We start from the raw sequence: 57671 nt of genomic DNA, 5'->3' as shown, positions 1-57671 counted from the left end.
CAGCGACTGGCCCACATCGGCGTCCACGAAGGTACGGGGCACGGAAAGGCGCAGGCGTCCCTTGAGATCAGCATTCCCCTCCCGTACGAGATCAGACAGATTGTCGATCTCCTTAAGGATGTCGGAGGCGCTACGATAATAGGTGTGGCCCGCTTCGGTCAGTGAAAACTGCCGTGTCGTACGGTTCAGAAGCAGGGCTCCCAGATCGTCTTCCAACTCGCGAACATACTTGGAAAGCAGGGCTTTCGAGCGACCCGTCCGCCTTGCGGCAGCAGAGAAGCCCTCCGCTTCGACGACATCTATGAAGGCGCGCATGCGCGTCAGCGTGTCCACACTCTCGTCCCTTTTGTCATTCAGTTTCTTTCGTGGAGCGTTACTCGTCGTTGTGCAATGTGAATTTTGCGGTGAGGTTGAAAAAACCTCTTGATTATGACCGTGATTATTCATATTACCGTGCTGCCCAAAGTCGCACGTGCCTGTGGGTGTCCGCCGACCCTCGAGTGGTGAGGATAATCGGTAAGGTACCTGGAACTAACCCCTCCAGTCGCTACTCCGGCCAACCGGAAAATGCGAGGACATCTTGAAGCAACGACGGTGCGGGCCTTTCTAGTCTCTGCAGGCTTTCCATCAGCCTGCAATACTGAAGAGGCACACCATCATTGCCGGAAGTGCGGTTGGGATGATCCCCTCCAATCCATGGCAGACAAAGCCGGATCCATGCTCTTGGCAGGGCGTTGATCCAAACCCTGCGCAATAAGGCGCGATCGAAGCACCGGGTTTTCCACCGGCCGGGCCTCGTTCACCTTATGGCGCGTCTTTGTCCTCCGGTTCGCCGGAGAAGCTCTATAGGGATCTGACCGATGACGACTGCACGTATTCTCGACTTCCTCCGCACCCGACGTCCGGAAGGCCCTTGCCTGGTTGTGGACCTCGATATCGTCCGCGGCAACTACAAGGCGTTTCGTCACGCCCTGCCGGATAGCGCGATCTATTACGCTGTAAAGGCAAATCCGGAGCCGGAAATCCTGAAGCTGCTGGCTTCGCTGGGTTCCAACTTCGATTGCGCATCGGTTGCCGAAATCCAGATGGCGCTGGCCGCTGGCGCGTCCTCGCAGCGCATCTCCTACGGCAATACCATCAAGAAGGAGCGCGATATTGCGCGCGCTTTCGAGCTGGGCGTCGGCCTGTTCGCCGTCGATAGCCACGAGGAAGTGGAAAAGGTTGCCCGTGCTGCCCCAGGTGCGCGCGTGTTCTGCCGCGTGCTGACGGACGGCGAAGGCGCCGAATGGCCGCTGTCGCGCAAGTTCGGTTGCGTGCCGCAGATGGCTGTCGATGTTCTGGTCTACGCGCATCAGCTGGGTCTGGAATCCTACGGCGTTTCCTTCCATGTCGGCTCGCAGATGACCAAGGTCGATGCCTGGGATTCGGCTCTGGCGGATGCCAAGCGCGTGTTCGCACAGCTCGCCAAGCAGGGCATTTTCCTGCAGATGGTGAACATGGGCGGCGGCTTCCCGACCAAGTATCTGCGCGATATTCCGTCAGCGGAAGAATACGGTCAGGCCATCTTCGCTTCGCTGCGCAAGCACTTCGGCAATAACCTGCCGAAGACCATCATCGAGCCCGGTCGCGGCATGGTGGGCAATGCAGGCGTCATCAAGGCTGAAGTCGTGCTGGTGTCCAAGAAGTCCGACAATGACGAGCATCGCTGGGTTTTCCTCGATATCGGCAAGTTCGGTGGTCTGGCAGAAACCATGGATGAAGCCATCCGCTATCCGATCCGCACGGATCGCGACGGTGATGCCAAGGAGCCTTGCGTACTGGCCGGGCCGACCTGCGATTCGGCCGACGTGCTGTATGAGAAGAACATGTATCCGCTGCCGATTTCTCTGACGGTGGGCGATGAGGTTCTGATCGAAGGCACCGGCGCCTACACGACGACCTATTCGGCGGTTGCTTTCAATGGCTTCGATCCGTTGAAGGCTTACGTCATCTGATCTGTTGGCTCCGGTCTCGAACCGGAGCCGCATCTCACCATTCCCGATTGAGCCGTTTGAACGGTTTTGAGCTTCGGAGGCCAAGATGGCCGCTGTTCTTGACACTGTGCGCGCACTGCTTGCGCCGAAATCCTACATCATTGCCGATGAGACACCGGCAGACGTGGTTGCCCGCGAGGCTCTGCTGGACCGTGCCATGGGAGCGGGCCGTCGCAAGAAGTCGTCCGAAAAGCTGCGCCGGGGTCGTGTTCCGGCGGAAGGGCTGGCTCTGGTTGCCCGTGACGGCCAAGGCCATGTCATCGGCACTGTTCGCCTGTGGAACGTGGAAGCCGGCGTCGGCCGCGATGGCGTTGCTGTGGATGCACTTCTGCTTGGTCCGCTGGCGGTCGATCCAGCCCATGAGGGCAAGGGAATCGGCGCAGCACTGATGCGTGCTGCCATTGCTGAGGCCACAGGCCGCGGTCATGGTGCAATCCTGCTGGTCGGCGATGCGCCCTATTATGAGCGCTTCGGCTTCTTTGCGGAAAAAACGCAGCATCTCGTGATGCCGGGACCTTTTGCCCGCGAACGTTTCCTCGCGCTCGAACTCAAAGCCGGCTGGCTTGAGGGTGCTGCTGGAATGCTGACGGCATCCGGACGCAAGCTTTCCCGTTCCTCTGCTCTGCGCCGCGCCGCCTGATTCTGCCTCACTCTATCTCCAGGAAAGCTCTCTCCTGTCCCTACAGGAGGGAGTTTTCTTTTTTCTCCCGTCAGTGCTGTTGCATTTTTGCAAAATCGATGTGCGAGATGTGGCGAATTGGTGTCCGGGTTGATCATGGTCAAGTGGTGTTGATCGGGATCAATACCACCAAGGGCAGCCGGATCTAGAAATTCTCTTCGACAGACAAGCTCGCGCATCAAGGAGAATATCATGATCAGGAATGGACCAGCCCTTGCCGCCATCATGGGTGCGGCTACGGTCCTTCTTTCGGGCGCAGCGCAGGCGGCGGATTTGAGAGTATCGGATCCCGCACGGGCAGCGCAGGACGCCGTTGCGGCTGCGCACAGCCCCTGGCAGGTTCGCGTTCGTGCGCTGGGCGTCATCCCCAACGATAAGGGTTCCGTCAACGGTGTTGCCGGGTCGGATCTCCAGTACTCGAATTCGATCACGCCTGAACTCGATATTTCCTATTACTTCACGGATAACCTCGCTGCCGAACTTATCCTTGGCACGACGAGCTCGAAGATCGGCGGTGCTGGAACGCTGGCCGGTGTGAATGTGGGCAAGACCTGGATTCTGCCGCCAACGCTCACGCTTCAGTATCATTTCACCGAGCTCGGCGCCTTCAAGCCCTATGTCGGTGCAGGTATCAACTATGCCTTCTTCTATAACGAATCCGATAAGGGTGGCTTCAGCAACCTCAAGGTGGATGATCATGTTGGCGCGGCCTTGCAGGTCGGTTTCGACTACATGTTCAATGAACATTGGGGCGTGAACTTCGATGTGAAGAAGATCTTCCTCGAAACCGACTGGAGCGCCAATCATTCCACACTCGGCCGCCTCTCGGGCAAGGCCAAGCTTGATCCGTGGTTGGTGGGCGCCGGTGTAACCTATCGGTTCTGACTTTTACGCTACCTCCGTGAAGAATCGTTCGGATGGGGGCATCCGGCACCGTGGCAGGTCTCTTCCGTGGGGGTGAGATGGTGGACAACGCTGGACGTGTTGTCCACCATCCTTGTCTGCAATGCCGTTTGATGGAGCGCGCGAACTTGATCGTGCTTCTTGTATATCGGTGTCCTTATCTATGAGTGCTGCTGACAGCTAGCGGTCATTTCAGCCCCAGTCTTCAAATATTCCTGTCTGAACATCGCGATCTGAAATTCTGGCGTTGAGGATTTTTGCAGGGAATTTCGTCGTGAGGAGCACTTCCGACGCCAAAACTTTTGATATTTGTTCCGACGCGGAACACCTTTAACGTTTAATCATCCTGCAGAGCCAATTTTAGGCTCTTGTGGGTAAATCTGCGTTAGCACTAAAATCCGAGAAGTGATGTTTCAATTTTTTAAATTTCACTAAACCCCCCTAAATTTCATATAAATGAAAGCACCCTTATACGTGAATATTCAGATCGCAAGTAATGTAACTGGATTGTCACATTAGAAAGCAATATAATCGTATTTATTTGGAGATTATTGTGAGCAATTCATCTGACTATATTGCGTTGACATCAGCACAGAAAGGCGTCTGGTTAAAAGGAAAATTCTCTTCTAAGGATACACTTTTAGACATAGCCGAAAGTATTGAGATTCACGGCCCCATAGATCCTCAAATTTTTATTCAGAGCCTTGACCATTTATCAAGAGAGGTTGAGGGAACGCGTATTCAAATTGTTGAAGTTGCCGGAGCTCCCAAGATCCGCATAAGGGATGAGCGTGAGGAAGAATTCTCTTTACATGATTTTTCAACAGAGACTCATCCCCGCGCGGCCGCTTATCAATGGATGAATGCGCAAATACGTAAAGGGGACGATCCTGCTATATGGAACAGCAGTCTGCTACGCTTGAGTGAGAACCATTGGATATGGTTTCACCGTGCAAACCACGTTGCTATGGACGGTTTTGCTGGCGGCTTGCTGGCGCGTCGTCTCGCTGTGATCTACACGGCCTTGAAGCGGGGAGAACCTCTGCCTCCCAGTGTGTTCGGTCCGATCACTGAAGCGCTTGAGGTTGAGGCGCAGTACAGGCAATCCGTTCAGTTCGAGCGGGATCGTGCCTATTGGAAATCTCAACTGAGTGGCGTTTCTTCGCCGGTTACTCTCGCTAAACGTCAGGGTCAGGTCGTTGGCGGTCTGTTACGCCATCGGGGCAGCCTTCCGCGCGAGCAAGTTCAAGCGCTTTCTGCTTTAGGTAAGGAGATCGGCTGCACATTGCCGCAATGCCTCATCGCTCTGGTTGCTGCCTATTATGCGCGAGCCACGGATTGCGAGGAATTGACCATGGCGACAATGGTGACGGCGCGAACAAGCCCAGCCATGCGCAGATTGCCGATCATGATGGCCAACGGCGTTCCGCTGCGTTTCAATTTTACGCCAGAACTCAACTGGCTGCAGCTGACCAAGCAGGTCTCCCAGCAAATGATGCGTGCGCTGCGATATCAGCGTTACCGCTATGAAGACATGCGACGCGATCTTGGTATGGTCAGTCAGGATGATCAAGTGGTCCGACTTGGCGTAAATATAGAACCTTTCGATTACGATTTACGGTTCGATGGGTATCCGGCTACCGCTCACAACCTGTCGAACGGCACGATGAGTGACTTCACCATATTCGCCTATGATCGAGGTAACGATCAGGATGTTGAGGTGGATTTTGATGCAAATCCCGGCCTTTACGATGCCAATGAGTTATTGTTACATGAGGTGAGGTTCAAGCGTGTTCTTGACGCCATTTTGGCGGCGCCGGATGCGCCTATCAGCAAAATATCTCTCTTGCTGGATGAAGAGCGCCAACAGCTTCTGCACATGTCGAACGGAATTGAGAAGCCAGTTTGCGGTGAAAGCTGGATCGAACTTTTCCGTAACCAGGTGCGCGACACGCCTCATGCGCTTGCAGTACGATTCAATGATAGAAGTCTGAGCTATTTCGAACTGGATTGCCTTTCCGATCAATGGGCCGCAGTGCTGCGTCAAGCGGGTATTGGTCGGGGTGATCTGGTTGCAGTAGCGGTTCCGCGCTCAGGCAAAATGTTAGTTGCAATGCTTTCGGTTCACAAGGCGGGTGCTGCGTATCTGCCGGTCGATCCCGAAGACCCGGCTCATCGCCTTGGTTTGATTTTCGAGGATGCAAAGACTGCTGCGGTTATGACGACCAGAGCCGCCGCCTCGCATCTGCCGCGCACACAAGGGCCGACTTTTTTCCTCGATGAAGCGCTACCTGAGATCCGCGGTCCTGTCACTTCCTACATGCCAAGCGGCACGGATACCGCCTATGTGATCTTCACATCCGGATCGACCGGCAGACCGAAGGGTGTGGAAATTTCCCATCTTTCGCTACTCAACTTTTTGCAGGCGATGCAAGGCTTGGTGCCGCTGCGGGAGGGCGAGAAAATTGCCGCTGTCACCACCGTCGCATTCGATATTGCAGCCCTCGAACTCTTCCTGCCTCTTATTTCAGGCGCCGCAAGCGTCATTGTCAGCCGCGAGATCGTCAAGGATCCAGCCAGATTGATTGCTCTCATCGAGCGAGAAGAGATATCTGTATTGCAAGCAACGCCGTCACTCTGGCGCTCGCTCGCTCATGAGTTTGGTGGGCGCCTCCACGGTCTTCGTTCGCTCGTTGGGGGGGAGGCCTTGCCCCCAGATCTGGCGCGCAAAATGGCGCTTATGGGGCACGCTGTCCTGAACGTTTACGGGCCGACTGAGACAACGGTCTGGTCTACTTCAATGGCTTTGTCGGGCGATAATCTGGATACGACGCCGATTGGGCGGCCTATCCAGAACACCCAGATTTATGTTCTGGACCGCAGCCTTCAGCCAGTGCCGCTTGGTACGCCAGGTGAACTGTATATCGGCGGTTTAGGAGTTGCGAAGGGCTATCTGCACCGACCCGATCTAACAGCCGAACGGTTCCTGGAAAATCCGTTCAGGCGGGATGGCAGCAGGATTTACAAGACCGGCGATCTCGTCAGATGGCGGGAAGATGGTGTGCTTGAATACATCGGACGTAACGACGATCAGATAAAGATACGCGGCTTCCGTGTGGAGTTGCGTGAGATTGAAGCTGTTCTTGCTGCTTGTGAAGGTATCCGGGAAGCCGTCATCGTTGCACGACCGGACTCTACCGGCCGCGTGCGAATACTAGCCTACATGGTTGCGGAAGCCGGTTCCGCAGTGAGTCCCAAAGTTTTGCAGCATAAACTTGCGGGCCTTCTGCCTGCCCACATGATACCTTCCGATTTCGTTTTTCTGGATGCTTTTCCCTTGAATACGAATGGCAAGATCGATCGCCGCGCTTTGCCGGAGCCGCCTCAGACGAAGCAGGACGAGATCGTGCTTCCTGTGACGGAACTGGAGAAGCAGATCGCCGCCATTTGGTGCGAGATTCTTGGCCTTGAATCTGTGGGAGTTCACAGTAACTTTTTCGATCTAGGGGGCGATTCACTCACTGCGGCGATCCTGATTTCCGCTCTGCGAGCAGCCAAGCTGCCGGAAGTTCCAATTGCATCTGTGCTGGATTCGTTCACCATTGCGCGGCTTGCTCAAGTCATGAGCCGACAGCGTAGCGCAAACCAGTTCGAGCCAGTTCTTGCCATAAGAGAGGGTGGCACACAAACTCCACTGTTCTGCATTCACCCTGCTATGGGTCTGGGATGGAAGTTTGCATCTCTTTCCGCAGCACTTGGTCCCGATGTGCCGGTCTATGCACTGCAATCCGATGTTTATCTTGATGGAGAATCGTGGCGGAGCGAGACAATGGAAACCACCGCCAGACATTATGTGCAACGGATACGTGCAATTCAGCCCAGGGGGCCCTACAGACTGTTGGGCTGGTCGATGGGCGGTCTCGTAGCTCATGAAATGACGAGAATTCTGGCTCTTGAAGAGGAAAGCGTGTCGTTCCTTGCGATGCTCGACTCTTATCCGTTCGTACCTGGCAAACTGGATCTGAAAGAAAGAAGCGGTTTCCTCGTCCAGCAGGCGCTTGCATTTCTGGGTTACGACATGATGGCGCTTGGACCTGATCCGACGGTGGATGCGCTAGAGAATTTCCTCCGTCATCAATGGGAAACGGATGGCGATGTTTTCCGGCAGGAATTGAGGAAAACCAATCCAGAGATCGTCGAGCGAATGAGAGATGCAATTCTGCATAATCTCACAATCAGCAGCGGGTTCCAGCCGGGGCATATCGAGACCGATATTCATATGTTCCAGGCTCTACCTATGAGTTCACCTGGTCTCAATAAGATCTTGAAATATGATCCGGCCATCTGGCAGCAACATACGAGTGGTAGTCTTCACATTCACTCTGTTGCCGCTGGCCACGCTGACATGCTTGAACTTACTCCAGCGAGACAGATTGCTGCAGTCATTGCTCAACTGCTGAGCCCTAAGAAAAACACGGGCGAGGGTCTTATGTCTGCGACGAAAACACTGGTTGGCGGCACGTTGGCTGTGGGACTTGCGGTTTGAATCGTGTTTTGCCCTTGGCACGCGTGAGTTTCGGTTGGGCAGGAATGACGCCCCTTTGTCGTTCTACTGCAGTTCCTGCCCTGCCAAATGAACGGCCGATCAGGCTGCGATATCGATGATGCCGCAATCGCCTGCTTCTGAACCGAAGGACAAAAGCTTGCCATTGGCACTCCAGCTCATGGCGGTGATGGCGCCATTTCCCGCACGGCGCAGCAGCGCCTCCTTGCCATCGCCGACGCGAACGCCCAGCACCATGCCATCGATGTAGCCGATGGCGAGAACTTCCTCGGCAGGATGGAAGGCAACGCAGGTGACCATGATGTTTGCGCGCGTGCCAAGTTCCAGCGGCGCCTTGCCCATAGGGCCATCCTTGGCCGAGAAAGGCCAGACGATCGCCGCTGGCGCACCAGAGGTTGCCAGCCATTTACCCTTGGGAGACCAGGAGTAGGATTTTACCTTGGATGGATAACCGGTCATGCGCATATGGCGGGGTTCACCTGGCTTGCCGTCCAGCTTCCAGCCATGCAAGGCATTTTCCTGCATGGTGGTTACGAGAAAGCGACCATCCGGCGAGAAGGTCACGCCTGTATGCGCACCCTTCCATTCCAGATCCGTCGGCGGTGCATTGGTGTTGACCCAATGCAGGGAAACGCCGTTGTAGCGTGCAGCTGCGATGCGCAAACCTTTGGACGCAAAGGCCAGAGCCTCGACCGTGCGCTCTTCGGTGAATTCCTTGGTTGAACCATCCGGCAGCACAATGATGCTGGCCTTGCCGTAGGCGTAACCCACCGCACCCTGCGGTCCGCCCGCGACAACCGTGATCCACTTTCGTGGCGCTTCGGCAATCAGCTTGCTCGAGCCATCGGCCGCCACACGCATCACCTTGCCGTCTTCGCCGGCCGTCAGCAGGGAGGCGCTGAAAGGGTCCTTGATGCAGGTCAGCATACCCGCATGCAGGGGTGTGACCTTTTCTCCTTCATCCAGTCTGCGCAACTCTCCCGCAGCCGTGGCGAAGAAGGGCGTATCGCCCAGGAAATGTGTCGCAATCACGTGTCCTTCGATGTCGAACGGGGCAACTGTCGGCATTTCCTGGGCAATCCTTTTCTATGTCAGTTCTTGAGGCAGGGCCTGTTATCAGCCATTTGCCTGGCAGGCGAGGAAGCTCTGTTCGATCTTCTCGCGGTCCAGATCGCGACCGATGAAGACGAGGCGGCTTTCGCGCTTTTCGCCTTCCTTCCAGGCGCGCTGGTGGTCGCCTTCGATGATCATGTGAACACCCTGCACCACATAACGCTCGTCATCGCCCGCAAATGCGATGATGCCCTTCAGACGCAGGATGTTGGGGCCTTGCGTCTGCGTGATCTTCTGGATCCACGGGAAAAAGCGATCCGGGTTCATTTCACCGCCGCGCAGCGAAATGGACTTTACGGTCACATCATGGATGGCAGACGGTGCTGCATGGTGATGGTGATCATGCCCGTGGTCATGGTGGTGATCGTGACCATGATCATGATGATGATGGCCATGGTCGTGCCCATGGTCATGATCGTGGTGATGGTGGTCGCAATCCGGTCCGCAGACATGGTCTTCATGGCCATGTTCAAGGAAATGCGGATCGTTTTCCAGCGCGCGTTCCAGGTTGAACGCCCCCTGATCCAGCACGCGGGCGAGATCGACACCCGAACGGGTGGTCTTGTAGATGCGGGCCGTCGGGTTGATGGCGCGTACGATTTCCTCGATCGTCGCCAGTTCTGCCGGCGTTACCAGATCCGTCTTGTTGACGACCACGACATCGGCAAAGGCGATCTGGTCCTCAGCCTCGCGGCTATCCTTCAGGCGCAGCGGCAGATGCTTGGCATCCACGAGGGCCACGACCGCGTCCAGTTCCGTCTTGGAGCGAACGTCGTCGTCCATGAAAAAGGTTTGGGCAACCGGCACCGGATCAGCAAGGCCAGTCGTTTCAACAATGATGCCGTCGAAGCGGCCCGGACGGCGCATGAGGCCTTCAACCACGCGGATCAGGTCGCCACGCACCGTGCAGCAGACGCAGCCATTGTTCATCTCGTAGATCTCTTCGTCCGACTCGACGATCAGATCGTTGTCGATGCCGATTTCACCGAACTCGTTGACGATGACGGCGTATTTCTTGCCGTGGCTTTCGGACAGGATGCGGTTGAGAAGCGTTGTCTTGCCGGCGCCGAGGTAACCGGTCAAAACGGTCACGGGTACGGGCTTCTGTGTCGCAGTATCGGCCATGGGAACCTCCGGGAAATGAGGGCGCTCGCGGATGGAGCGTCAGCGATTTTCGTCCATATAAGCCCTCGTACCGTCGAGTTCAAAGGCTTTCCTTATGTTATATGTTCACATGCCTCACGAGAGCGTGGACAAATCGAAGCGGTGGACGTCATCCAGCAGTTCGAGAAAGCCGCTCACCGCATGTGCAACGAGTTGTTCGCCGCGTTGTGCGGTTGCTGCAGCCGCGTTTCCAGCGACGCCCTGCCTGTTCAGGTCGGACATCTTCCAGCCGAAGGCGTGGGGCCCATAGGCGCGCAGATGCTTGAAGTCTCTGGCGAAGTCGGACTGGCGGGAACCGAAGGAGGCCACTTTCGCCATATCGACCTTGTCCGGATGAAGCGCCAGCATGACGGATGTTTCGATATCACCGCCGTGAATATCAATCGCCTTGGCTTCAGGCGAAATCCAGCCTTCCGGCTGGCCGAAGCGGGTCCAGCTTGTGGCGACGGCCAGCATATTGAAGCGCACGCGTGCTTCGGTCGCAACCACCGTCATCAGCGGAGAATTGCCGCCATGGGCATTCAGCATCACGAATTTGCGGATGCCCTGGTCCGCCAGGCCTTCCGCAATCGCCAGCCAGCGGTTGATGGCCTGCGCAAAGGAAAGTGTGCGCGTGCCGGGCACGTCCGCATGCTCGATGGAATAGCCAATGCGTTCGACGGGAAGGAAGGAGACAGGCAGATCTTTCGGCAGGGCAGTGATGAGGCGCTCGACGAGACCGACGGCGATCAGGCTATCGGTCTCGAAGGGCAGATGCGGACCATGCTGCTCATGGGCACCGAGCGGCAAGACGACAATCCAGTCTGCCCGCTTTTCGGGGGGCAGCATCCTGTCATTCTCGTGGAAGCGGGGCCGGGGCAGTTCTGGGGACATCTGGCGATCACGTTCCGCTTTGGCTAAGGATTGATGAGGCGCAGGCGTGGTATAGCGGGAAGGGCGGGAGATGAGCAAGAAAAAGGGCGAGAAGAAGGAAAAGGCTGGTCGCAAGAAGGCGCCCGGCGGCGCGCATGATCTGGCGCCCGCGCTTGCAGGGGCCGCTCGTTCAATGCGAACGGTCCATTCTCGCAATCTCCTGGAGGCAGGGCTCTATTCCGGTCAGGATGGGGTTATCCTCGCTCTGGCGGAAGGTGAGGCTTTGACACCCGGTGAGCTGGCGCATCGTCTTGGCGTGAAGGCTCCCACCATGACCCGCACCATTGGCCGCATGGAGGCGCAAGGCTTCGTTCAGCGAAAGCCGGACGGGGGAGATGGCCGACAGGTGAAAGTGCATCTGACGCCTCTGGGTCTGCACAGCCTCGAAAAGATCAACTTTGCCACCGCTGCAACCAACTCCAAGGCACTTGAGGATTTCTCTGACAAGGAGATCCGGACACTGCTGAAGCTTCTGAAGGCGCTCAATCGGAACCTGATTGGAGAGGCGCAATCTGAGGATGAGGAAGAGGTTGTGACAGATTGATGACGGCGGATTGCAATCGCGGATTAAATTGTTTAAAGAATTTTTAGATCCGTTAGATCGGGAATCCGCCGGGAGGGGTTGTGGTTCAGAAAATCAAATTGTCGACCATCGCGGAGAGCCTTGGGCTGTCTACCGCGACCATATCGCTTGCGCTGCGTGACAGCCCGCTGGTTGCTTCCGATACGCGGGAGAAGATCAAGGAACAGGCCCGCGCGCTGGGATATATCTACAACCGCCGTGCTGCCAGCCTGCGGACATCCCGCTCGGGTATCATCGGGGTTGTCGTGCACGACATCATGAACCCGTTCTACGGAGAAATTCTCAAGGCCATCGAAAGCGAGCTGGATCGCAGCCGCCAGACCTTCATTCTCTCCAATCATTATGATTCGGTCGAAAAGCAGCGCACCTTCATTGAAACGCTTCTGCAGCTTGGCGGTGACGGTGTGATCATGTCTCCTGCAATCGGAACGCCGCTTGAGGATGTGAAGCTGGCCGAGGCGAACGGTATGCCCGCAATCCTCGTCGCGCGCTCCATGGAAGGAGTGGATCTGCCAACCTACCGTGGCGACGACAGTTACGGCATTTCGCTTGCAACCAACCATCTGATCGGACTGGGTCATCGCAGCATCGCGATGATTGGCGGCACGGACCAGACGTCGACAGGGCGTGACCGCTATCAGGGCTATGTGAATGCGCTTCGAAAGGCCGGGATTGAAGTGGATTCCGAGCTGCGCATTCCCGGACCCCGCACGAAGCAGGGCGGGTTCGAGGCAGCGGTGCATTTCCTGTCCCTGCCGCAGAAACCGACGGCTGCCGTGTGCTGGAACGATCTCGTTGCCATTGGCCTGATGAACGGCATTGCCCGAGCGGGACTTACGCCGGGCAAGGATATTTCCGTCACCGGCTATGACGATCTGGAAGAGGCATCCATCGCCACGCCTTCTCTAACCACGGTCTGGAACGGCCAGACCGAAGTGGGGCGACTTGCCGCCCGCGCTCTGCTCGACCGCCTTGCCGGAAGCCATGAGCCGGATGGCATCCATCTCATCAAGCCGGAGATGCGGATCCGGCAGTCAACCGGACCCTACCAGCCGCGTAGCTGACTTTTTTGCCGCTTGAGGCAATACCGCACAAATATGCCCAAAATCAAAATTCCCCTCCCCGACCCTCCCCACAAGGGGGAGGGAGCAGGTCGAGCGAGCCGCTGACAGCCTAGCTCGCCAAATTGATAATGGGAAAACTGGCGGTTATCGCGAATGCCCCCCGAACTCCCTCCCCCTTGTGGGGAGGGCGGGGGAGGGGTCTATCTGCAAGCGAAGCCATTGGCGTCATGGACTGTGAAAATTGCGCAGAAATAAAGCACATGCGTTTGTTTCTGCGCAATTTCTGACGCAGTATGCGCCACTCGCGTCCGCAATCTCTTCGATAGGAAATTCATCATGACTGACAACAAGATCACCGTGCTCGTGCCGGGCCGCATGCATCCCCGCGTTCTGGAACGGCTGGCGCAGGCCTTCGATCTTCTGCAGACGCCAGTCGGTTTTGAAATGCAGCTTACGGATGAGCAGAGAGCCCGTATTCGCGGCGTCGCAACCACCAACAAGATGCCTGCCGACTGGATCGATCAACTGCCGAACGCTGAAGTGATTGCCAATTTCGGCGTAGGCTATGACGGGGTGGATGCCCGGCATGCGGCAACCAAAGGCGTTCTCGTCACGAACACGCCGGACGTTCTGAACGACGAGGTGGCGGATACGACGATCGGCCTTCTCCTGAACACGATCCGTCGTCTGCCGCTGGCCGAAACCTATCTGCGCGAAGGACGCTGGGAAAAGGAAGGACCGTTCCCGCTCACGCCGCTTTCGCTGAAGAACCGGCATGTCGGCCTTCTGGGGCTGGGGCGTATCGGGCTTGAGATTGCCAAGCGGCTGGAGCCGTTCAAGGTGAAGCTCAGCTATCATACGCGCACGCCGCGCAAGGATGTGAGCTACACCTATGCGTCTTCTGCCGTGGAACTGGCGAAGTCTGTCGATACGCTGATCTCCATCATTCCGGCGACGCCGGAAACGCACAAGATCATCAATGCCGAGGTTCTTGCGGCACTGGGGCCGAACGGCGTTTTCATCAATGTGGGTCGGGGCACCAGCGTCGATGAAGAGGCGCTCGAGACCGCGCTGCGCCAAGGCACCATTGCTGCCGCAGGACTGGATGTCTTCTATGACGAGCCGAAGATTCCAGCCGGGTTCTTTGATCTTCCCACCCTTTGCATGCTGCCGCATGTGGCTTCGGCATCGGTGCCGACACGCAACGATATGGCCGATCTTGTTGTCGACAACCTTATCAAGTGGTTCAGCGAGAAGCAGTTGCTGACGGCCGTGCCGGAAACGCCGGTTACGACCTAATCAGGCTTTTGGTCTATTGGCCGCATAGTCTCGGACGGCGGCTCCGAACGCCTCGAACAGGGCGCGGGAGGGACGATCTCCTTCCGCCCAGTATTCCGGATGCCATTGAACGCCGACGGCAAAGCCCGTGGCACCGATCACCGAAACGGCTTCAATGGTGCCATCCTCTGCCTTGGCTTCCACCTGCAGGCGCGGTGCTTTCTCGCCGATTGCCTGACGATGCAGGGAGTTGACCTGAACTTCTCCGGTCAGACCCAGATAGTGTTCCATGCAGGACCCCTGTTCGATCAGCACCGGCTGGCGGATCGAATACATCTCGTCACGGCTTTCGACCGGCGGCTTGCGATGATCCCATGTGCCGGGCTGATCCTGAATCTCCCGTGCCAGGGTTCCTCCAAGTGCAACGTTCAATTCCTGTATGCCCCGGCAGATGGCGAGCAGCGGAATGCCGTGTTCTATCGTCTGGCGAATGAGTTCAAGCGAGGTGGCATCACGGGCGGGATCGAACGGGCCGTCTGCTTCCGTCCAGTCCGCGCCGTAGAGGGAAGGGTGCACATTCGTGGCCGAACCCGAGATCAGGACACCGTCCACCCGATCAAGAACCGTCTGCAAGTCCGCCCCGGTTTCAAGCGCCGGTATGATGATCGGCATTCCGTTGGCGACCTTCAGCACGGCGTTGACATATTGCGTCTGGACGGCGTGCCAATCCGCCTTGTCGAGATGGCGAATATCGGCGGGAATGGCGATGAGCGGCAGGGTCATAGGATACTCCGAATACAGCTGTATTTTTCACCAGCAGGCCAGTCCAGTGTCAAGCGTAACCCTCAGTCTGCCCTGAACTGCCAAAGTTTTAGTCAACGAGATTACATTAGACGAAAGTATTGTGCTCTTCCGGTCACCAATCGCGAAGGAATATTATCCCGACCGCTTGCCAGCGGACAGACCTCATGTTTACTTCGAACCATGGCCGATCGAGGGGAGAAAAAACCGTCGGCGCATCAATAACGGGAGGTACTAAATGGATCGTCGTTCATTCTTCAAAAAGGCAGCTGTAGCCGGCACGGGTGCTGCTGCAGCAACTGCGCTTGCGGCACCTGCCATTGCGCAATCTGCACCCAAGATCACCTGGCGTCTGACATCGTCGTTCCCGAAGTCTCTGGACACGATTTATGGCGGTGCGGAAGACATTGCCAAGCATGTGGCCGCTGCGACCGATGGGAACTTCACCATCCAGACCTTTGCTGCGGGCGAAATCGTTCCCGGCCTGCAGGCGGCGGATGCCGTATCCGCCGGAACGGTCGAAATGTGCCACACCTGCTCCTACTACTATGTCGGCAAGGACCCGACGTTCGCGATCGGAACGGCCATTCCCTTCGGTCTCAACCAGCGTCTCACGAACTCCTGGTTCTACGAAGGCAATGGTACGAAGCTCCTCAACGAATTCTACGCGACCCATGGTTTGATCGGCTACATCGCAGGTAACACCGGCGTGCAGATGGGTGGCTGGTTCCGCAAGGAAATCAACACCGTAGACGATTTCAAGGGCGTCAAGATGCGCATCGCCGGTCTCGCCGGTCGTGTGGTCGAGAAGCTCGGCGCTGTGCCGCAGCAGATTGCTGGCGGTGACATTTATCCGTCGCTGGAAAAGGGCACCATCGATGCCGCCGAATGGGTCGGTCCTTATGACGACCTGAAGCTTGGCTTCTACAAGGTCGCCAAGTTCTACTACTACCCGGCCTTCTGGGAAGGTGGTCCGGTTATCCACGCCTTCATGAACAAGGCGAAGTTCGAGGCTCTGCCGAAGTCCTACCAGGCAGTGCTTCAGGACGCCTGCGCCTTTGCCAACAGCAACATGATGGCGAAATACGACGCCAAGAACCCGATTGCGATCAAACAGATCGTGGCCAATGGCACGACGCTGCGTCCTTTCAGCCAGCCGATCCTCGAAGCGGCCTTCAACGCTTCGAAGGAAGTCTATGCCGAGATTTCCGCCAAGAACGAATGGTTCAAGAAGATCTACGAAGATCAGGTGGCTTTCAAGAAGGAAGGTTATCTGTGGATGCAGCTTGCTGAATACACCTACGATACCTTCATGATGATCCAGCAGCGCAACGGCAAGCTCTGATCAACTCATCCGCTTTCCAAACGAACCCGGGGCTTCAACCCCGGGTTTTTTGTTGCTTGCATCAGGTATGAAAAAGGCCCCACCGAGGTGAGGCCTTGATGTCAGGACCGATGCAATCTCAAGGATTGATCTTGGGCGGTTGGCTCAAATCCGGCTGACCGGACGGTTGCGTTTGCGTCGGCTGTTGTCCAGGCAGACCATTCAACGGCGGCAGTCCCAAGGCTGGGGCTGATCCAGATTGGCCTGCTGGCAGGCTGTCATTGCCGAAGGTCAATGGCGGAAGGCCCATGGCGGGCGCTGAACCGTTCTGCCCACCGAGCGGGGGAAGGCCAAGTTGCAGACCGTCATTTCCAGGTGTGCTGCCGGATCCCATCCCCGGCAATTGAATTTGCACATCGGAAGGATTGGTTGTCGGTTGGTCTGTCTTGTAATGCATGACCAGTCCCGGGAATGCAATCACAACCAGAATCATCACGAACTGGATGATGATGTAGGGGAAGACGCCCTTATAGATTTCCGTCGTTCTGACAGGTGGCATGGTCTTGCCTGTGACCTTGTCGACCCATGGACTTGCCGGCGCAATGGAGCGCAGGAAGAAGAGGGAGAAGCCGAACGGTGGTGTCAGGAACGAGGTCTGAAGGTTGATACCAAGGATGATGCCGAACCAGACCAGATCGATGCCGAGCTTGTCTGCAACAGGCGCCAGAAGCGGCACCATGATGAAGGCAATTTCGAAGAAGTCGAGGAAGCAGCCGAGAATGAAAACGATGATCGTGACGACGATCAGGAAGCCGTATTCTCCGCCTGGCAGCGCCAGTAGCAATTCCTCCATCCAGACATTGCCATTGATGCCGTAGAAGGTAAGGCCAAACACACGCGCACCGATCAGGATCATCATCACGAAGGCCGACAGGCGCGTGGTTGCGTCCAGAGCCGTTTTGATTGACCCAAGAGTCAGGCGGCCCTTGGCAAGTGCAAGAAGAAGGGCACCAGTGGCACCCATGGCGCCACCTTCCGTCGGCGTGGCAATGCCTAGGAAGATCGTGCCGAGAACCAGAAAGATAAGGGCCAAAGGCGGAATCAGAACGATGATCACGCGTTCGGAAAGACGCGAGATGATTTTCTTTTCGATTTTCTCGTTGACGAGCGCCACCACATAAACGACGCCGACGGCGAATGCCAGAGCCGCAACAAGTCGCCATTCCTCACTCTGAATGCCGACAAAGAGAATGTGCAGGCCAAGGTAATAGAGGCCAATCGCAATGACGAACATCACAGCCAGGGACGTCACGCCATTTCCGAGCGTGCGTGCTTCCTGCGGCAGTGCGGGTGCCCATTCTGGCTTCACCAGTGTGACCGCGAAGATGTAAAGGCAGTAAACGCCTACGATCAGCAGGGCGGGATAGAGTGCGCCGACATACATGTCGCCAACAGAGCGACCAAGCTGGTCGGCCATGACGATCAAAACGAGCGATGGGGGCACGATCTGTGCAAGCGTGCCGGACGCTGCGATCGTGCCGGATACCAGCGGACGGTTATAGCCGTACCGCATCATAATCGGAAGCGAGATCAATCCCATGGCCATGACGGATGCAGCAACGACACCGGTCGTTGCTCCGAGCAAGGCGCCGACGAGGATGACCGCATAGGCAAGACCGCCGCGGACAGGGCCAAACAACTGGCCAATCGTGTCCAGCAGATCCTCCGCCATCCTTGATCGCTCAAGAATGATCCCCATGAAGGTAAAGAAGGGGATCGACAGCAGCGTGTCATTATACATGATCCCGTAAATGCGTTCGGGATGCGACTGGAGGAGGGGCCAGAACAACCGGATGTCTGGTGAGATATGCGAGAGTTCAACGCCGACGACGAAGAAGATCAAGCCGCCTGCTGCGAGCGTGAAGGCAACCGGATAGCCGAGCAGCAGCATCAGCATCACTGATGAAAACATCACCAGTGGCAAATTGAGTGCAATGATATGAATGATCTCAGCCATGGGTCACCTCGGAGGCTGGGGCTGCGGCTTCCGACGATTTCTCCTCCCGCGGATCCGGTATCCGGCCCGTAACGACGGCGAAACGCTTGATGATCTCAGAGAAGGCCTGAGCGAGCAAAAGCGCAAAGCCGATCAGGACAGCCAGCTTTGCCGGCCATATGACAAGGCCACCTGCATTCGAAGAGATTTCACCTGACTGGTAGGAAAGCCAGAACCATGGCCATGCCAAATAGGTCATCAGACTTGCAAATGGCACCAGGAAGATGATGTGAAGCGTCAGATCAATCAGATCGCGCGTGCGTTTGCTCCAGTTCGAAGACAGAATGTCAATGCGGACATGCTCGTTCTGCAGCAGGGCATAGGCTGCTGCGAGCATGAAAACGGTGCCAAACAGATACCACTGAACCTCAAGCCAGGCATTCGACGAGATATCGAGCGCCTTGCGCATGACGGCATTGCCAGCGCTGATCAAGACAGCTGCCAGTAGTAGCCACGACACCCAGCGACCAATGAAGCTCGTTACCGCGTCTATGGCGCGGCTGAGAGCAAGGAGCACAGTCATGATGCAATTCCCCCACCTTATTCTTTGTTATCTTCTCTAAGGCTAAATCGGGAATCGGCGCAACGCTACCAATGTCTCGGGGACCCTGCTTTCCCGATATTTCTTGCTCAGTGATGCGCGAATGCGCAGGAAACTGTCGTTTGCCAGATTTTCGCGAGGCTATCGTCGATTTCATGCCAGGCGCAGCAGAGAGCGTAACACCAAGTCGATTGCGCTTTTTGTGCTTTTTGTGTAGCCATTTCTCTCAGTAGAGGATTGCGCCTGTCTTGCAGGCGCTGGACATCGATGCAGGGGAGAGTTTGAGCATGGATCATCATCACGCAGGACCGGTCGAAACAGGCGCTCCGATGGACTATCGCGAGCACGAAAAGACCTATGACCTGTTCCTGGCCGGTGCCAAGTGGGGCACGATGATGTGCATTGTCCTGCTGATTGCCATGCTGGCCGGTTTCTTCGCCCATGGCGGGCTGCTTGGTGGAATTCTGGTGTTCGTTATCCTAAACGCTGCCGGTTTCTATCTGCTGCGTTGATTTGAAGTCCTCATTCGCAAGATGAAACGAAAAAGGCCCGGCATCGACCGGGCCTTTTTCATAATGTCTTGCGAAGGGAGATATCTTCAGCCCGCGGCAGCCGTGCCACTGCGCGTACGTGCTGCACCATCCTGCGCAGGCTTGTAGTTCGGGTCCAGACGAACGGCATGGTTGTAAGACTTGTAGGCGCGTGCCTTGTCGCCGCGGCGCTCGTAGACCAGCGCCTGATTCGCCCAGGATTCGGCAATCTTGTCGTTCAGCTCGATGGCATGGTTGAAGTCGGCAAAGGCGTTGTCGTCATTGTTTAGCGCGACATAGGATACGCCGCGGCCGTTATAGGGTTCCGGCGAACCCGGAGACAGCGAGATGGCCTTGGAGAAGTCTTCAATCGCCTGGGCGTGTTGTCCGCGAATCTGGTAGATCAGACCACGACCATGCCAGGCGCGACCATCCGTCGTGTCCTGCTGGATTGCGCGGTCGAAATCATTGAAGGCTTCGTTTATGCGGCCAGCCTGACGATAAATATTCCCGCGTCCGATCAGGGCCACGTCATAGTTCGGGTTGATCTGGAGCGCAGTGTTGTAGTCGTTTACGGCTTCTGCCGGCTTGCCCATGTTACGATAGACGAGCGCACGATTCGCATAGGCTTGGAAGAAGCGGGGGTTCAACTGGATTGCGCGGTTGAAATCGTCCACGGCGCGCTTGAAATCGCCGGAGCGTCCATAGGCCGCACCGCGCACGTTATAGCCTTCCGGATCCTGCGGGTTTGCCTGGATGACCGAAGTCAGGGAAGCAATATTCTGCTCCGACCCTTGTGCGCGATCAAGCCGGATGAGGTCGGTGCTGGTCGTTGTTTCGCAGCCAGCCAGCAATAGTCCGCTGAGCAGCAGCATTGGTCCCGCGATGCGAACCTGCAAGCGGCGGTGCATCTGCCTTGATTCTGGGGTTGGAAGTTCAGGCGAATTTGCTGCGGTCGTAGCGGCCATCAGGCACAATTCCTCGTGTCTTTACGTGTAAGGCGGCGATCCGGGAAACCAAAAAAAGCGGCGGCGAAAATTCGCCCCCGCCCTTCAATCACGAAATAACGTCGAAAAGACGGCCAATTAGCGGCCGGTGCGACCAGCAGCAACCAGACCTTCACGCTGTGCGCGCTTACGGGCCAGCTTGCGCACGCGGCGCACAGCTTCTGCCTTTTCACGAGCGCGCTTCTGGGAAGGCTTCTCGTAGTAATCGCGCATCTTCATTTCGCGGAAGATGCCTTCGCGCTGCATCTTCTTCTTGAGAGCGCGGAGAGCCTGATCAACGTTGTTGTCGCGGACAAGTACCTGCACGTGAATCCCGTTCCTTTGGTTATTCGAGTTAGCCGCCTGACAGCGCAGTACTGAAGGCGAAATAATAGGTTTCCATGGCCCACGCCATGCAATTGGTGAAGGCACATAACAGAAGGGATTTACGAAGTCCAGCGGGCTTGGCGGCTCCGTTTGCTAAATTGTGCAAAACCCCTTGAATCCAGTAGGTGCAGCACCATGCACGGCCACATCAAGGCTCGATGAAAAGGATGCTGCGATTTGAATTTTAGAAAGCAAGGTGCATATACCGGCACGTTTCAGTAACGACAGAACAGGAGAAGCAATATGCAAGGTCTTTCATATTCACAGTTCGGAAAACCCTCCCAGGTGCTCGCGGTTCATGAGCTTTCCAAGCCGGAACCCGCAGCTGGCGAGGTGCGCCTGCGCATGATGCTGTCTCCGATTCACAACCATGATGTGCTCACGGTCAGCGGTCAGTACGGTTACAAGCCGCCGCTTCCAGCTGGGGCCGGTAGCGAAGGTGTGGGCATTGTCGATGCGCTGGGCGAGGGTGTGCAGGGCGTTTCCGTCGGTCAGCGGGTGGTTGCCAGCGGTCTCAAGGGTGCCTGGGCCGAATATGCCATTGCGAAGGGCGCTTCCTGTGTGCCGATGCCAGAGAGCATTGATGATGAAACGGCAGCGCAGCTGATTGCCATGCCATTGAGCGCTTTGACGCTTCTGGAATTCACCGGGATCCGCGAAGGCCAGTGGCTTATCCAGAATGCTGCCAATGGTGCGGTCGGGAAGGTGCTGGCGCAGCTTGCCAAGCCGCGTGGCATCCATGTCATCAACCTTGTGCGCCGCGCGGATGCGGTGGAAGAACTCAAGGAGCTTGGCATCGAAAACGTCATCGCAACCGATGCGCCGAACTGGAAGGAGGCGGTGACATCTCTGACCGGAACATCGCCGATCGCCGTTGCCATTGATGGTGTTGGCGGAGACGCGTCCGGCGATCTCCTGTCGCTTTTGGGCGAGGGCGGTCAGCTGATTTCGTTTGGCGTGATGTCGGGCGAGAAAATGCGGATTTCTGCGGGAGACGTCATCTTCAAACAAGCGGTCGTCAAGGGTTTCTGGCTTGCCAAGCTCATGGAAACCATGTCGCGGGAGGATGCAGGTCGCATGATCGGCGAGCTGGTGACGCGTGCCGCCAAGGGCGAGCTGAAACTGCAGGTCGATGCCGTTTTCCCACTGGCCGAAGCCGCGAAGGCTGTAGATGCCGCAGTCGAGCGTGGTCGCAAGGGCAAGGTTCTTCTTCGTATCTCCTGAGACCGAACCAAGCTGGCACACGCGCTTTAACAAAATCGCGTGTGTCGAAACCAAAGCCTGAATGCGTCGCAAAGCAACCATTGCGACGCGCTTCGATTTGCGATTTGTATGGTTCCACGAAAGGCTATTTCGCCTCAAGGAGCTAAAGGCAGATATGCGCAAATATTCGGTCTTTGCGGTGGCCCGGGAGGCCATGCGCAGCCACAAGGGGTGGGAACCGCAATGGGTCTCGCCGGAACCGCGTTCTTCTTACGATGTCATCATCATCGGCGGCGGCGGTCACGGACTGGGCGCGGCCTATTATCTTGCCAAGGAACACGGCATCACCAATGTGGCGGTGATCGAAAAAGGCTGGCTGGGCGGCGGCAATACGGGTCGCAACACCACCATCATCCGCTCCAACTATCTCTATGAAGAGAGCATGGATATCTACGAGCATTCCCTGAAACTGTGGGAAGGCTTGAGCCAGGATCTCAATTATAACGTCATGTATTCGCCGCGTGGCGTGATGATGCTGTCGCACAACACGCACGACATGCAGAGCTTCAAACGGCATATCAATGCCAATCGGCTCTATGGCATCGATAATGAATGGCTGACGCCGGAAGAGGCAAAGAAATTCTGTCCGCCGCTCGATATCTCCAAGACGGCCCGTTACCCCATCAATGGTGCAGCACTTCAGAAGCGTGGCGGCACGGCCCGTCATGATGCGGTTGCCTGGGGCTATGCGCGCGCGGCGTCCGATCGCGGCGTTCACATCATCCAGAACTGCGAAGTCACCGGCATCCGTCGCGGTCCGGGCGGTGAAGTGACAGGCGTTGAGACCAATCGCGGCTTCATCGGTGCACGCAAGATCGGCGTGTCCGCTGCCGGTCATTCCTCGGTCGTCATGCAGATGGCGGATGTGCGGGTGCCGCTGACCAGCAACCCGCTTCAGGCGCTGGTGTCGGAACCGCTAAAGCCGATTTTCCCCTGCGTGGTCATGTCCAATACGGTGCATGCCTATATCTCGCAGTCGGACAAGGGCGAACTGGTGATTGGCGCCGGTACGGACCAGTATCACTCCTATTCCCAGACCGGGGGTCTTCAGATCATCACGCATACGCTGGATGCCATTTGCGAGCTGTTCCCGATTTTCCGCCGCGTGAAGATGATGCGCCAATGGGGTGGCATCACCGATAACACGCCGGATCGCTCCGCCATCCAGAGCGTCACGCCGGTGCCGAACCTGTTCGTCAATTGCGGTTGGGGAACGGGTGGCTTCAAGGCAACGCCAGGGTCTGCAAACCTGTTTGCCTGGCTGATTGCCAAGGGCGAGCCACATCGTCTGGCGCAAGGCCTGACGCTGGACCGGTTCCGCACAGGACGCCTGATCGACGAAGCGGCGGCTGCCGCTGTCGCGCACTGAAGAAGGGGACATTCATGCTGTTGATCCATTGCCCCTATTGCGGCGAGAGCCGTTCCGAACTGGAATTTCGCTGGGCGGGCGAGGCGCATATCGCGCGGCCCGAGAACATTGCCGAGATTTCCGATGAAGCCTTTGCCGAATATTTCTTCATTCGCGACAACACCAAGGGCATTGCCTGGGAACGCTGGCGGCACATTCATGGCTGCGGACGGTTCTTCAACACGATCCGTGACACCGTGAGCGACAAGTTCCTGTTGAGCTACAAGGCAGGACTGGCGCGGCAACCGGTTCCGGGTGCCTCTGAACCGGTGGAAGGAGATGCGGCATGACGTCTCATCGCATCAAGGGTGCCGGACGACTGACGCCTGCCCGCAAGGCCCGCTTTACCTTCGACGGCAAGATCTACACCGCATTGGAAGGCGATACGGTTGCTTCCGCGCTTCTGGCGAATGGCGTGCATCTTATGGGCCGCTCGTTCAAGTATCACCGTCCTCGCGGTATCCTGTCTGCCGGTGCGGAAGAGCCGAATGCGCTTCTGGATGTCGCGCGTGACAGCGCCCGCTGTCAGCCCAATGTGCGCGCCAGCGTGCAGGAGGTCTTCGACGGTGCGATCATCCAGTCGCAGAACCGTTGGCCGTTCCTGTCCTTCGATATCGGCGGTATCAACAATCTGCTCTCGCCATTCTTCGCGGCAGGCTTTTACTACAAGACCTTCATGTGGCCGCGCGAGGCCTGGGCGAAGCTCTATGAGCCGATCATCCGCCGTGCTGCCGGTCTGGGCGTTGCGCCAAAGGAAGAAGATCCGGATCATTATGCCAACCGCTTTGCCCATTGCGATGTGCTTGTGGCCGGTGCCGGTGCGGCGGGCCTGACGGCAGCACTTTCCGCCGCCGAAACGGGTGCCTCCGTTATTCTGGTGGATGAGCGTGCAGAAGTGGGCGGCGCGCTTCTGTTCGATAGCGGAATCGTGATCGACGGCAAGCCGGGCTATGACTGGGCGCACGGCGTGCTTGCCAGGCTCAAAGCCATGCCGAATGTGCGCGTGCTGACCCGCACCACTGTGTTCGGCTATTACAATCACAATTTCATCGGTCTTGCGGAGCGGGTGACGGATCACCTGCCGCGTCCGAATAAGTCGCTGCCGCGTGAACGCTTATGGCAGGTGCGAGCGAAAAAGGTGGTACTGGCAACCGGCGCGATCGAGCGGCACATGGTGTTTGCCAATAATGACCGTCCCGGCATCATGCTGGCCTCGGCGGCGCGCATGTACCTCAACCATTACGGTGTTGCCGTCGGCTCAAAAGTTGGCGTCTACACGGCCCATGACAGCGCCTACGAGGCGGCATTCGACCTGAAGCGCGCCGGTATCGACGTGGTTTCCATCGTCGATTGCCGTGCCAAGCCAAACGAGGCGCTTCTTTCGGCTGCGCGTGTTCTGGGCATCGAAGTCCTGTCCGGCTATTCGGTCGTCAACACATCTGGCCGTCTGCGCATTTCCTCGATGACGGTGGCTCGCAACGGCTCGACCAACCATCGCAAGATCCCCGTCGATGCGCTGTTGATGTCCGGCGGTTGGACGCCTTCGGTTCATCTCTTCTCGCAATCGCGCGGCAAGCTGAAGTTCGATGCAGAAAACCAACGTTTCCTGCCCAATATCTACGCGGAAGCGTGTGTCTCCGTCGGTGCCTGCAACGGAACCGACGAGATCGGCGCGCTGCTGGCAGAGGCTTCGGCTGCTGGCGGCGGTGCGCTGAACCTTTCCGGCGAAAGTGCCTATGCCTGGACGGGCGGCATGATCGGTGCTGCCGAAGGAGCAGGGCCTGATACGGCGGTGAAGGCTTTCGTGGATTTCCAGCACGACGTGACGGCAAAGGACATTCGCCTTGCCGTGCGCGAAGGCATGCACTCCATCGAGCACATCAAGCGCTTTACGACAAACGGCATGGCGTCCGATCAGGGCAAGCTGTCCAATATGCATGGTCTGGCGATTGCGGCGGAAATGCTGGGCAAGGACATTCCGCAGGTCGGTCTCACCACTTTCCGCGCACCCTACACGCCGGTGACGTACGGCACGCTGATTGCCCATTCTCGCGGCGATCTGTTCGATCCCGCCCGCAAGACGCCGCTGCATGGTGAACTTGTAGCCGCAGGCGCCGAGTTCGAGGATGTGGGCAACTGGAAGCGTGCCTGGTATTTCCCGCGTCGTGGCGAGGATATGCATGCTGCCGTCAATCGCGAGTGCAAGACAGCACGCGAGGTGGCCGGTATCTTTGACGCCTCCACGCTCGGCAAGATTGAGGTGGTCGGTCCGGATGCGGCGAAGTTCCTCAACCTCATGTACACAAATGCCTGGGACAACCTGAAACCCGGCAAGTGCCGTTACGGCATCATGACCCGCGAAGACGGCTTCATTTACGATGACGGTGTCGTGGGGCGCCTGGCTGAAGATCGCTTCCATGTGACCACGACGACGGGCGGTGCGCCGCGCGTGCTCCACCACATGGAGGACTACCTCCAGACCGAATTCCCGGATCTCAAGGTTTGGCTGACCTCCACCACCGAACAATGGGCGGTGATTGCCGTGCAGGGTCCGAAGGCGCGCGACATCATTGAGCCGCTGGTGGAGGGTCTCGACCTTTCCAATGAGGCCTTCCCGCATATGAGCGTTGCCGAATGCACGGTCATGGGTGTTCCGGCTCGTCTGTTCCGGGTTTCGTTTACCGGTGAAATCGGTTTCGAAGTCAACGTACCTGCCGATTATGGTGCTTCCGTCTGGAAGGCCATCTGGGAGCGTGGCGAGGCTTTGGGCGCTTGCCTCTATGGCACGGAAACCATGCACGTGCTGCGCGCCGAGAAGGGCTATATCATCGTTGGGCAGGATACGGATGGAACCGTGACTCCGGATGATGCCGGTTATGGCTGGGCCGTTTCGAAGAAGAAGATGGATTTCGTCGGCATTCGGGGCCTGAAGCGCCCTGATCTGATCCGGTCCGGTCGCAAGCAACTGGTTGGCCTGCTGACTCAGGACCTCACGGAAGTTCTGGAAGAGGGCGGCCAGATCGTTGCCGATCCGAACGAACCGAAGCCGATGACCATGCTGGGCCATGTGACGTCTGCCTACTGGTCGGAAAATCTGGGCCGCTCGATTGCGATTGCGCTCGTTGCCGATGGCCGTGCCCGCATGGGCAAGACCGTCTACATCCCGATGAAAGACAAGACCATTGCCGCAACCGTGACGGATATGGTGTTCTTCGACAAGGAAGGAGGCCGCATCCATGGCTGAACTTGCAACGCGCGCAGTACCACTGGCCGGCGCTCACGGCGGGACGGCTTCCGTTCGGCTGAAGCCGGCGTCGTCGGCCCATCGCATCTCGCTTCGCGCCGGAGAAGACGCCGTTTCCACACTTTCAACGACGCTCGGATTGAGCTTGCCCACACAACCGAAGACCTCCGCCTCTTCCGGTTCGCGCACCGCCCTCTGGCTGGGGCCGGATGAATGGCTCGTGATCGATGAAGGCGAGGGCGGACTTGTGGAGGCTGCCCGGTCCTCTGGTGCGGTTCATTCCGCAACGGATGTTTCGCATCGCAATACGGCAATCCTGATCGAGGGGCCGGGTTCTTCCGACGCCCTGAACGGCGGCTGCCCGCTGGATCTTTCACTGAAAGCTTTCCCGGTGGGTTCTTGTGCGCGCACTCTGTTTGGCAAGATCGAAGTCGTGCTTTTGCGGACAGGGGAACAGAGTTTCCGCCTGGAATGCTGGCGCTCTTTTTCGGAATACGCCTTCGGCCTCCTGCGCGAGGCGGCGCTGGACGCAGAATAGATCTGATAGCGATTTATGATGGAGTTGGTATCTTTGGTAGTTTGCGGCTCCCAAATGTGGGCGTAGCGTACTGGTGGTCGGACGCCTCTACGGCTTGTAAACGGAGCGCTCCATGACTGTTCACTCGTCTTGAGGCCTGTCCTTGGGATCGAATTGAACGATCGTCAGCCAGATTCCTGACACGGCTGGCTTTCGTTCGTTTTCGATCTCAACCTTCACGTCATAGCTCGTCATCAGCATGTTGGCTCCGCGATACCGCGCTTCCTTCAGTACGAACTTACCCCGCACGCGCCGACCGACCCTGACGGGTGAGCCGAAGCGGATCTTGTCGAAGCCGTAGTTCAGGCCCATCGTCTGTTCGCGGATTTTGGGCAGTGCCGAGTAATTCATGGCGGATAGCAGGGAGAGTGTGAGAAAGCCATGGGCGATGGTTTCTCCAAACGGGCTTTCCTTGGCCGCTCTTTCAGGGTCCGTGTGAATGAACTGCTGATCCAGCGTGGCATCGGCAAACTGGTTGATCATCGTCTGATCAACGGTGATCCAGTCGGATACGCCGATTTCCTGTCCGGTCAGGGCGGAGACGTCTTTCAATGAAATGATTTTTGTCATTCTGTTCCTGTCGGACAATGAATTTCATATCTGGAGGGTCGCTTTGTAATATTCAAACGATCTTCTGTCGATTTCAGGGGCGTCAGCATTTATCAACAGATCCTCTTATACTGTCTTCACTCAATGCTCTTGTGACACCAGCCAGGTTACCGAACGCGGAGCAAACCCTTCCTCGGGCTGCGGGCGATCGCCAAGCACCTCATTCCATGCGCCTTCCGGCAGGCAGATCTGCCGAACCTCGCTGGAGCGGTTGAAGACGATGGCCAGTTGCACATCCGTCTTTGTGTCACCATCCAGGGTTTGCAGCAGCATGGTCAGCTGTGTTCGTTCCGGCTGCTCCCAGTCGGCTATGGTCATCGGTTCGCCCAGTTCGTTCAGCCAGGCAATGTCGCCGTCCCCGTGAAAGAAGTCGAGATCAGCAAAGGCTGAGAAGCGGCGGCGGATGGCAGCGAGCTCTGCGGTATGCGCCAGCAACTCCTCATCGAGCTCCGTCCAGTCCAGCCAGGTGATCTCGTTATCCTGCGCATAGGCATTGTTATTGCCTTGCTGGCTGCGCCCGCCTTCATCGCCCGCCGTCAGCATAATCGTGCCGCGCGTTGAGAATAGGGTAGACAGCAGTGCCTTAACATCGCGTTTTCGCCCTGACACCACGGCCGATAGAGGGGTGGCGCCTTCGATGCCATTGTTCCACGAGTGGTTTTCGTTGTGGCCGTCACGATTATCCTCGCCATTGGCCTCGTTATGCTTGTGGGCATAGGACACCAGATCCATCAGCGTGAACCCGTCATGGGCTGCGATGAAGTTCACCGTGCGCGTCTCGGTCTCTCCGTGGCGGGAAAAGATATCTGACGAGCCGGCCAGAGCATTGGCAAGCGTTCCGGTTTTCGAAGGATCGCCACGCCAATAGCAGCGCATGTCATCGCGGGCGCGGTCGTTCCATTCGAGGAAGGGTGCCGGGAAATTGCCGAGCTGATAGCCGCCTGGTCCGATGTCCCAAGGTTCGGCAATGAGAATCCGGTCAGCCAGAACCTCGTCTTGCGTGATTGCCAGCAGCGTATCGCTATGGCGGGAAAAGCCCTCATGACTGCGGCCTAGAATGGTGCCAAGATCGAAACGGAATCCATCGATGCCAGCATTCAGCACGAAGTGGCGAAGGGTGTCGACAATCATTCGCCGAACGGTCGGGTGGTCGCAGGCGACAGTGTTGCCGGTGCCTGTATCGTTGATCAAAGCGCCCGGATTGTCCGGTTGATGCCGGTAGAGGCTCAGGTTATCCAGACCTCGGAAACTCAGGGTCGCGCCGTAGCGATCGCTCTCGCCGGTGTGGTTGAAGACGAGATCGAGAATGACACCGATGCCGTGGCGATGCAGTTCCGCAACCGTTTCGCTTAGTTCCGCCATGCCACCGAGAGCAAGCCGTGGATCGAGCGCCATGAAGGTGACGGGATTGTAGCCCCAGCCATTGGTGAGCCCGAGAGGCGGCAGATGCCGTTCATCGATCCAGGCGGTAATCGGCAGAAGCTCGACCGCATCGACACCGATGCGTTTCAGATGCGCGATGACGGATGGATGGGCAAGGGCCTTCAGCGTGCCGCGTTCATGCTGCGGCACGTCCGGGTGAAGCATGGTGAAGGGGCGAACTCCCAGCTCATAGATCAGGCCACCTTTGCGAAACACTGGCGGTTTTGACGTGACCGGTCGGTCTGCCGTCACGATCGCCTTAGGAACCAGATCGGCCGTATCGAGGCCGAATTCCGAAAGGCGAGGATCGTAGGTGTAGGGGCGATCAAGCTCCTTCGCATAAGGGTCGACCAGCAATTTGGTAGGATCAAACCAAAGTCCGCACGCGGGATCGTAGGGGCCGGAAACGCGCAAGCCATAGCGAGTGCCTTCCCCAAGTCCCGGAACGGCAAGGGTAAACCGGCCATAGCCCTGCGGCGTCATCGCCAACCTTTGGAGTTCCTGCCGTCCCCCAGCGTCGAAGACGCAGATCTCCACTCCCACAGCATGCGTGGACTGGACTGCGAAGGTAACGCCACCTGCGGTAAGGGTTGCGCCCAGAAAAGAATGCTGCATACGGCTTCCAGTTCTTCGAGAAACTGTCATAGTATCAGTATTGACTTATGTACGCGGCAGGCGCGTCATACGCATCTTGCACAGTTCGACAGTTTTGGGGAGGAAAACATGCCATCGACCATTCGCTTACATCGTGTGCTCAAGGCTCCAGTGGACCGCGTCTTCCGTGCGTTTACGGACGCCGACGCCATGGTGAAGTGGAATCCGCCGCACGGCTTTACTGCACGCATGCATGAATTCGAGCCGAAGGAGGGCGGCATTTTTCGCATGTCCTTCACCAATTTCACGACGGGCGAAACGCATTCCTTCGGTGGCAAGTATCTCGAATTCGTCGAAAACAAGCGCCTTCGCTATACAGACCAGTTCGATGATCCGAACCTGTCCGGGCAGATGGAAACGGTGGTGGAGTTCAAGGAGACACCGATGGGGACGGAACTCACCATTGTGCAGGCGGGTATTCCCGACCCCATTCCGGAAGCAGCCTGCTATCTCGGCTGGCAGGAATCGCTGTCCTTGCTGACACTTCTGGTAGAGCCGGAGATTCGGCAGGGATAGGCAGTCATACAAGCGTATTACCCCCCCCTCTGCCTTGCCGGACAGAGGGGGTGAAGCTTAGCCGCTTAGGTTATGACTGTCGGCGCATCGCGGCCCGTCCGCTTTTTGATTTCCGCAATCTCATCTGCCACGGCAATCAGATCGGCCAGTGCTGCCTGTGTTTCGATGTCATGGCGGGACGCATCAGGCTCATAACGCTCCACATAGAGCCGCAGCGTAGCGCCCGATGTGCCGGTGCCGGAGAGGCGGAACACTACACGGCTGCCACCTTCGAACAGCACGCGGATGCCCTGGTTTTTTGAGACCGAACCGTCCACTGGATCGTTGTAGGCGAAATCATCCGCGGCTTCGACTTTCAGCGCGCCGAAGCTCTGGCCAGGCAGGGAGCTGAGTTTTTCGCGAAGGGCAGCAACCAGCCCGTTGGCGGCGTCCGTATCCACTTCCTCATAATCGTGGCGGGAATAATAGTTCCGACCGTATTCGGCCCAATGGGCTTCCACGATGTCCTTCACGCTCTTCTTCTTGGCGGCAATGATGTTCAACCAGAAGAGAACGGCCCAGAGGCCATCTTTCTCGCGCACATGGTTGGAGCCGGTGCCGAAGCTCTCTTCTCCGCAAACGGTTGCCTTGCCAGCATCCAGAAGGTTACCGAAGAATTTCCAGCCGGTCGGTGTCTCATACATACCAATGCCGAGCTTCTCCGCCACGCGGTCGGCGGCGCCACTGGTCGGCATGGAGCGGGCAATACCGGCAATGCCGTCTACATAGCCCGGCGCGCAGGTCGCGTTGGCGGCGATTATGGCGAGGCTATCGGATGGGGTCACGAACATACCCTTGCCCACGACCATGTTGCGGTCGCCATCGCCATCGGAAGCGGCACCAAAATCTGGGCCTTGCGGGCTCATGACATCGTCATACAGTTCCTTGGCATGAACCAGGTTCGGGTCCGGATGGTGGTGACCGAACTCGGGAAGTGGCACTTCGTTGCGAACCGAACCTGCGGGCGCTCCGAGGCGCTTCTCCAAAATCTCCACGGCATAGGGTCCGGTGACAGCGCTCATACTATCGATCACGACGCGGAAGCCGGAGCCGATCAGGTTGCGGATCGCGCCGAAATCGAACAAGCTCTCCATCAAGTCGGCATAATCCTTCACCGGATCGATGACTTCGACAATCATGTCACCCAGCGCGTAGAGGCCGACCGTATCAAGATCTACATCCGCTTCCTCGAGGATCTTGTAGGTATCGATGACCTTGGTGCGGGCAAAGATCGCATCGGTGATTTTTTCCGGCGCGGGACCACCATTGCCGATATTGTACTTGATACCGAAGTCTTCCGTCGGGCCACCGGGATTGTGGCTGGCCGACAGCACGATGCCACCGAAGGCACCATATTTGCGGATCACATGCGACGCGGCTGGTGTAGAGAGAATGCCGCCTCTGCCGACCATGACCTTGCCGAAGCCGCTGGCTGCGGCCATTTTCAGGGCTTTCTGAATAACTTCGCGGTTGTAGTAGCGACCATCGCCACCGATCACCAGCGTCTTGCCCTCAAAGCCCTCCAAACTGTCGAAGATCGACTGGATGAAGTTCTCGGCATAGTTTTCCCGGGCGAACACCGGCACCTTCTTGCGCAGGCCGGATGTGCCCGGTTTCTGATCCTGATAGGGTGTGGTCGAGACGGTCTTGATCATCAATGCGAACCTTTCGGAAGAAGGCTGGAGTATAGTTCGGCGTAAAGCCCGGCACTCTTTTCCCAACTCACGTCGGATTTCATGCCCTGTTTTTGCATCTGAACCCATGTCTTTGTGTCGCCATGGAGGCGAACAGCGCGGCGAAGCGCGCGCTTGAAATTATCGAGCGTTACGGGGCCAAAGGTGACCCCGGTGGCGGATTTTGCCGCAAGCGCGGCGGGATTGGCATCGATAACGGTATCGTTCAGCCCACCCGTGCGGGAAACCACAGGCACGCAACCGTAACGAAGGCCATAAAGCTGCGTCAGTCCGCAAGGCTCGAAACGTGAGGGAATAAGAATGGCATCGCAGCCCGCCTGCATGAGGTGCGACAGCGGCTCGTCATAGCTGACCTTGATGCCGATACGTCCCGGATGGCGGCTCGCAGCGGCCTGCAACGCATTCACCAGTTCCGCGTCACCGGAGCCCAGAACCGCAAGCTTTCCGCCCATGGCCACGAGATCGTCAGCGGACTGAGCAATCAGGTCCACGCCTTTCTGCCAGGTCAGGCGGGATATGACGCAGAAGAGTGGCGCGTCGTCATTCACCAGGCCGAACTGTGCTTCCACGGCACGCTTGTTCTTGCGGCGTGCCTTGAGGTCGCCAACAGAGTAGTGGTTGGCCACGTCCTTGTCGGATTGCGGGTTCCACACGTCGACGTCGATGCCGTTGACGATGCCGTGCAGATCGCTGACGCGGCGATTGAGCAGGCCTTCCAGCCCCATGCCAAATTCCGGCGTCAGGATTTCTTCCGCGTAGGACGGACTGACGGTGGTTACCGCCCAGGCGGTCTGAATGCCTGCCTTCAGATAGCCGACCTGATTGTAGTATTCGACGCCTTCCATATCAAAGGCATGCGGAGGCAGCCCGAGTTGGGGGAAGATATCGGCGTTGAAATTACCCTGGAACGCGATGTTATGAATGGTCATCACGCTGGGGATCGCCGGCGTGTCGGCAAAGCGCAGATAGGCAGGCAGCAGACCCGTTTGCCAATCGTGCACGTGTACGAGATCCGGCTTCCAGCCTGGCATATTGCCGAGTGCGATTTCAGCGCCCGCCTTGGAAAGCGCCGCAAAGCGCCGCCAGTTGTCGAAATGATCATGCCCTTGGGTGTCGAGATAGGGCCCGCCTGCCCGGTCGAAAAGGGCGGGACAGTCCAGAACCAGAAGTTCCAGACCGGCCACCTTGGCTTCCAACACATTGGCGCTGACACCCAGCAGATCATCGAATGTCATACGAATGGCGACATCGCGCAGCGCCGACATGACTGCCGGATAGCCGGGGATCAGCGTCTTCATCTCGATACCAAGTTTGCCAAGAGCCAGCGGCAGCGCACCAGCTACATCGGCCAATCCTCCGGTCTTCACCAGCGGATATACTTCCGAGGCAACCGACAGAACCCTCATGCCCATCACCTTCTCCCCCATGCAGTGGCACGATGGAGCATTGATACTCCATCGTCTCTCACTGTGCCCGAATTCCAGATGCGTCAGAGATCCAGTTTGTCGATCATCGGCTGCGTGATCAGGCAGATTCCGTTCTCGCTCCGGCGGAACCGCTTGGCATCGAGTTCTGGATCTTCTCCCACGACCAGACCTTCCGGAATGGTGACGCCCGCATCGATCACCACATTTTTCAGATGGGCGCGCCGTCCGATGCGCACATTCGGAAGGATGACCGCACCTTCAAGGCGTGAATATGAGTTTGCGCGTACGCCGGTAAACAAAAGGCTGTTGGATAGGGCCGAGCCCGAGATGATGCAATCACCCGATACGACCGACGATACGGCAGAGCCCCGGCGGTTTTCGTCGTCGTGAACGAACTTTGCCGGCGGAGTGATCTCCGCATAGGTCCAGATCGGCCATGATTTGTCATAGATATCGAGTTCGGGAACGATGCCCGTCAGATCGATATTCGCCTGCCAATAGGCGTCGATCGTTCCCACATCGCGCCAATAGGCCTGTTTTTCGAAATCGGAGCGCACGCAGGATTGCGCAAAGCGGTGCGCGACAGCCTTGCCGTTCGCCACGATCCACGGAATGATATCTTTGCCGAAATCGCGGCTGGAGCCTGGATCTGCAGCATCGCGGCGCAGGCATTCCATCAGGAATCTGGTATGGAAGACATAAATGCCCATGGATGCAAGCGCGTAGTCCGGCTTGTCGGGCATGCCCGGCGGATCGGCGGGCTTTTCTACGAAAGCGCTGATCTCGTCCTTTTCGTTGACATGCATGACACCGAAGCCGGTCGCTTCCATGCGCGGCACTTCGAGGCAGCCGACGGTTACATCGGCGCCGGAATCCACGTGCTGCTGCAGCATCAGCTCGTAGTCCATCTTGTAAATGTGGTCGCCCGCAAGAATGACCATATATTCCGGATTATAGGCCTCGATGATATCGATGTTCTGGTAAACCGCATCGGCTGTGCCTTCATACCATTGCGTTTCGGAGACGCGCTGAGAGGCAGGCAGAATATCGAAGCTTTCGTTTCGTTCGGGCCGCAGAAAGTTCCAGCCGCGCTGCAGGTGGCGGATCAGCGAGTGCGCCTTGTACTGGGTGGCAACGCCGAAGCGGCGAATACCTGAATTCAAGGCATTCGAGAGAGCGAAATCAATGATGCGGGCCTTGCCGCCGAAATAGACCGCAGGCTTTGCGCGGCGATCCGTCAGTTCCTTCAGACGGCTGCCACGTCCCCCTGCCAGTACATAGGCCATGGCGTCGCGGGCTAGCGGTTGAACACGTTTTGTCGTCATGGCGTTCCTCCCAGATATCGATAAAATCAGGCTTCAGGCTCAAGTATGATGGTGGCAAGCGGTGGTAGCGTGACGTCTGCGTTAATGGTTCCTCCGGCAGAAACGGCTTGCACCCTGCCACCATTACCCTTGCCGCTACCGCCGTAGATTTCGGCGTCAGTATTCAGTATTTCGCGCCAGCGACCCTCCTTCGGCAGAGGCACACGGTAGTTTTCCCGATAGACGGGCGTGAAATTGGTGATGACGGCAACCGGCTTTTCTCCCGGCGCCTTGCGCAGCCAGGCATAGACCGAATTGTCGGAATCATCCGCGATCAGCCATTCGAAGCCTTCACCCTCGCAATCGCGTGCATGCAGTGCAGGCTTGGAGCGGTAGGTGAAATTCAGATCGCGGACCAGACGGCGGACACCTTCATGCGGATGGTAATGCAGCAGGTTCCAGTCGAGCGAACGTGCCTCGCTCCACTCGCTCCACTGCGCAAATTCCTGTCCCATGAACAGCAGCTTCTTGCCCGGATAGCCCCACATAAACGCGTAATAGGCGCGCAGGTTCGCGAACTTCTGCCAGTCATCGCCTGCCATCTTTGCAATCAGCGACCCTTTGCCGTGCACTACCTCATCGTGGGACAGCGGCAGAACGAAGTTTTCCGAATAGGCGTAGATCAGGCCAAAGGTCAGTTCGTTATGGTGGAACTTGCGATGCACCGGCTCCCGCTTCAGGTAGCTCAGCGTATCGTGCATGAAGCCCATGTTCCACTTGAAGCCGAAGCCGAGGCCGCCTTCGTGCACGGGATGCGAAACCTTGGGCCAGGACGTGCTTTCTTCGGCAATCGTCATCAGCCCCGCATGCGAGGCGTAGCTGGCGGAGTTCAGCTTCTGCAGGAAGCGAACGGCCTCCAGATTCTCGCGTCCGCCATATTCGTTCGGAACCCACTCGCCTTCCTTGCGGGAATAATCGAGGTAGAGCATGGACGCGACTGCATCGACACGTAGACCGTCCAGATGAAACTTTTCCGCCCAATAAAGCGCATTATTGATGAGATAGGACAGAACTTCGATGCGACCGAAATTATAGATCGCCGTGTTCCAGTCCGGGTGGAAGCCCTGGCGCGGATCGGCATGTTCGTAGAGGGCCGTGCCATCGAATTCGCGAAGCCCATGGGCGTCCGTCGGGAAGTGGGCTGGCACCCAATCAAGAATAACGCCAATACCCACCTTGTGGCAACCGTTGACGAAGCGGGCAAAGCCCTCCGGCTCGCCAAAACGCGCGGTCGGTGCGTAGAGCCCGGTGGTCTGGTAGCCCCAGGACGGGTCGAAGGGATGTTCGGTAATGGGCAGAAACTCGATATGGGTAAAGCCCATGTCGGCGACATAGGGAATGAGTTCCGCCGCCAGTTCGTCCCAGCTTAGGAAAGTCCCGTCGGGCCGTTTCCGCCACGAGCCTGCATGAACTTCGTAGATCGAAATCGGTTGGCGGCGATGGTCGCATTCCGCCCAGAACTTGCGATGTGCCTCGTCTTCCCATTCCTGCACCAGTTCCGGTGCGGTCAGTGATGCCGTCTGTGGCCTAAGCTCGGCACGCCGTGCATAGGGGTCTGCCTTCAGAGGCAGGGCCACGCCATCCTTGCCGATGATCTCGAATTTGTAAGTGCTGCCGGGCAGTACATCGGGGGCAAAGATCTCCCAGATGCCGGTATCGACCCTCAGCCGCATGACATGGCGGCGACCGTCCCAATTGTTGAAGTCGCCGACCACGGAAACACGCTTGGCGTTGGGAGCCCAGACGGCAAAGTGAAAACCTTCGGCGCCTTCATGCTTCAGCGGATGTGCGCCCATCTTGTCGAAGAGACGCAGATGCGACCCTTCGCGGACGAAATAGTCATCCATGGGACCAAGCACCGGACCGAAGCTGTAAGGATCGGTCAGCGCCCATTCCGCATCGCCGCGGCGTGCACGATAGCGAAGTGGCTTCAGCGAGGTCAGCGTTACTGGCCCTTCGAAGAAACCGGCTTCGTGGCGAAGGCTGAGTTCACCCAGAACGGTTCCGTCCAGTGCCGTCACGGTCACATTTTCGGCTCCGGGTATGAAGCAGCGGGCAATAATCCCGCTACCTGACTTGTGCGGCCCAAGAACCGCAAAGGGATTGGCATGTGAACCGCTGATGATCGCCTCGATCTCGGCAAGCGGAAGTTCACTCGGTGTTTGTCCGTTCTTGCCTTTGGATGCGGGCGAGTGGCTCATCATGCTCTCCAGATTTCCGACGCGTATTGGCGGATGGTTCTGTCAGACGAGAACCAGCCCATGCGCGCCGTATTGCGAATGGTCTTGCCATACCAGGACACCGGATCCGCCCAGATCTGGTCGACATCGCGCTGGGCCTTGGCATAGGCATCGAAGTCACCCGCCACCATGAACCAGTCATGGTTATATATGCCATCGATAAGAGCTGTGAAGCGCGAACGATCGTCGGGAGAGAACACACCGGACGAGATAGCCTGGAGCGCCTGGGCCAGTTCACGTGACTGCTCGATTATGGCACGCGGATCGTGGCCTTCCGAGCGAACGCGGGCGACTTCATCCGCCGTCATGCCGAAGATGACGATATTTTCCTCGCCCACATGGTCGCGCATCTCGACGTTCGCGCCATCCAGTGTGCCGATCGTCAGCGCACCGTTCAGGCCGAACTTCATGTTGCCGGTGCCGGAGGCTTCCATGCCCGCCGTCGAAATCTGTTCGGACAGATCTGCCGCCGGAACCATGACCTCGGCGAGCGAGACGTTGTAGTTTGGGATGAAGACGACCTTCAGAAGCCCCCGAACGGCCGGATCATTGTTGATCACGCGTGCCACGTCGTTGGCCAGTTTGATGATCAGCTTGGCGTTATGGTAGCTGGGCGCAGCTTTCCCCGCAAAGAACTTGACGCGCGGCACCCAATCCAGCTCCGGATGGGAGCGGATCTGATCGTACAAAGCGACCGCTTCGACGATATTCAAAAGCTGACGCTTATATTCGTGGATGCGCTTGATCTGGATATCGAACATTGCCGAAGGATCGATGCGAATGCCCATGCGGCCTGCCACGAGATTGGCAAGCTGCACCTTGTTCTGACGCTTCACCTCGGCGAATTTCTTTTGGAAAGAGCTGTCGTCGGCAAAGCTGTCCAGTGCGCGCAGGGCCTCGGTATTGTCTTCGAACTCGGGTCCGATCGCTTCACGCAGCAGGTTGGTCAGGCCCGGATTACACTGCATCAGCCAGCGACGCGGGGTGATGCCGTTCGTCTTGTTGTTGATACGGTTGGGATAGAGCGAATGGAGGTCGGCGAACACCGTTTCCTTCATCAGGTCGGTATGGAGCGCCGAGACGCCATTGATAGAGTGCGAGCCGACGAAGGCGAGATTACCCATGCGCACGCGCCGGTCGCCGCCTTCATCGATCAGCGATATCGCCCGGATCTGGCTGTCGCCGAACTTCTTTTCCTTGCGGGCATCGAGCAGGATCTTGGTGTTGATCGCGTAGATGATCTGCATGTGGCGTGGCAGCAGACGCTCGAACAGCGGCACCGGCCAGCTTTCCAGAGCCTCGGGCAGAAGCGTGTGGTTGGTGTAGGAGAAGGTCTGGCGGGTAATGTCCCAGGCTAGATCGAAATCCATGCCATGCACGTCACACAACAGACGAATCAACTCGGCAATCGAAATGGCCGGGTGCGTGTCGTTCAACTGGATCGACACTTTTTCGTGCAGGTTGGTGAAGTCCGGGTACTGCTGGAGGTGACGGCGCAAAATGTCCTGCAGCGAAGCCGACGAGAAGAAATATTCCTGGCGCAGACGCAATTCCTGACCGGCCGGATTGGCGTCTGCCGGGTAGAGAACGCGGGTCAGGGTCTCCGCCTTGTTGCTTTCACGCAGCGCACCGATGTGGTCACCGGCGTTGAATGCGTCGAGCAGGATCGGATCGATCGGCTGGGCGGACCAGAGACGCAGCGTGTTGACGCGCTTGCCGCGCCAGCCAACGATTGGCGTGTCATAGGCCATGGCGATGAAACGTTCCGCAGGCTTCCAGACGAAACGCGGCGGATCATCATAGCCGCCGACGCTTTCCACCGAGCCGCCGAAGCCGATTTCATAGGAGCTTTCACGTCGCTCGAATTCCCAAGGATTTCCGTGCGCAAGCCAGGTCTCGGGCAGTTCCACCTGCCAGCCGTCGGCCATCTGCTGACGGAAGAGGCCGTGCACATAGCGAATGCCGTAGCCATAGGCGGGAATATCGACTGTTGCCATGCTTTCCATGAAACAGGCTGCCAGTCGACCGAGACCGCCATTGCCCAGTGCAGCATCCGGTTCGAGGCCCGCAATCACATCGATATCGACGCCTAGCGAAACGAGTGCATCCTTGATTTCGCTGAGAAGCTCCATGTTGGAAACGGCATCGCGCATCAGGCGGCCGATTAGGAACTCGAGCGACAGATAGTAAACGCGCTTGTCGCCGGTCCGGTAGACCTTACGCGTGGATTCCATCCACTTGTCGATGATACGGTCACGAACCACGAGGATGGTGGCGGTCAACCAGTCATGTGGTTTGGCAACCTTGGCGTCCTTACCGATGCGGTAGGTCAGGCGCTCGATGATTTCTTCCGCCATAATCTCGGGGCGGGAACTGCGCGGAGCCGGTTGCGGGATTTCTACCGGAGAAAGCGTATTATTCATTGGGTTGCCAACTTTGCTGGAGGGAACGGTGGAGGAGGCGTTCGGTTCAGAATATGGCCTTTTCTTCAACGTCGAATTTAATCGTTATGATGCACATGCGTTCAACGGTCGCAATAGGGTTTGTTAGAGTTTTTCAAAGCGCTTTGGTCTAGCAAGCTCTTGAAGAAAAACGGAAAGGCGCTCGCATCTTTGCAAGCGCCTGTAAATCCTCAGAAGTGCGTGTTGTATTAGTTTGTCAAGCGCGTTTGTGTCTTGGCTGCCTTTCGCCCAATGTCACCGAATGCAGCCACGAGATCGGCCATATTTGACGACTCGTAGTAGCTTTCCTTGTTGCTGGCGCAGGCCTGCAGCAGATCCTTACCCTTGTCCGGCGCCATGAAGGCAACCGTAAAGACGGTAATACCGTCCGCTTTGGCTTGCGTGCATGCGGCACGAACCTTGTCATCGATGCCCTTGTTCCAGGCATTGCTGTAACCGGTCATTTCACCATCGGTCATCAGCACGATGAAGCGCGAAAAGCCGAAGTTCTTTTTGGCCTTGTGCTGAGCTTCCTCTGTCGGATTTGCCTTCTGAAGATCTGCATAGGCCATAGCCATTGCTCCACTTGCGTCCGTTCCCCCTACCGGTACAGTCGGAAGAGCAGCAACGTAACTCCTGGCAGTCGTCGTTCCCCAGGCTGGTTTCTGCTCGGTCTTGGTTTCGTGCGTGTAGGAAACGGCCCCGATTCTGATCAGCTTCATGGCTTCCGTTTCCTGCGCCGTTGCATTGCTCAGATCAGGTGCGGCGGCCTTCAGAAGCTCGGTCATCATCACGCCTGCCGCTGTTTTCAGCGCAGCGATCTTGGTGACGTAGTTTGTAACCTGATAGTTGCCCCAGCACTGATAAGTGCCGCATTGATACCAGCCGGTCACAGTCCTGGTCGGCTTGAGCGGATCGACTGTTGTCGTATCCCAGGCCATGGAGCCAGACTCGTCCAGTACCAGATACATGGAAAGCGCGTTGCCTTCGCGGGCGCTGGCCGAAATGCTGGAAATAGAAATCGGGATTTTTTCAAAGCCCAGAATACGCGTCAGGCCGCTTAGTTGCACGTTTGCCTTGAGGTTCATCCGAACTTCGAAATTCTTGCTGGTGCCGCCGGTCGACGTGATGGTTGCCCCGGTATTCATATTTTTCTGAAGGTCGGCCTTGGCGGCGGCTCTTTCCTCTGCGGAAAGGCCGCTTGCCTCGAGATTGGCCAGATACTGGCCCACCATCTCGTCGTTTGCCATCTTCGTGGCTTCAGCTTCGGTAATGTCGTCCTTGGACATTTTGGATGCTGCAGACAGGGTTGCGGCATCCGCGATATTCTGGATCTCGGCCTTCTCGCGCATCACATTGGTGAGGTCCAGGGCGACACCGCCCACGCCAATCGTCAGCGGCAGCAGTATGGCCGTCATTATTGCGAAGTTGCCGGTTTCCTCGGCAAGCAGATCTCTGCAGGTTGAGCGGTTCATCGCTTCGGTCCGTCCCATTCATTAGAACAGGTTAACGTCTATCGATGAGGGCTGACTAAACTCCTAATTGTATCGTTCAACTTTTAGCTAACCGGCCAGATTTGAGGCGTTTCGCTAGCTTACTGGAATGACATCCACCGCTTGGACAGTGCGATGCGTACCGTAGGATTTGAGAACACCCACAACGGGTGCGACGTCGGCATAGTCGCGTCCATAGCCGACGACGATATGATCTGCTCCTGCGGGAATGTTGTTGGTCGGATCAAGCTCTATGTAGCCGGTCGATTTTCCACACCAGATGCGCACCCAGGCATGCATGGCGTCGGCTCCTTCCAGACGCGCCTTGCCTGGTGGCGGAATGGTGCGCAGGAAGCCGCTCACATAACCGGCCGGAATTCCCAGACTTCTAAGCGCCACGATCATGATGTGGCTGAAGTCCTGGCAGACGCCGCGCTTCAGCTTGAAAGCCTCCGCCGGGGTCGTGTCCACGGTCGTTGCTTCGGCGTCGTACTTGAATTCCTTGAAGATGCGCGCGCAAAGCAGGTTCGCGATCTCCCGCACGGTCTGACCCGCTTTTGCGGTTTCTCGTGCAAAGGCTGCGATCTCAGCATTGTCTGGCAGTCGCGGGCTCTGGCCGGTGAAATGATGCGGCGCGTGGGGATCGATCGAGCGAATCTCGGCAAGCTCCACCGCCAGATCCTTCAGCTGTGGCGACAGATCTGCCGTCAGCGGTGCGGCCTCTACCATCACGCGCGCCTGCATTCGAATGTCGAGTTTCTCGTGCTGTGCGCGCAGAAAAATGGAGGTTGCCTGCTGTCCGAAGAAATCGATGAAGTCGCTGCGCTCTTCCGCAGTCGGGGCAACGGTGACCGAACCGGCAATCAGGCGCTGCCGGTCCGGGATCGAGAGCGGCAAAAGGCGAAGGATGTGGCGAGCTCCCGAGGCGGGCGTGTCATAAAGATAGCCCATGTGGAGCGAGATATCGTAAAGCATGGGTTATCCGAAATAGGTTTGCGCAAGCAGATCGGAGAGTTTCTCCATTTCTGCCTCAAGACGCTCGTAGACATCCGGTGTCATTGCCTCCGGCGTCATGACCGCGAGACCGGAATGCAGGCGCATGGATTCCCGGTCCAGCGCCGACATCTGGCCAGTGCCATAGGGATGCGGCAATTGCTCGACTTCCGTACGGATCTCGTTCAGCTGGAAAAGGACGGAGCGTGGGTTGAGCGGATCGAGTGCCAGAAGATCGGTCACCGTCAGGCGAGCGGTGTTCACATTGTAGCGGCGGCGGTGGGTCATCACGCTGTCGCCGATCTCCAGCAGCATATCCAGCGCGCCGTCCGGTGCGTCGGGCCCGGACATGTGACCTAGCAGACGCGTCATGTGCAGGCCGCGCTCCAGATAGCGACCAATGGACAGGAAGCGCCAACCGGTGAAGCGATACATGTTTTCGTGCACAAGACCGGCAAAGCCCGCCAGCTTGCGCAGGAGCACCGTCATCGCATGGGCGGCATCGTCGCCGTGCTGAACGCCCTCATGGAAGCGGCGCGCTGTCTTTGCCAGATCGTTCAGCGCCAGCCAGCCATCGGGCGAGAAGCGATCACGGATATTGCTGGCGGAGTAGATCGCGCTGTCGATGTTGCGAATGAGCGGCAGCGGCACCGCCTTCACCATGTCGATATCGACGCCTTTGAGATAGCGCGAGACATCGGCCAGCAGCGGCTGTTCAGGATCGGCGCTTTCGGCATAGCGCATATGCCACGACCGAAGGATTCGCAGCGCACCTTCCGCCCGCTCGATGTAGCGGCCAAGCCAGAACAGATTGTCGGCGGCGCGGCTCGGCAGGCTGCCCGGCATGTTGCGGGAGAAGCTTTCTTCCGGCGGCAGGAGCGATGGCTTTTCAACCGGCTTGTCGGATACGATCCAGACGTCTGCAGCGGTTCCACCAGCCTGCATGGCAATCGCAGCCACATCGTCGCCAGAGCCAATGCGGGCAAAGCCGCCGGGCATGATTTGCCAGCCATTTTCGGTGCGTGCTGCAAAAACGCGCAAGGACATTGGGCGGGGCATCAGCTTGCCGTTGACGTAGGCCGGTGTCGTTGAAAGCGTCACCGCTTCCTGACCCACCAGCTTGCCGCCTGCGGCATTCAGCCAGTCTTCAACGGATTGCTTGCCGCCCTTGCGGGTCGCGCCCAGAACCGACTGGTTGTTGTCGTCAAAGAAGGGTGCACGGGAATAGGCGGGTCCGATCACCATCTTCTCGATGTTTTCCGCCACGTGCTGGCGCTCGCTTTTCTGGCCGCACCACCAGGTAGCTATTGAGGGCAGCTTGAGCTCTTCGCCGAGCAGATGGCGGCAAATGGTTGGCGTGAATGCGAGAAGTGCGCGCGTTTCCAGGATACCCGAGCCGAGCCCGTTGACGATTGTTACGGAGCCGGAGCGCAGCGCTTCCACCATTCCCGGCGTGCCGATGTGTGAATTCTGGTTCAGCTCCAGCGGATCGGCGTAAGGCGCGTCGAGACGGCGCCAGAGAACGCTGACAGGTTTGAGGCCTGCGACGGTGCGCACCATGACCCTGTTGTTGACGACGGTGAGATCCTCGCCTTCCAGCAGCATGAAGCCGAGATAGCGGGCAATATAGGCATGTTCGAAATAGGTTTCGTTGGCCGGGCCGGGGGTCAGAACGGCGATCCGGTCATCCGGATACCGTTTCTGTGCCTGCAGCGCATCGCGAAACGCTCCGAAGAAGGAGGCAAGTCGATGGACATGGCTTTCGCCATAGATTTCGGAGAAAGCGCGAGTAGTCGCAACGCGGTTTTCCAATGCGAAACCGGCACCGGAGGGCGCTTGTGTGCGATCTGCCAGAACCCACCAGTTGCCGTCCGGTCCACGACCGATCTCGAATGAGCAGAAATGCAGATGATAGCCGCTGGATGGCTTGATACCGACCAGAGGTCTCAGGAACTCCGGGTTTGAAGCAATCAGCGCAGGTGGCAGAATGCCTTCGCGCACCAGCCGGTTCTCGCCATAAATATCGGAAACGATCTTCTCCAGCAGGTCTGCGCGCTGGATAAGCCCTTCCGAGACCTTCTTCCACTCCTTGCCATCGATCACGACCGGAACGTGCGAGATTGGCCAGGCGCGCTCGGCGCTTCCCTGTCCGGCGTAAGAGCGATAGAAGACGCCCGCATCGCGCAGGTAGCGGTCTGCGCGGGCAAACCGTTCGTGCAATTCCCCTTCCGGCATGCAGCTGAGCGAGGAAATCAGGTTCTGCCAGACAGGACGGATCTGACCGTCCCGATCCAGCATTTCGTCAGACACGCCCGGCAAGGCCTGGTAGCCGAGGATGGGATCTCCTTCCACCGCCTCGGCTGCATAGTCCAGCTCTGTTACCGGGATCACTGACAATTCACACTCCTATCGGCCGACGCAGATCAAGCGTCAGCGGGAATTCGGCGGAGGGCAGCTCTGCCATCAACGTATAGCGGCCAGCCGTATGCCCCCAAGGTTCGAATCGCGCAAGCCTTCTTGCTTCCGCTTCGTTGCCATTCACCGGGAATGTCTCGTAATTGCGACCTCCGGGATGAGCGACATGGTAGACGCAGCCACCGATTGAGCGGTTCGACCATGTATCATAGATGTCGAAAGTGAGCGGCGAATTAACGGGCAGAACCGGGTGCAGGCCCGATGCGGGTTGCCATGCCTTGAAGCGGACACCGGCTACGGCGACCCCGGACGCACCTGTCGACGCAAGTGGGACATTGCGGCCATTGCATGCCACGCGGTAGCGCGATGGATTGCTGGTCTCCAGCCGGACCTGAAGACGCTCGACCGAGGAATCGACGTAACGCACGGTGCCGCCGATTGCGCCCTGTTCGCCCATGACATGCCATGGCTCCAGCGCCTGCCGGATTTCCAGTTTCGCGCCCTCATATTCCACTTCGCCGAAGAAGGGGAATCGGAATTCCAGCTGGGCGGTGAACCATTCGGGGCGCAGATCGAAACCGTTGTCACGAAGATCGGCGAGAACGTCCATGAAATCTGCCCAGACGAAGTGCGGCAGCATGAAACGGTCGGCGAGCGCCGTTCCCCATCGGACGAAGGATCCCTGTGCCGGGTTCTTCCAGAAACGCGCAATCAGTGCCCGCACCAGCAATTGCTGAGCCAAAGACATGCGTGCGTTCGGCGGCATTTCGAAACCGCGGAACTCGACCAGGCCCAGGCGTCCTGTCGGGCCATCGGGGGAGAACAGCTTGTCGATGCAGATTTCCGAACGATGGGTATTGCCAGTGACATCCGTCAGGAGATTGCGGAACAGGCGATCCACCAGCCAGGGCAGGGGAGGCACACCTTGGCCGGGCGCCGGCACCTGCGCCAGCGCGATTTCCAGCTCGTAGAGGCTGTCGTGGCGAGCTTCGTCGATACGTGGGGCCTGACTGGTCGGGCCGATGAACAGGCCCGAGAAGAGATAGGAGAGGGAGGGGTGTCGCTGCCAGTGCAGCACAAGGCTCTTCAAAAGGTCCGGCCTGCGCAGGAAGGGGCTGTCGTTCGGGTTTGCGCCGCCTACAACCACATGGTTGCCACCGCCGGTGCCGGTGTGGCGGCCATCGATCATGAACTTGTCGGCACCCAGACGGCTCAGGCGGGCTTCTTCGTAGATGGCGGTGGTGATCTCCACGCATTCCTTCCAGTTGGAAGCCGGATGGATGTTGACCTCGATGACACCCGGATCTGGCGCAACCCGGATGACATTCAGCCGCTCATCATGCGGTGGCGTATAACCCTCGATATGAACCGGCAGATTGAGCGCCCTCGCCGCACGTTCCGCCGAGGCGATGAGATCGAGATATTCCTCCAGCGCGGCGGTCGGCGGCATGAAGACGCAGACCCGTCCATCGCGCACTTCCACGGAGATGGCCGTGCGCACGCGTCCGCCGATTTCCTCATAGGATTGGCCGAGCTGGGTCTGCTGTGTAATATCGGGCCGCAGCGAATGCTCCGGCATGACGCGGCCCTTCTCGGTCGAGAAGTCCGGAAGAGGCGGACGCTCGACGGTTGGATCGACCGGATTGATGTAGGGATACCAGGACGGCGCAATATAGGGTAGCGAGTTCAGCGGCAGGCGGAAGCCGACAGGGCTGTCGCCCGGAATGAGGTAAAGCCGCCCGCGACGCGTACGCCATTTTTCGCTGACCCAGCTGCGGCCCGAAGCGCGCGTCTGCCAGGCCTGAACCGGCAGGACATAACCGGCCGGATTGTTAAGCCCCTGGGAAAAGACTTTTGCAATGCGGCTGCGTTCCTCCGGGTCTTTGAGCTTGGAATTGGCCGGATCGACATTCTCGGGCAGGTTTGCTTCCCGCACGATCCACTCTGCCGGATCTTCGTAGGCAGGGGCGACATTCTCTGTCGAAAGGTCCAGCTCCAGCGCAATCGCCTGAAGAAGTCTTGCCGCGTCTTCGTGGGTTACTTTATGATCGCGCTTCTCGACGGCGATCAAATCCGGGTCCGACCAGATCGGTAACCCGTCCTTGCGCCAGTAAAGCGAGAACGTCCAGCGCGGTAGGCTTTCGCCCGGATACCATTTTCCCTGACCATAATGCAGAAAACCACCAGGGGCGAAGCGCTCGCGCAGCTTGCGAATCAGCACATCGGCACGGTCGCGCTTGGTGGGGCCAACGGCTGCGGTGTTCCACTCCTCCGACTGGAAGTCATCAATGGACACGAAGGTCGGTTCGCCGCCCATGGTGAGGCGCACATCCTGCGCCTTGAGAACGGCGTCGACCTGTTCGCCCAGTGCATTCAGCGCATCCCAGCTTTCATCGGAAAATGGCTTGGTGATGCGCGGGTGCTCGGCAACGCGCGAGACCTTCATATCGAAGTCGAAGCTGGTTTCGGCCTCGCCGTAATAACCGCCGGAAATCGGGGCTGCGTTCTTATAATGAGGGGTAGCAGCCAGCGGAATGTGGCTTTCGCCGGTCAGCAGGCCCGAGGTCGGGTCCAGACCCACCCAACCGGCGCCCGGAAGATAAACCTCCGCCCAGGCATGCAGGTCGGTGAAATCCACCTCAGTGCCAGAGGGGCCGTCGAGGGCCTTCAGATCCGGCGTCAACTGGATGAGGTAACCGGAAACGAAGCGTGCCGCCAAACCAAGATGGCGCAGGATCTGCACCAGAAGCCAGCTCGTGTCGCGGCAGGATCCCTTGGCGCGCTCCAGCGTTTCTTCAGGCGTCTGCACGCCGGGTTCCATGCGAACGATATAGCCGATCTCGCGTTGCAGGCGGGCGTTCAGCGCCACCACCATATCAACAGTCGGCTGGTGTGGGCTCTTGTCGATAGTTTCAAGAAACTTTGTCAGGAGAGGGCCGGTCGGCTCCGGCTTTCGATAGATCGAAAGATCCTCGACCAGATTCTCAGGATATTCGAAGGGCCACTTCGTCGCTTCCTCTTCGACAAAGAAGTCGAAGGGGTTGTAGACCGTCATGTCGGCTATCAGGTCAACTTCGATCTTGAATTCCGTCACGGGGTCCGGAAACACGAAGCGAGCGAGATAATTTCCGTAAGGGTCCTGCTGCAGATTTACGAAGTGATTTTCGGGGGTCACCTTAAGCGAATGGCTGAGAACGCGCGTTCGGGAATGGGCTGCGGGCTTCAGGCGGATGATCTGCGGTCCCAATCGAACCGGCTTGTCATACATATAATGCGTAAGATGGTAGATGCTGGCTTTGATGGACATGAAACTCCTTGCCGGGCCGCAAACAGATACCCGTCACCGAACTGCGGGTTCAAGTTTGTGCAATGCAGGAGAATAAAGCAAGGTGTTTCAAGTTGCCGATAGGCGCGGGCAGCTCTTCACCACAGTAGAGACAAGCCATGCGCTGCAAATCGCCGTGCGCTCATCTTGCAGGTGAGAGATTTTCCATTCGCCTTGTTTTGCCGAATGCCCAATTATAATTCGCGCTGCAAAAGCCTTGGGCGGGATGCTGCATTCAGAGTCGGGTCGCGTCTGCTGCAAAAGGAATGAGCTGCGAAATTGCTTAATTTCGCAGCTCATGATTAAAAATTAGACGATTTAGCCTTTTCAGTAGGCAGATCAATCAGGACGGCTTGCCTGCTGAAGGAGCAGAGTCCTTGATCGCCTCGGCATGATACCAGCCGCCACCGAAAGCCAGATCGCAAAGCGCGGGGTTGGCTTCCACAGCCTTCTTCTCGATCCGCGCCATGAAATCGCGGCGGCCTTTGAGGCCTCCAACGGGAAACTGAATGATCTGTGCTGTATGCTCGGGGCTTGCTGTCGTCATGGTCTTATCCTTGGTGCATTTTTCCGTCCGGATATGCTTTTGCCTAATTTTTATGCTTTATGCTTTAATTTGCACCATTTTGGGTGCGTTTATTTTGTTCAGAATGCATTATTTTTGCGCAAAACGCAAGTGGCAATCTGGCTGTATGCGTTCGCCGCTTCTGTAATCTCGCCCCTGCCTCCATTTGATAACGGCATAGGATCGGAGGAGTTCCTCTTGTCCTCGCTCGAGAGTTCTCGCGGCGTGCAGAACTTGTTCGATGCAACGAGTCGCGGGGCTCGATTCAAACTGGCACGGCTTATGCATTGCTATGGGCATTCCTGGCGGTGCGCCCATGAAGGGAAGCGCGAAACAGGATGTGCTCACAACGCGCAGCATAAGAAACGAGAGATCACTATGACGAAATACAAGCTCGAGTACATTTGGCTGGATGGTTACAAGCCGGTGGCAAACCTTCGCGGCAAGACCCAAATCAAGGAATTCGATACATTCCCGACGCTTGAGCAGCTGCCGCTTTGGGGCTTCGATGGCTCTTCGACGATGCAGGCCGAAGGTCATAGCTCCGATTGCGTTCTGAAGCCGGTTGCGATCTATCCCGATCCTGCCCGTACGAACGGCGCTCTCGTTATGTGCGAAGTCATGATGCCGGATGGCGTTACGCCGCATCCGTCGAACAGCCGCGCAACGATCCTCGACGACGATGGCGCCTGGTTCGGTTTCGAGCAGGAATACTTCTTCTACGAGAACGGCCGTCCGCTCGGCTTCCCTGAGCAGGGTTATCCGGCTCCGCAGGGTCCTTACTACACGGGCGTCGGCTACAAGAATGTTGGTTCCGTTGCGCGCGAGATCGTCGAAGAGCATCTCGACCTCTGCCTCGCTGCCGGCATCAACCACGAAGGCATCAATGCCGAAGTGGCCAAGGGCCAGTGGGAATTCCAGGTATTCGGCAAGGGCTCCAAGAAGGCTGCCGACCAGATCTGGGTTGCGCGCTACCTGCTGCTTCGTCTTTGCGAAAAGTATGGCATCGACGTCGAATTCCACTGCAAGCCGCTCGGCGATACGGACTGGAACGGCTCGGGCATGCACTGCAACTTCTCCACGACCTACATGCGTGAAGTTGGCGGCAAGGAATATTTCGAAGCGCTCATGGCAGCCTTTGCCAAGAACTGGAAAGAGCACATCGACGTTTACGGCCCGGACAACCACCTGCGCCTGACCGGCAAGCATGAAACAGCTCCGTGGAACAAGTTCTCCTACGGCGTTGCCGACCGTGGCGCCTCCATCCGCGTTCCGCATTCCTTCGTCAACAACGGCTATAAGGGTTACCTGGAAGACCGTCGTCCGAACTCACAGGGTTGCCCGTACCAGATCGCTTCGCGCGTTCTGGCAACGATCGCAGAAGTCCCGACGGCTGCTTCGGCTGCTGCCTGAGCCTTTCGACCCTGACCATAACGAAGCGGCGTCGGGTCATCCCGGCGCCGTTTCCATTTTCCCAGTATTGATTTTTGCAGGTTTCAGATCTCGCCCACGGCTTCACGGCGGCGGCGATCCAGTTCTTCGGAGTATCGCCGTAATGTGTGCGCTTCGCTGAGCTGGCCGATGACGCGCCGGTCGATGAGATTGTTGATAACCGGCAGAGCCTCCGCATGGGCCTGATCGAAGATTTCAGCCGCCTGCTTCGCGTTCATGTTCGGCAACAGGAAGTCGTTCTCGAACTGGAGAAAATCCTTGACCTCGGTCCGTGGCTTCGTGCTTTCGACCTCCTCGGCGTAAACCTCCGGTATCGATACAATCCCGGCATAGCGGTCGTTATCGTCCAGCAGGATTGCTCTCTTGGCTGAGCCGAGCGGAAATGCCTCCCGGAACTCATCCAATGACATAGCGAGCTTCGCGCATTTCACATCCGCACGCATCAGCTTGTCGACGGTCAGGTTGCGGATCCAGCCGACATCATGGGCCGAGCGGATGCTTTCTCCCCGCAAGTGGAAACGCCATGTCGCGAAGGAGTAGCCGAATGTATTTCGCACGACGAGCGATGAGGTGATGACGGCCGCCAGAACGAGGGCCGTGATGGGGAAGTCAGCCGTGATTTCCAGCGCGAGGAAGGTCATGGTCAGCGGGCCGCCGATGATTGCAACGGCCAGCGCACTCATTCCCACCACCGCCAGCACGGTCGGCGTCAGGGAACCGGTCGTGATGAAGTCAGCAGGCATGGCAAATATCTTGCCAAGCAATGCGCCCATGAAGAGTGATGCGAAGAACAGGCCACCACGGAAGCCGGACCCGATCGACACCGCCGAGGCGACCGATTTGAGCAGGAAGAGGCAGATAAGCACCTGCACCGGGGCCTGGCTATCCAGATTGATATGAAGCGCGCCATGTCCAGCAGAAAGAACCTGCGGCGTTACCATGGCCATCAGCCCGATCAGGATTCCTCCAAGTGCCGGTCGCAGGTAGGGAGGAAGCGAACTCTTGCGCGCCGTTTCCTCGATGAAGGCGACGCCCTGCATGATCAGGATACCGACGCCTGCGCAGATTGCGCCCAGCGCAATGGCCGGGATGTAATCCGCAGGTGTGATGGTGCCTATTTCGCCGACTTCGATCAGGAAGCTGTCGCCGGAAAAGCCGCGCGCCACGAAGGTTGCCACGATGGCCGAGACAACGACCGGCGCCAGGGCAACCATGCTGTAGGTGCCGATGATGAGCTCGAATGCGTAGAAGGCGCCGGTGAGCGGTGCATTGAAAGCCGCGGCAATGGCACCGGCGGCTCCGCAGCCAACGAGGACGCGCATGTCTTCCCGCCGCAATTTGAGCTTGGAGCCAAGTTTTGATGCCAGGCCTGCGGAGAGCTGGGTGTAGCCGGCTTCCAGTCCGACGGAGGCTCCGAAGCCGTTGGAGATCAGGTTCTGCACCGCGACGATCACGCTGTCGGTCAGCGAGATGCGCCCGCCATAGAGCGCGTTGGCCTCGATTGGGTCGACCATTGCGCGCTTTCGCCGACGCGACAGAATGAAAAGCACGCAGCCGAGAATGATGCCTCCGACAATGGGCGCGCACAGCACGACAAGTTTATTCTCAATTTCCGAGGCGCTCAGCCACTCGCTCATTTCGATGCCGAAGATGAGGCTGTGCAAGGCCTTCGAAATCCAGCTCATGCCGCTGACCGCGCAGCCAGCGCCGATGCCGATCAGAATGCCGGAAAAGATCAGTCCGATCTCGGAGCCGCGCGTAAAGGCCTTCCTTTTCAGGAGCTTGCCCCAGGTTTGTCCGAACTTGAATATCGCTCCGGGAGCCAGCGTCTGCATCGGGCCTGCAGCCTTCCTGTTCATGATCTTAAATCAGCGCCAAACCGCGAATGCCTTGATCATTTGTCTGCGGGCAATTGGAGCCAGAGCGTCAAGTGTCAAGTCACGGTTGGTACAAGGTTTCGGCGCTTATAGGAGAGGGAAAGCGACGTTTTCATGAACGGATGGTTCAGAAGCCGTTCAGTTTCCAGTTTCTAATTTCCTCATTATCGAAACTGAGGTGACGATCATGAAGTCTATGTTTTTGGCTGCCGCAATCCTTGCTACCGGCGCGCTTGCCGCCGAAGCGCAACCCATGCCCGTCGCACCGAAAGTAGTTCCGGCGAACGGTGCAGTATCGGGTCTGATTGAGAAAGTTGACTGGGCCTGCGGGCGCGGCTGGAGATTGAACCGCTGGGGTGAGTGCGTACCGCGCCGCCCACCGCCACCGCCGCGCTATCACCGCCCGCCGCCGCCACCGCCGGGCTGGGGTTGGGGCCCGCCGCCGCGCCACCATCACCATCACGGGGGTTGGGATCGCCGCTGGGGTGGTCCGCCGCGCTGGTAAAGTTCAACGCGAGCCGGGTGCAGGATCTGCTGCCCGGCTCCAGGACTTTTTACAAGCTCATGATCCGCGATGAGCTTCTGATTTGCATGGAAAGAGCGCTTACGGACTGAGATCCGTCTTCCAACGCGCTAACCTCGAAAGGGAAGCCAGAGTATGTGCAACTCTGGCTGCGTGAAACGGTCTCTGGCGGAATCGGCTGACCCGATCATTGTACCGTTGTCTCCGTCGCGAGCGCGTGGGCAAGCGGTATCGAAAATAGTAACCTTGTCGCTTCGCCGTCCAACGTATCGCTGACGTCGCGATTGATTGGCTTCCGGCAGGGTCAACCCACCAGATTCTAGGCGCCGCCACAGGCTTGGAGCTGTCGTTGAAGCCATCTGAGACGAGAAAGCCGATTTTTCCGGTGACGTGGCAATTGCGCGCGTAATCTGCGGGCCCATGACTTTGCCGACGTTCTGAATTGCCCAGGCAAAATCTGTCTGTTGGTTGTTGTTTCAGCCCGGTAGGGGATCCACATCAGATCGATCATGCTGGCTTATTTAAAATTCATGTATTAATATGATTATTTATCATATTTAACGACATTATCTTTTTATTCTGTTTGTACTCGTATAACGGGTGATCGGATGATTCCTCACAACGATTTGAGTGATGCCGCAAGGGTTAATACCAAATGTCGATGATCTGAACCGATTTCGTGGGACCGGGGACCTTCATCCGGCGTGGGACGCATACCGGAGAGCGATGCTGCCGCATCGGTGGAGGATTGCGACAGAGTCGATCGAGGAAATCCGGCCCGTGCGAAGCATCGGGCGCTTTGGCCTTTGGACGTCGTCGAAAATCGGCGCCGGACCTTCAGGTCCGACTGTGGTTTTCTTCTCGCCACAAACCAAAATCGCTCCGGCGTAATCGGTCCCTATCACCGACATTTGGTATTAGTCGCACAGTGATCGGCTATTCATCAATTCGGTTGGTGAGTTTCATCTCTTCTCACCGCGAGAGCGAAGTTTCAGGTCGGTAAGGGGAGGTGCTCAACAGTTGCCGTATGGTGGCGTCTACGGCAGTGCAGTTCAGGTGCGTTCTGAGGGATGGACAAGAGGAAAGCTGCCTTTGTGCTCGGCGCCTGTAGATACACGCCGTTCGCTGCGACCAGAGGTGAGCGATGAGCCTGGACTATTTGACTCGTGCGGTGAAAATGGGTCAGCGCAGCCGTCGGCGGATGCGTAAGCACGGCCAGAACATGAAGGGCGACAGGCTCTGGAGCCGCGAGGAGGAGGCGGTCCTGATTGCTCATCAGGGTGAGTATGATCTGATGAGCAAGCTTCTGCCACACCGTACGCGCGCAGCGATTGCTAATCGATGCCAACTGCTCGGATTGAGACGAAAAATTCACGTCTGGACGGCCGTGGAACTCGCCAAGCTGAGACGTCTCTATCCAATAGCCAGCGTCCAGGAAATCGTAGAGGCCTTTCCGCACTCCAGTTGGACGAATATCTGCCAGGTGGCGCGCTATCACGGATTCTGTCGCGCGGTCAGATCAACCTACAAAAGCACAGGTCATCCCGCACTCGATGACGTGCGACAGCGTTGCCTGGAAATTCGCTGGACAATGAAGGATCTCGACAAGGCGGCTCGCACAGGGTGCTATTTTCAGCGCGCCGGATGGATCGGCAAGAAAATAAACTACCGCGCACTCGGGCGTGCCATAGAGGCCTTGGACGGCGTTATCGAATGCCGATGGAAAGAATAGCCTTGGCCCTCTGGCCTACTCATGTTCAGGAGGGCGAACGGAATTTCGTGCCCTAAAACCAAAAGGCCTCCAGATCGCTCTGAAGGCCTTTTTGAATAGGAATGGTGGGCGTGACAAGGATCGAACTTGTGACCCCTACGATGTCAACACGGTACGCCTACCGGAAACGCGGCATCATCTATCGAGCTTGAAGCGCCATTTCAAGCTTCTCCTCGCTTCATCAGCGCTGTTTCTTGGGCATAGCTTGGGCGAATTTGAGCGCGCCGCTCAATGGCTGGCGGCCAATTGGGATGAGGTTCGCGGACCTGTTTGGCCCGTCCTGCGCCGTCGGTTCAAGCTGAATGCTGATCAACTGATGGCCGCTGTTGCCTGGGCATGTGCTCTTACGAGTGCTGGCTTCGAGGAGGTGTATGATCATGGCTGATCTGACACCGTCTCCGGCGCTTCTCAGATTGAACCAGCGTTTCAGTCTTCGATCTGACAGCGCCATTGTTCGTCGCTTCGAGGAAGGGCTCGCGACCAAAGGCGTGACGAAGGCACACGAGCGTCAAGGTCTAGTCAGTGCCGCCGCCAAGGCCGTCCGCTCTATTCGTGTAGCCAAACACACTGACGAGGATCGCGCCAAGATGATTGCGCGTCGGCGCAAGTGGGCAGGCGCGAACACGCCACCGGATGTCAAAGCTCATTACAGCTTGGCTGAACAAGCAGTGCTTGGTGTTGTCGCTGATACATGCAAGCGCAAAGGTTTCTGCGATCTGTGTCTTGATGAGTTGGCACGAATTGCAGGCGTTAGCCGAACGACTGTTCAAAACGCTCTTCGCAAAGCGCGTTCTAAAGATCTCGGACATGTGTCGGTGCGAGAGCGGCCACAGCAAGGGCGCAAGAGCCTCACCAACGTCATTCGCATTGTTTGCAGTCGCTGGATAGGTTGGATCACGCGAGGGATAGGGTTCAAACGTTTGAACACTTCAGTGACTGGAGTTAAAAAAGACCTCTCTAAGCCAGACGATGCCAAGATTTCGGCTTTTGAGAAGGTGAGTGCGGCATTCGCTCGAAAACCCTCACACGCTCAGCGTGTTGAACCCCTCCGAAATGAGCAAAAACATCCTGCACCGCTTGCGGTCTATGCGGATCGCTTCACGCAAGCAGCGCCCGTAAGGCAGCGTGAAACAGGCGGATCACTGTGGAGCTTGGACCAATCGCACGGACGGAATGATTTGCCAGATTTACCGATTTTGTCGGCCAAGGGGCTGCGCGATGGGATGTGAACGCAAGACCCACCCCCCGGCCAAAAGTCTGGCGCAAACTCCCCCTGACCGCCCGCCTATGTCAAAAAAACCCGGCGCGATAAAAAAAACGGTAGGAAAAATTTTTTGTGTACCTGGACAATTGGAGGATACGGGGGGCGACCAGCTTCCGCTTTCCGTGCCGGTCGCCGCACGAAAACCGCTCACTGCAGCCTGCGCTGAATGTGGCGCGCCCTTCGAACAGACTCCGCCAAATGGTCGCCCGCTGCGGTTTTGTTCGCCCGCCTGCCGATCTGCATCGAAGAACCAGCAGATGAAGGCATGGCGTCAGAAGGCCTCGAAGCCAAACCCGCAACGTCTCACCTGCCGCCAATGTGGCGAGGTCTTTCCAGCTCCGCGCCGCGCGGCTGGTCGCGTCCCGCATTGGTGCTCACCAGCCTGCAAACGCGCCTTTTTCAGCGCCTCAGCAGCGCCGAACGACAATCAATCCACCTTCAACTTCACCTGAGGATCTTCGAATGAACAACGATAACCAGACGCCTGATGCCGCCGCTGCTCGGCACGAAATGCAGGCGAAGGCCATCGCCAATGCTGTCTTCAACCTTTGGCCTAAATTCGGCCAGCAAGGCTTCTCGCCTGAAGCCATCCTCGAAGGCGTCGTGAATGGCGCTGCGGCTGCGGTGATGCTCGGAAGCGGTATCAACCGCTTCGAGTTCGCGGACATTCTGTCCGGCATGGCGGACGTGTTTCGCGCACCTGAAGCGCCAAAGCGGGGAAATCTTCATGTCGTCGAATGAAGCCCTCTTGTCAGCCTCAGAAGTTTGTGACAGCTTTGCCGCCGTGTCAGACGAAAGCCGCCAGCGGGATGCTGGGCAAACGAGGCAACTCCAAAATCAGAAGATCCGGCGCAAGTCGAGTTGAGCGAATTGAACCCTGCGGGATGCAGGCAAGAGGAGCGCAACGAGCCTGAAGCCGCCTCTGACGACTGCGGAACCTTGTCCGTTAATGCGCCTGGTGGAATGTCTCACCTCTCCTCAGCAGAGCCAACATCTTCCGCCGATGCGATCAGGTCGCGCCGCGACTTCGAAGCATTTCTCCGCACACACGGATTTTCACGCACCGCTGCCAAAGCCATAGCTGCAAACGGCTGGCAATCCATCGGTGAAGACGAAACCGAAAGTGAACCGGACCCTGAAGAGCTGACATCCGAACAAGCCCAACAGTTGCTTGCTCTCTTCAAAGTCTGACCCACAGGCAAAAGCTAGGACTATCCCATGACAAAGAACATTATCCTCGGTCTCGCACTCGTTGCGCTTTGCACCTTCGCCGTCGCCATGTCGCTCTCTCCAGCCATGGCTCATCCGGTCACCATGCTGTTCACCGAACCCCACGCCGTTGCGACAAATATGGCGATGGTAATGCTTGCTCCGATGAATTCGCGGATGCGCGGTATCGTTTCCGTGCGGGCAAACGCTGCGATCTTTGCCCAACTTCAGGCGAGCGTTGAGGAGTTCAAGTCCGGCCACAAGCGCGAACTGAACGAAATGAACGGCCATATCGATCAGCTGAACGCCCAAATCGCTGCGATGAAGCTCGGCGGCGCGGCTGATGGCGGTGGCAATCCCGAAATGAAGCAGGCAAGCGCTGCGGTGACAGAGTTTCTGCGCAGCGGCAAGCCGGATGCAATGCTGAACCTTCAGCCCCGCGCTGGAATGTCGAGCGACTCCGGCCCGGATGGCGGCTTCACTGTCCCGACGCAAATTGATCGCCTTATCCAGAACCAACTTATCGCGCTGTCACCGATGCGAGCCGCGACGGGCGGGGGCGTCCTGGTCAGCACCAGCGATTATAAGAAACTGATCAATCGCCGTGGCGCAACTGCTGGCTGGGTCGGGGAACGTGATCCTCGCAACGAAACAGAAACCCCGCTGTTGGGCGAGATCGTTCCGCCGATGGGTGAAGTCTACGCCTATCCATCGCTCACACAGTGGATGATCGATGACAGCCAGTTCAATCTGGAAACCTTTGTCGCTGAGAATGTCACGGATGAATTTAACATTCAGGAAGGCAGCGCCTTCGCGTTTGGTGACGGTATCAAGAAGCCTCGCGGTTTCCTGACCGTGCCGATGTCAGAGGCTTCTGACAGCGCACGTCCGTTGTAATCAAAGTAAACCTCCACCTACGGTGGAGGACTGGACGAGTTCTACATCGTAGTGGAGAGACCTCCGGCTTG

Annotated in this window: 44 protein-coding genes (1 of these 44 running past the window's edge); 22 read left to right on the top strand and 22 right to left on the bottom strand. The window is 57.7% G+C overall.

Annotation, left to right across the window (positions count from 1 at the left end; all coding sequences use genetic code 11):
- Positions 1–333, bottom strand: partial view of a LysR family transcriptional regulator gene (locus MUU53_RS04740; protein ID WP_062555773.1) — the 5' portion only. It extends 561 nt beyond the left edge of the window; only the first 333 of its 894 coding nucleotides appear in the window; it begins with the start codon at positions 331–333; the stop codon falls past the left edge of the window.
- Positions 334–860: 527 nt separating this feature from the next.
- Here MUU53_RS04740 and odc2 point away from each other — a divergent pair.
- The 4 genes from odc2 to MUU53_RS04720 all read left to right on the top strand — a co-directional run bounded on the left by odc2 (position 861) and on the right by MUU53_RS04720 (position 8161).
- Positions 861–1994: an ornithine/lysine decarboxylase gene (odc2, locus tag MUU53_RS04735; RefSeq protein WP_247259857.1), complete on the top strand. Its 1134-nt coding sequence runs from the start codon at positions 861–863 to the stop codon at positions 1992–1994.
- 85 nt (positions 1995–2079) lie between these two features.
- Positions 2080–2673, top strand: a complete 594-nt coding sequence (locus MUU53_RS04730) for a GNAT family N-acetyltransferase (protein ID WP_247259856.1) — start codon at positions 2080–2082, stop codon at positions 2671–2673.
- A gap of 231 nt (positions 2674–2904) precedes the next feature.
- Entirely contained in the window at positions 2905–3597 is a 693-nt protein-coding gene (locus MUU53_RS04725; protein ID WP_377307108.1) for an OmpW/AlkL family protein, read from the top strand.
- Positions 3598–4168: 571 nt separating this feature from the next.
- Positions 4169–8161 (top strand): amino acid adenylation domain-containing protein, encoded by a 3993-nt coding sequence (locus MUU53_RS04720; protein WP_247259855.1) that lies wholly within the window; start codon positions 4169–4171, stop codon positions 8159–8161.
- Positions 8162–8260: 99 nt separating this feature from the next.
- Here the strand turns inward: MUU53_RS04720 and MUU53_RS04715 are convergent, their stop codons facing one another.
- The 3 genes from MUU53_RS04715 to MUU53_RS04705 form a co-directional block, all read right to left on the bottom strand.
- Positions 8261–9247: a WD40 repeat domain-containing protein gene (locus tag MUU53_RS04715; RefSeq protein ID WP_247259854.1), complete on the bottom strand. Its 987-nt coding sequence runs from the start codon at positions 9245–9247 to the stop codon at positions 8261–8263.
- A gap of 48 nt (positions 9248–9295) precedes the next feature.
- On the bottom strand, positions 9296–10417 hold the full coding sequence (locus tag MUU53_RS04710) for a CobW family GTP-binding protein (RefSeq protein ID WP_165134640.1): 1122 nt from the start codon (positions 10415–10417) through the stop codon (positions 9296–9298).
- A 114-nt stretch (positions 10418–10531) separates the two neighbouring features.
- The gene (locus MUU53_RS04705; protein WP_247259853.1) at positions 10532–11329 is read right to left on the bottom strand and encodes a creatininase family protein; all 798 of its coding nucleotides are present in this window, start codon (positions 11327–11329) and stop codon (positions 10532–10534) included.
- A 70-nt stretch (positions 11330–11399) separates the two neighbouring features.
- Here MUU53_RS04705 and MUU53_RS04700 point away from each other — a divergent pair, with 70 nt between their 5' ends.
- From MUU53_RS04700 to MUU53_RS04690, 3 genes are all read left to right on the top strand, one after another.
- The gene (locus MUU53_RS04700) at positions 11400–11912 is read left to right on the top strand and encodes a MarR family winged helix-turn-helix transcriptional regulator (RefSeq protein ID WP_247259852.1); all 513 of its coding nucleotides are present in this window, start codon (positions 11400–11402) and stop codon (positions 11910–11912) included.
- Positions 11913–11992: 80 nt separating this feature from the next.
- Positions 11993–13015: a LacI family DNA-binding transcriptional regulator gene (locus MUU53_RS04695; protein ID WP_247259851.1), complete on the top strand. Its 1023-nt coding sequence runs from the start codon at positions 11993–11995 to the stop codon at positions 13013–13015.
- Between the two features lie 336 nt (positions 13016–13351).
- Entirely contained in the window at positions 13352–14314 is a 963-nt protein-coding gene (locus MUU53_RS04690) for a 2-hydroxyacid dehydrogenase (RefSeq protein ID WP_247259850.1), read from the top strand.
- Here MUU53_RS04690 and MUU53_RS04685 read toward each other — a convergent pair whose 3' ends face one another.
- Positions 14315–15076 (bottom strand): gamma-glutamyl-gamma-aminobutyrate hydrolase family protein, encoded by a 762-nt coding sequence (locus MUU53_RS04685; protein WP_247259849.1) that lies wholly within the window; start codon positions 15074–15076, stop codon positions 14315–14317.
- A 256-nt stretch (positions 15077–15332) separates the two neighbouring features.
- Between MUU53_RS04685 and MUU53_RS04680 the strand changes: the two genes are divergently transcribed.
- Complete coding sequence (locus MUU53_RS04680) at positions 15333–16439, top strand: TRAP transporter substrate-binding protein (protein ID WP_247259848.1); 1107 nt, start codon at positions 15333–15335, stop codon at positions 16437–16439.
- Between the two features lie 118 nt (positions 16440–16557).
- Here the strand turns inward: MUU53_RS04680 and MUU53_RS04675 are convergent, their stop codons facing one another.
- Both MUU53_RS04675 and MUU53_RS04670 read right to left on the bottom strand, forming a co-directional pair.
- On the bottom strand, positions 16558–18426 hold the full coding sequence (locus tag MUU53_RS04675) for a TRAP transporter large permease (RefSeq protein WP_247259954.1): 1869 nt from the start codon (positions 18424–18426) through the stop codon (positions 16558–16560).
- Between the two features lies 1 nt (position 18427).
- Positions 18428–18997, bottom strand: a complete 570-nt coding sequence (locus MUU53_RS04670; RefSeq protein WP_247259847.1) for a TRAP transporter small permease subunit — start codon at positions 18995–18997, stop codon at positions 18428–18430.
- Between the two features lie 305 nt (positions 18998–19302).
- Here MUU53_RS04670 and MUU53_RS04665 point away from each other — a divergent pair, with 305 nt between their 5' ends.
- The gene (locus MUU53_RS04665; RefSeq protein ID WP_247259846.1) at positions 19303–19527 is read left to right on the top strand and encodes an aa3-type cytochrome c oxidase subunit IV; all 225 of its coding nucleotides are present in this window, start codon (positions 19303–19305) and stop codon (positions 19525–19527) included.
- 86 nt (positions 19528–19613) lie between these two features.
- Here the strand turns inward: MUU53_RS04665 and MUU53_RS04660 are convergent, their stop codons facing one another.
- Both MUU53_RS04660 and rpsU read right to left on the bottom strand, forming a co-directional pair.
- Positions 19614–20456, bottom strand: coding sequence for a tetratricopeptide repeat protein (locus MUU53_RS04660; protein ID WP_247259953.1), 843 nt, complete (start codon positions 20454–20456; stop codon positions 19614–19616).
- Between the two features lie 174 nt (positions 20457–20630).
- Positions 20631–20858 carry a 30S ribosomal protein S21 gene (gene rpsU / locus MUU53_RS04655; protein ID WP_062555758.1) on the bottom strand — a complete coding sequence of 76 codons (228 nt, stop codon included), beginning with the start codon at positions 20856–20858 and terminating at the stop codon, positions 20631–20633.
- A gap of 303 nt (positions 20859–21161) precedes the next feature.
- On the opposite strand from rpsU, the gene MUU53_RS04650 reads away from it, so the two are divergent.
- From MUU53_RS04650 to MUU53_RS04630, 5 genes are all read left to right on the top strand, one after another.
- On the top strand, positions 21162–22142 hold the full coding sequence (locus MUU53_RS04650; protein WP_247259845.1) for a zinc-binding dehydrogenase: 981 nt from the start codon (positions 21162–21164) through the stop codon (positions 22140–22142).
- Positions 22143–22296: 154 nt separating this feature from the next.
- Positions 22297–23550, top strand: coding sequence for a sarcosine oxidase subunit beta family protein (locus MUU53_RS04645; protein WP_062555971.1), 1254 nt, complete (start codon positions 22297–22299; stop codon positions 23548–23550).
- Positions 23551–23564: 14 nt separating this feature from the next.
- A complete protein-coding gene (locus tag MUU53_RS04640; protein ID WP_062555755.1) occupies positions 23565–23879 on the top strand; it encodes a sarcosine oxidase subunit delta in 315 nt (104 codons plus the stop codon).
- Positions 23876–26833, top strand: coding sequence for a sarcosine oxidase subunit alpha (locus tag MUU53_RS04635; protein ID WP_247259844.1), 2958 nt, complete (start codon positions 23876–23878; stop codon positions 26831–26833). Before MUU53_RS04640 ends, MUU53_RS04635 begins: the two co-directional genes overlap by 4 nt.
- A complete protein-coding gene (locus MUU53_RS04630) occupies positions 26826–27371 on the top strand; it encodes a sarcosine oxidase subunit gamma (RefSeq protein ID WP_247259843.1) in 546 nt (181 codons plus the stop codon). Before MUU53_RS04635 ends, MUU53_RS04630 begins: the two co-directional genes overlap by 8 nt.
- Before the next feature lie 120 nt (positions 27372–27491).
- On the opposite strand, the gene MUU53_RS04625 is transcribed toward MUU53_RS04630, so the two are convergent.
- Positions 27492–27980 (bottom strand): MaoC family dehydratase, encoded by a 489-nt coding sequence (locus MUU53_RS04625; RefSeq protein ID WP_247259842.1) that lies wholly within the window; start codon positions 27978–27980, stop codon positions 27492–27494.
- Between the two features lie 120 nt (positions 27981–28100).
- On the bottom strand, positions 28101–30056 hold the full coding sequence (glgX, locus tag MUU53_RS04620) for a glycogen debranching protein GlgX (RefSeq protein WP_247259841.1): 1956 nt from the start codon (positions 30054–30056) through the stop codon (positions 28101–28103).
- A gap of 108 nt (positions 30057–30164) precedes the next feature.
- On the opposite strand from glgX, the gene MUU53_RS04615 reads away from it, so the two are divergent.
- A complete protein-coding gene (locus MUU53_RS04615; protein ID WP_247259840.1) occupies positions 30165–30611 on the top strand; it encodes an SRPBCC family protein in 447 nt (148 codons plus the stop codon).
- 65 nt (positions 30612–30676) lie between these two features.
- On the opposite strand, the gene MUU53_RS04610 is transcribed toward MUU53_RS04615, so the two are convergent.
- The 10 genes from MUU53_RS04610 to MUU53_RS04565 form a co-directional block, all read right to left on the bottom strand.
- Complete coding sequence (locus MUU53_RS04610; RefSeq protein WP_247259839.1) at positions 30677–32305, bottom strand: alpha-D-glucose phosphate-specific phosphoglucomutase; 1629 nt, start codon at positions 32303–32305, stop codon at positions 30677–30679.
- On the bottom strand, positions 32305–33750 hold the full coding sequence (glgA, locus tag MUU53_RS04605) for a glycogen synthase GlgA (RefSeq protein ID WP_247259952.1): 1446 nt from the start codon (positions 33748–33750) through the stop codon (positions 32305–32307). Before glgA ends, MUU53_RS04610 begins: the two co-directional genes overlap by 1 nt.
- Before the next feature lie 83 nt (positions 33751–33833).
- Positions 33834–35096, bottom strand: coding sequence for a glucose-1-phosphate adenylyltransferase (glgC, locus tag MUU53_RS04600; RefSeq protein ID WP_247259838.1), 1263 nt, complete (start codon positions 35094–35096; stop codon positions 33834–33836).
- Positions 35097–35122: 26 nt separating this feature from the next.
- Positions 35123–37336, bottom strand: coding sequence for a 1,4-alpha-glucan branching protein GlgB (glgB, locus tag MUU53_RS04595; RefSeq protein WP_247259837.1), 2214 nt, complete (start codon positions 37334–37336; stop codon positions 35123–35125).
- Positions 37336–39798, bottom strand: coding sequence for a glycogen/starch/alpha-glucan phosphorylase (locus MUU53_RS04590; protein WP_247259836.1), 2463 nt, complete (start codon positions 39796–39798; stop codon positions 37336–37338). Before MUU53_RS04590 ends, glgB begins: the two co-directional genes overlap by 1 nt.
- Positions 39799–40025: 227 nt before the next feature.
- Positions 40026–41291, bottom strand: coding sequence for a vWA domain-containing protein (locus MUU53_RS04585; RefSeq protein WP_247259835.1), 1266 nt, complete (start codon positions 41289–41291; stop codon positions 40026–40028).
- A 114-nt stretch (positions 41292–41405) separates the two neighbouring features.
- The gene (locus tag MUU53_RS04580) at positions 41406–42284 is read right to left on the bottom strand and encodes a transglutaminase family protein (protein WP_247259834.1); all 879 of its coding nucleotides are present in this window, start codon (positions 42282–42284) and stop codon (positions 41406–41408) included.
- Between the two features lie 3 nt (positions 42285–42287).
- Positions 42288–44690: a circularly permuted type 2 ATP-grasp protein gene (locus MUU53_RS04575; protein WP_377307115.1), complete on the bottom strand. Its 2403-nt coding sequence runs from the start codon at positions 44688–44690 to the stop codon at positions 42288–42290.
- A gap of 10 nt (positions 44691–44700) precedes the next feature.
- Complete coding sequence (locus MUU53_RS04570; RefSeq protein WP_247259833.1) at positions 44701–48024, bottom strand: transglutaminase family protein; 3324 nt, start codon at positions 48022–48024, stop codon at positions 44701–44703.
- A gap of 361 nt (positions 48025–48385) precedes the next feature.
- Positions 48386–48589, bottom strand: coding sequence for a DUF2735 domain-containing protein (locus MUU53_RS04565; RefSeq protein ID WP_247259832.1), 204 nt, complete (start codon positions 48587–48589; stop codon positions 48386–48388).
- A 396-nt stretch (positions 48590–48985) separates the two neighbouring features.
- Here MUU53_RS04565 and MUU53_RS04560 point away from each other — a divergent pair, with 396 nt between their 5' ends.
- Entirely contained in the window at positions 48986–50020 is a 1035-nt protein-coding gene (locus tag MUU53_RS04560; RefSeq protein ID WP_062555740.1) for a glutamine synthetase beta-grasp domain-containing protein, read from the top strand.
- Positions 50021–50103: 83 nt separating this feature from the next.
- Here MUU53_RS04560 and MUU53_RS04555 read toward each other — a convergent pair whose 3' ends face one another.
- On the bottom strand, positions 50104–51894 hold the full coding sequence (locus tag MUU53_RS04555) for a chloride channel protein (protein ID WP_247259950.1): 1791 nt from the start codon (positions 51892–51894) through the stop codon (positions 50104–50106).
- 229 nt (positions 51895–52123) lie between these two features.
- On the opposite strand from MUU53_RS04555, the gene MUU53_RS04550 reads away from it, so the two are divergent.
- The 6 genes from MUU53_RS04550 (at position 52124) to MUU53_RS04525 (ending at position 57600) form a co-directional block, all read left to right on the top strand.
- A complete protein-coding gene (locus MUU53_RS04550) occupies positions 52124–52441 on the top strand; it encodes a hypothetical protein (RefSeq protein WP_247259831.1) in 318 nt (105 codons plus the stop codon).
- 1162 nt (positions 52442–53603) lie between these two features.
- Positions 53604–54191 (top strand): hypothetical protein, encoded by a 588-nt coding sequence (locus MUU53_RS04545; protein ID WP_247259830.1) that lies wholly within the window; start codon positions 53604–53606, stop codon positions 54189–54191.
- A gap of 91 nt (positions 54192–54282) precedes the next feature.
- A complete protein-coding gene (locus tag MUU53_RS04540) occupies positions 54283–54615 on the top strand; it encodes a hypothetical protein (protein ID WP_247259829.1) in 333 nt (110 codons plus the stop codon).
- Complete coding sequence (locus tag MUU53_RS04535; protein WP_247259828.1) at positions 54608–55459, top strand: helix-turn-helix domain-containing protein; 852 nt, start codon at positions 54608–54610, stop codon at positions 55457–55459. Before MUU53_RS04540 ends, MUU53_RS04535 begins: the two co-directional genes overlap by 8 nt.
- Positions 55460–55956: 497 nt before the next feature.
- Positions 55957–56235, top strand: coding sequence for a hypothetical protein (locus MUU53_RS04530; protein ID WP_247259827.1), 279 nt, complete (start codon positions 55957–55959; stop codon positions 56233–56235).
- 477 nt (positions 56236–56712) lie between these two features.
- Entirely contained in the window at positions 56713–57600 is an 888-nt protein-coding gene (locus MUU53_RS04525; protein ID WP_247259826.1) for a phage major capsid protein, read from the top strand.
- The last annotated feature ends 71 nt before the right edge of the window (positions 57601–57671 follow it).

The sequence above is a fragment of the Affinirhizobium lemnae genome (assembly GCF_022968395.1).
GTDB classification, from domain to species: domain Bacteria; phylum Pseudomonadota; class Alphaproteobacteria; order Rhizobiales; family Rhizobiaceae; genus Neorhizobium; species Neorhizobium lemnae.
Note: the sequence above shows the minus strand (reverse complement) of the source record. Positions and strands in the feature narration are given on the sequence as shown.

Excerpts from the sequence above, each read along its gene's own strand:
- odc2 (WP_247259857.1), top strand. The coding sequence starts at position 861 with ATGACGACTGCACGTATTCTCGACTTCCTCCGCACCCGACGTCCGGAA.
- MUU53_RS04730 (WP_247259856.1), top strand. The coding sequence starts at position 2,080 with ATGGCCGCTGTTCTTGACACTGTGCGCGCACTGCTTGCGCCGAAATCC.
- MUU53_RS04725 (WP_377307108.1), top strand. The coding sequence starts at position 2,905 with ATGATCAGGAATGGACCAGCCCTTGCCGCCATCATGGGTGCGGCTACG.
- MUU53_RS04715 (WP_247259854.1), bottom strand. The coding sequence starts at position 9,247 with ATGCCGACAGTTGCCCCGTTCGACATCGAAGGACACGTGATTGCGACA.
- MUU53_RS04710 (WP_165134640.1), bottom strand. The coding sequence starts at position 10,417 with ATGGCCGATACTGCGACACAGAAGCCCGTACCCGTGACCGTTTTGACC.
- MUU53_RS04705 (WP_247259853.1), bottom strand. The coding sequence starts at position 11,329 with ATGTCCCCAGAACTGCCCCGGCCCCGCTTCCACGAGAATGACAGGATG.
- MUU53_RS04700 (WP_247259852.1), top strand. The coding sequence starts at position 11,400 with ATGAGCAAGAAAAAGGGCGAGAAGAAGGAAAAGGCTGGTCGCAAGAAG.
- MUU53_RS04690 (WP_247259850.1), top strand. The coding sequence starts at position 13,352 with ATGACTGACAACAAGATCACCGTGCTCGTGCCGGGCCGCATGCATCCC.
- MUU53_RS04685 (WP_247259849.1), bottom strand. The coding sequence starts at position 15,076 with ATGACCCTGCCGCTCATCGCCATTCCCGCCGATATTCGCCATCTCGAC.
- MUU53_RS04680 (WP_247259848.1), top strand. The coding sequence starts at position 15,333 with ATGGATCGTCGTTCATTCTTCAAAAAGGCAGCTGTAGCCGGCACGGGT.
- MUU53_RS04670 (WP_247259847.1), bottom strand. The coding sequence starts at position 18,997 with ATGACTGTGCTCCTTGCTCTCAGCCGCGCCATAGACGCGGTAACGAGC.
- MUU53_RS04665 (WP_247259846.1), top strand. The coding sequence starts at position 19,303 with ATGGATCATCATCACGCAGGACCGGTCGAAACAGGCGCTCCGATGGAC.
- MUU53_RS04660 (WP_247259953.1), bottom strand. The coding sequence starts at position 20,456 with ATGCACCGCCGCTTGCAGGTTCGCATCGCGGGACCAATGCTGCTGCTC.
- MUU53_RS04650 (WP_247259845.1), top strand. The coding sequence starts at position 21,162 with ATGCAAGGTCTTTCATATTCACAGTTCGGAAAACCCTCCCAGGTGCTC.
- MUU53_RS04645 (WP_062555971.1), top strand. The coding sequence starts at position 22,297 with ATGCGCAAATATTCGGTCTTTGCGGTGGCCCGGGAGGCCATGCGCAGC.
- MUU53_RS04640 (WP_062555755.1), top strand. The coding sequence starts at position 23,565 with ATGCTGTTGATCCATTGCCCCTATTGCGGCGAGAGCCGTTCCGAACTG.
- MUU53_RS04635 (WP_247259844.1), top strand. The coding sequence starts at position 23,876 with ATGACGTCTCATCGCATCAAGGGTGCCGGACGACTGACGCCTGCCCGC.
- MUU53_RS04630 (WP_247259843.1), top strand. The coding sequence starts at position 26,826 with ATGGCTGAACTTGCAACGCGCGCAGTACCACTGGCCGGCGCTCACGGC.
- MUU53_RS04625 (WP_247259842.1), bottom strand. The coding sequence starts at position 27,980 with ATGACAAAAATCATTTCATTGAAAGACGTCTCCGCCCTGACCGGACAG.
- glgX (WP_247259841.1), bottom strand. The coding sequence starts at position 30,056 with ATGCAGCATTCTTTTCTGGGCGCAACCCTTACCGCAGGTGGCGTTACC.
- MUU53_RS04615 (WP_247259840.1), top strand. The coding sequence starts at position 30,165 with ATGCCATCGACCATTCGCTTACATCGTGTGCTCAAGGCTCCAGTGGAC.
- MUU53_RS04610 (WP_247259839.1), bottom strand. The coding sequence starts at position 32,305 with ATGATCAAGACCGTCTCGACCACACCCTATCAGGATCAGAAACCGGGC.
- glgA (WP_247259952.1), bottom strand. The coding sequence starts at position 33,750 with ATGAGGGTTCTGTCGGTTGCCTCGGAAGTATATCCGCTGGTGAAGACC.
- glgC (WP_247259838.1), bottom strand. The coding sequence starts at position 35,096 with ATGACGACAAAACGTGTTCAACCGCTAGCCCGCGACGCCATGGCCTAT.
- glgB (WP_247259837.1), bottom strand. The coding sequence starts at position 37,336 with ATGAGCCACTCGCCCGCATCCAAAGGCAAGAACGGACAAACACCGAGT.
- MUU53_RS04590 (WP_247259836.1), bottom strand. The coding sequence starts at position 39,798 with ATGAATAATACGCTTTCTCCGGTAGAAATCCCGCAACCGGCTCCGCGC.
- MUU53_RS04585 (WP_247259835.1), bottom strand. The coding sequence starts at position 41,291 with ATGAACCGCTCAACCTGCAGAGATCTGCTTGCCGAGGAAACCGGCAAC.
- MUU53_RS04580 (WP_247259834.1), bottom strand. The coding sequence starts at position 42,284 with ATGCTTTACGATATCTCGCTCCACATGGGCTATCTTTATGACACGCCC.
- MUU53_RS04570 (WP_247259833.1), bottom strand. The coding sequence starts at position 48,024 with ATGTCCATCAAAGCCAGCATCTACCATCTTACGCATTATATGTATGAC.
- MUU53_RS04565 (WP_247259832.1), bottom strand. The coding sequence starts at position 48,589 with ATGACGACAGCAAGCCCCGAGCATACAGCACAGATCATTCAGTTTCCC.
- MUU53_RS04560 (WP_062555740.1), top strand. The coding sequence starts at position 48,986 with ATGACGAAATACAAGCTCGAGTACATTTGGCTGGATGGTTACAAGCCG.
- MUU53_RS04555 (WP_247259950.1), bottom strand. The coding sequence starts at position 51,894 with ATGCAGACGCTGGCTCCCGGAGCGATATTCAAGTTCGGACAAACCTGG.
- MUU53_RS04550 (WP_247259831.1), top strand. The coding sequence starts at position 52,124 with ATGAAGTCTATGTTTTTGGCTGCCGCAATCCTTGCTACCGGCGCGCTT.
- MUU53_RS04545 (WP_247259830.1), top strand. The coding sequence starts at position 53,604 with ATGAGCCTGGACTATTTGACTCGTGCGGTGAAAATGGGTCAGCGCAGC.
- MUU53_RS04535 (WP_247259828.1), top strand. The coding sequence starts at position 54,608 with ATGGCTGATCTGACACCGTCTCCGGCGCTTCTCAGATTGAACCAGCGT.
- MUU53_RS04530 (WP_247259827.1), top strand. The coding sequence starts at position 55,957 with ATGAACAACGATAACCAGACGCCTGATGCCGCCGCTGCTCGGCACGAA.
- MUU53_RS04525 (WP_247259826.1), top strand. The coding sequence starts at position 56,713 with ATGACAAAGAACATTATCCTCGGTCTCGCACTCGTTGCGCTTTGCACC.